53 protein-coding genes and 1 other annotated feature (2 of these 54 only partly in view) are annotated in these 57,671 nt (G+C 51.6%); of the genes, 11 read left to right on the top strand and 42 right to left on the bottom strand.

What is annotated here, in order from left to right; all coding sequences use genetic code 11:
* The 7 genes from ACVV26_RS08345 to ACVV26_RS08315 form a co-directional block, all read right to left on the bottom strand.
* Positions 1–1,117, bottom strand: partial view of an amidohydrolase family protein gene (locus tag ACVV26_RS08345; protein WP_474800934.1) — the 5' portion only. Its footprint begins 278 nt before the window's first position; 1,117 of the gene's 1,395 nt are visible here — the first part of the coding sequence; its start codon is at positions 1,115–1,117; its stop codon lies off the left edge, out of view.
* A gap of 22 nt (positions 1,118–1,139) precedes the next feature.
* Positions 1,140–2,087: a carbamate kinase family protein gene (locus tag ACVV26_RS08340; protein ID WP_474800933.1), complete on the bottom strand. Its 948-nt coding sequence runs from the start codon at positions 2,085–2,087 to the stop codon at positions 1,140–1,142.
* A gap of 52 nt (positions 2,088–2,139) precedes the next feature.
* Positions 2,140–3,702, bottom strand: coding sequence for a xanthine permease (locus tag ACVV26_RS08335; RefSeq protein ID WP_474800931.1), 1,563 nt, complete (start codon positions 3,700–3,702; stop codon positions 2,140–2,142).
* 138 nt (positions 3,703–3,840) lie between these two features.
* Entirely contained in the window at positions 3,841–5,262 is a 1,422-nt protein-coding gene (locus ACVV26_RS08330) for a YlbE family protein (RefSeq protein ID WP_474800930.1), read from the bottom strand.
* Positions 5,262–6,803, bottom strand: coding sequence for an acyl-CoA synthetase FdrA (fdrA, locus tag ACVV26_RS08325; RefSeq protein ID WP_474800928.1), 1,542 nt, complete (start codon positions 6,801–6,803; stop codon positions 5,262–5,264). Before fdrA ends, ACVV26_RS08330 begins: the two co-directional genes overlap by 1 nt.
* Positions 6,781–7,719 carry an oxamate carbamoyltransferase subunit AllH family protein gene (locus tag ACVV26_RS08320; protein WP_474800926.1) on the bottom strand — a complete coding sequence of 313 codons (939 nt, stop codon included), beginning with the start codon at positions 7,717–7,719 and terminating at the stop codon, positions 6,781–6,783. Before ACVV26_RS08320 ends, fdrA begins: the two co-directional genes overlap by 23 nt.
* Positions 7,720–7,731: 12 nt before the next feature.
* The gene (locus tag ACVV26_RS08315; protein ID WP_474800925.1) at positions 7,732–8,337 is read right to left on the bottom strand and encodes an ankyrin repeat domain-containing protein; all 606 of its coding nucleotides are present in this window, start codon (positions 8,335–8,337) and stop codon (positions 7,732–7,734) included.
* A gap of 370 nt (positions 8,338–8,707) precedes the next feature.
* Between ACVV26_RS08315 and ACVV26_RS08310 the strand changes: the two genes are divergently transcribed.
* Positions 8,708–9,637 (top strand): LysR substrate-binding domain-containing protein, encoded by a 930-nt coding sequence (locus tag ACVV26_RS08310; RefSeq protein ID WP_474800923.1) that lies wholly within the window; start codon positions 8,708–8,710, stop codon positions 9,635–9,637.
* A gap of 1 nt (position 9,638) precedes the next feature.
* On the opposite strand, the gene cobT is transcribed toward ACVV26_RS08310, so the two are convergent.
* From cobT to ACVV26_RS08270, 8 genes are all read right to left on the bottom strand, one after another.
* On the bottom strand, positions 9,639–10,685 hold the full coding sequence (gene cobT / locus ACVV26_RS08305) for a nicotinate-nucleotide--dimethylbenzimidazole phosphoribosyltransferase (protein ID WP_474800922.1): 1,047 nt from the start codon (positions 10,683–10,685) through the stop codon (positions 9,639–9,641).
* Positions 10,686–10,696: 11 nt separating this feature from the next.
* Positions 10,697–11,437, bottom strand: coding sequence for an adenosylcobinamide-GDP ribazoletransferase (gene cobS / locus ACVV26_RS08300; RefSeq protein ID WP_474800921.1), 741 nt, complete (start codon positions 11,435–11,437; stop codon positions 10,697–10,699).
* Positions 11,438–11,461: 24 nt separating this feature from the next.
* Positions 11,462–12,409, bottom strand: a complete 948-nt coding sequence (gene cbiB / locus ACVV26_RS08295; protein WP_474800920.1) for an adenosylcobinamide-phosphate synthase CbiB — start codon at positions 12,407–12,409, stop codon at positions 11,462–11,464.
* A 139-nt stretch (positions 12,410–12,548) separates the two neighbouring features.
* A complete protein-coding gene (locus ACVV26_RS08290) occupies positions 12,549–12,881 on the bottom strand; it encodes a DUF496 family protein (RefSeq protein WP_312981260.1) in 333 nt (110 codons plus the stop codon).
* Between the two features lie 164 nt (positions 12,882–13,045).
* A complete protein-coding gene (locus ACVV26_RS08285) occupies positions 13,046–14,104 on the bottom strand; it encodes an FUSC family protein (RefSeq protein WP_474800919.1) in 1,059 nt (352 codons plus the stop codon).
* Between the two features lie 137 nt (positions 14,105–14,241).
* The gene (gene sbmC / locus ACVV26_RS08280; RefSeq protein ID WP_474800918.1) at positions 14,242–14,715 is read right to left on the bottom strand and encodes a DNA gyrase inhibitor SbmC; all 474 of its coding nucleotides are present in this window, start codon (positions 14,713–14,715) and stop codon (positions 14,242–14,244) included.
* Between the two features lie 147 nt (positions 14,716–14,862).
* Complete coding sequence (gene dacD, locus ACVV26_RS08275) at positions 14,863–16,026, bottom strand: serine-type D-Ala-D-Ala carboxypeptidase DacD (RefSeq protein ID WP_474801787.1); 1,164 nt, start codon at positions 16,024–16,026, stop codon at positions 14,863–14,865.
* A 295-nt stretch (positions 16,027–16,321) separates the two neighbouring features.
* Complete coding sequence (locus ACVV26_RS08270; RefSeq protein WP_474800917.1) at positions 16,322–17,383, bottom strand: acyltransferase; 1,062 nt, start codon at positions 17,381–17,383, stop codon at positions 16,322–16,324.
* Positions 17,384–17,789: 406 nt separating this feature from the next.
* On the opposite strand from ACVV26_RS08270, the gene sbcB reads away from it, so the two are divergent.
* Complete coding sequence (gene sbcB, locus ACVV26_RS08265; protein ID WP_474800916.1) at positions 17,790–19,214, top strand: exodeoxyribonuclease I; 1,425 nt, start codon at positions 17,790–17,792, stop codon at positions 19,212–19,214.
* Between the two features lie 55 nt (positions 19,215–19,269).
* On the opposite strand, the gene ACVV26_RS08260 is transcribed toward sbcB, so the two are convergent.
* The 4 genes from ACVV26_RS08260 to ACVV26_RS08245 form a co-directional block, all read right to left on the bottom strand.
* Positions 19,270–20,631 carry an APC family permease gene (locus tag ACVV26_RS08260; RefSeq protein WP_312981250.1) on the bottom strand — a complete coding sequence of 454 codons (1,362 nt, stop codon included), beginning with the start codon at positions 20,629–20,631 and terminating at the stop codon, positions 19,270–19,272.
* Positions 20,621–20,683 (bottom strand): membrane protein YoeI, encoded by a 63-nt coding sequence (gene yoeI, locus ACVV26_RS08255; protein WP_125292509.1) that lies wholly within the window; start codon positions 20,681–20,683, stop codon positions 20,621–20,623. The genes ACVV26_RS08260 and yoeI overlap by 11 nt, the downstream gene beginning before the upstream one ends.
* A gap of 229 nt (positions 20,684–20,912) precedes the next feature.
* A complete protein-coding gene (locus ACVV26_RS08250; protein ID WP_474800915.1) occupies positions 20,913–21,830 on the bottom strand; it encodes a LysR substrate-binding domain-containing protein in 918 nt (305 codons plus the stop codon).
* 41 nt (positions 21,831–21,871) lie between these two features.
* Positions 21,872–22,696, bottom strand: a complete 825-nt coding sequence (locus tag ACVV26_RS08245) for an SDR family oxidoreductase (protein ID WP_474800914.1) — start codon at positions 22,694–22,696, stop codon at positions 21,872–21,874.
* A gap of 220 nt (positions 22,697–22,916) precedes the next feature.
* Between ACVV26_RS08245 and hisL the strand changes: the two genes are divergently transcribed.
* The 9 genes from hisL to hisIE all read left to right on the top strand — a co-directional run bounded on the left by hisL (position 22,917) and on the right by hisIE (position 30,175).
* A complete protein-coding gene (hisL, locus tag ACVV26_RS08240; protein WP_001364200.1) occupies positions 22,917–22,967 on the top strand; it encodes a his operon leader peptide in 51 nt (16 codons plus the stop codon).
* Positions 22,943–23,065, top strand: a sequence feature (His leader region). It overlaps the preceding gene by 25 nt.
* Before the next feature lie 79 nt (positions 23,066–23,144).
* Positions 23,145–24,044 carry an ATP phosphoribosyltransferase gene (gene hisG / locus ACVV26_RS08235; protein ID WP_312981241.1) on the top strand — a complete coding sequence of 300 codons (900 nt, stop codon included), beginning with the start codon at positions 23,145–23,147 and terminating at the stop codon, positions 24,042–24,044.
* A gap of 4 nt (positions 24,045–24,048) precedes the next feature.
* Entirely contained in the window at positions 24,049–25,353 is a 1,305-nt protein-coding gene (gene hisD, locus ACVV26_RS08230; protein WP_474800913.1) for a histidinol dehydrogenase, read from the top strand.
* Positions 25,350–26,426, top strand: coding sequence for a histidinol-phosphate transaminase (gene hisC, locus ACVV26_RS08225; RefSeq protein ID WP_474800911.1), 1,077 nt, complete (start codon positions 25,350–25,352; stop codon positions 26,424–26,426). Before hisD ends, hisC begins: the two co-directional genes overlap by 4 nt.
* 2 nt (positions 26,427–26,428) lie before the next feature.
* Positions 26,429–27,496 (top strand): bifunctional histidinol-phosphatase/imidazoleglycerol-phosphate dehydratase HisB, encoded by a 1,068-nt coding sequence (gene hisB, locus ACVV26_RS08220; RefSeq protein WP_312981233.1) that lies wholly within the window; start codon positions 26,429–26,431, stop codon positions 27,494–27,496.
* The gene (gene hisH / locus ACVV26_RS08215) at positions 27,496–28,086 is read left to right on the top strand and encodes an imidazole glycerol phosphate synthase subunit HisH (RefSeq protein ID WP_474800910.1); all 591 of its coding nucleotides are present in this window, start codon (positions 27,496–27,498) and stop codon (positions 28,084–28,086) included. The genes hisB and hisH overlap by 1 nt, the downstream gene beginning before the upstream one ends.
* A complete protein-coding gene (gene hisA, locus ACVV26_RS08210) occupies positions 28,087–28,824 on the top strand; it encodes a 1-(5-phosphoribosyl)-5-[(5-phosphoribosylamino)methylideneamino]imidazole-4-carboxamide isomerase (RefSeq protein ID WP_474800909.1) in 738 nt (245 codons plus the stop codon).
* Positions 28,806–29,582: an imidazole glycerol phosphate synthase subunit HisF gene (gene hisF, locus ACVV26_RS08205; protein ID WP_474800908.1), complete on the top strand. Its 777-nt coding sequence runs from the start codon at positions 28,806–28,808 to the stop codon at positions 29,580–29,582. Before hisA ends, hisF begins: the two co-directional genes overlap by 19 nt.
* Entirely contained in the window at positions 29,576–30,175 is a 600-nt protein-coding gene (hisIE, locus tag ACVV26_RS08200) for a bifunctional phosphoribosyl-AMP cyclohydrolase/phosphoribosyl-ATP diphosphatase HisIE (protein WP_474800907.1), read from the top strand. Before hisF ends, hisIE begins: the two co-directional genes overlap by 7 nt.
* A gap of 52 nt (positions 30,176–30,227) precedes the next feature.
* Here hisIE and gnd read toward each other — a convergent pair whose 3' ends face one another.
* The 23 genes from gnd to wcaE form a co-directional block, all read right to left on the bottom strand.
* A complete protein-coding gene (gene gnd, locus ACVV26_RS08195) occupies positions 30,228–31,640 on the bottom strand; it encodes an NADP-dependent phosphogluconate dehydrogenase (RefSeq protein WP_474800906.1) in 1,413 nt (470 codons plus the stop codon).
* 182 nt (positions 31,641–31,822) lie between these two features.
* Positions 31,823–32,893 (bottom strand): glycosyltransferase family protein, encoded by a 1,071-nt coding sequence (locus ACVV26_RS08190; protein WP_474800905.1) that lies wholly within the window; start codon positions 32,891–32,893, stop codon positions 31,823–31,825.
* A gap of 5 nt (positions 32,894–32,898) precedes the next feature.
* The gene (gene wecB, locus ACVV26_RS08185; protein ID WP_474800904.1) at positions 32,899–33,999 is read right to left on the bottom strand and encodes a non-hydrolyzing UDP-N-acetylglucosamine 2-epimerase; all 1,101 of its coding nucleotides are present in this window, start codon (positions 33,997–33,999) and stop codon (positions 32,899–32,901) included.
* Between the two features lie 13 nt (positions 34,000–34,012).
* Positions 34,013–36,868, bottom strand: a complete 2,856-nt coding sequence (locus tag ACVV26_RS08180; protein ID WP_474800903.1) for a polysaccharide pyruvyl transferase family protein — start codon at positions 36,866–36,868, stop codon at positions 34,013–34,015.
* A complete protein-coding gene (locus ACVV26_RS08175) occupies positions 36,868–38,115 on the bottom strand; it encodes an ABC transporter ATP-binding protein (RefSeq protein ID WP_474800902.1) in 1,248 nt (415 codons plus the stop codon). The genes ACVV26_RS08180 and ACVV26_RS08175 overlap by 1 nt, the downstream gene beginning before the upstream one ends.
* Complete coding sequence (locus ACVV26_RS08170; protein ID WP_474800901.1) at positions 38,105–38,929, bottom strand: ABC transporter permease; 825 nt, start codon at positions 38,927–38,929, stop codon at positions 38,105–38,107. Before ACVV26_RS08170 ends, ACVV26_RS08175 begins: the two co-directional genes overlap by 11 nt.
* A 26-nt stretch (positions 38,930–38,955) precedes the next feature.
* Complete coding sequence (locus ACVV26_RS08165; RefSeq protein ID WP_474800900.1) at positions 38,956–39,891, bottom strand: glycosyltransferase family 2 protein; 936 nt, start codon at positions 39,889–39,891, stop codon at positions 38,956–38,958.
* A complete protein-coding gene (rfbC, locus tag ACVV26_RS08160; protein ID WP_474800899.1) occupies positions 39,891–40,439 on the bottom strand; it encodes a dTDP-4-dehydrorhamnose 3,5-epimerase in 549 nt (182 codons plus the stop codon). Before rfbC ends, ACVV26_RS08165 begins: the two co-directional genes overlap by 1 nt.
* Positions 40,420–41,346, bottom strand: coding sequence for a dTDP-4-dehydrorhamnose reductase (gene rfbD, locus ACVV26_RS08155; protein ID WP_474800898.1), 927 nt, complete (start codon positions 41,344–41,346; stop codon positions 40,420–40,422). The genes rfbC and rfbD overlap by 20 nt, the downstream gene beginning before the upstream one ends.
* Positions 41,347–41,782: 436 nt before the next feature.
* On the bottom strand, positions 41,783–42,673 hold the full coding sequence (gene galF, locus ACVV26_RS08150; RefSeq protein ID WP_183170809.1) for a UTP--glucose-1-phosphate uridylyltransferase GalF: 891 nt from the start codon (positions 42,671–42,673) through the stop codon (positions 41,783–41,785).
* A 174-nt stretch (positions 42,674–42,847) separates the two neighbouring features.
* Positions 42,848–44,260 (bottom strand): colanic acid biosynthesis protein WcaM, encoded by a 1,413-nt coding sequence (gene wcaM, locus ACVV26_RS08145; protein ID WP_474800897.1) that lies wholly within the window; start codon positions 44,258–44,260, stop codon positions 42,848–42,850.
* Between the two features lie 15 nt (positions 44,261–44,275).
* Entirely contained in the window at positions 44,276–45,493 is a 1,218-nt protein-coding gene (gene wcaL / locus ACVV26_RS08140; protein ID WP_474800895.1) for a colanic acid biosynthesis glycosyltransferase WcaL, read from the bottom strand.
* Complete coding sequence (gene wcaK, locus ACVV26_RS08135) at positions 45,490–46,770, bottom strand: colanic acid biosynthesis pyruvyl transferase WcaK (RefSeq protein ID WP_474800894.1); 1,281 nt, start codon at positions 46,768–46,770, stop codon at positions 45,490–45,492. The genes wcaL and wcaK overlap by 4 nt, the downstream gene beginning before the upstream one ends.
* A 36-nt stretch (positions 46,771–46,806) precedes the next feature.
* On the bottom strand, positions 46,807–48,285 hold the full coding sequence (locus tag ACVV26_RS08130; protein WP_474800893.1) for an MOP flippase family protein: 1,479 nt from the start codon (positions 48,283–48,285) through the stop codon (positions 46,807–46,809).
* Between the two features lie 9 nt (positions 48,286–48,294).
* The gene (wcaJ, locus tag ACVV26_RS08125) at positions 48,295–49,689 is read right to left on the bottom strand and encodes an undecaprenyl-phosphate glucose phosphotransferase (RefSeq protein ID WP_474800892.1); all 1,395 of its coding nucleotides are present in this window, start codon (positions 49,687–49,689) and stop codon (positions 48,295–48,297) included.
* Positions 49,690–49,758: 69 nt separating this feature from the next.
* Positions 49,759–51,135, bottom strand: coding sequence for a phosphomannomutase CpsG (gene cpsG, locus ACVV26_RS08120; protein ID WP_474800891.1), 1,377 nt, complete (start codon positions 51,133–51,135; stop codon positions 49,759–49,761).
* 73 nt (positions 51,136–51,208) lie between these two features.
* A complete protein-coding gene (cpsB, locus tag ACVV26_RS08115) occupies positions 51,209–52,651 on the bottom strand; it encodes a mannose-1-phosphate guanyltransferase (protein WP_474800890.1) in 1,443 nt (480 codons plus the stop codon).
* A complete protein-coding gene (gene wcaI / locus ACVV26_RS08110; protein ID WP_474800889.1) occupies positions 52,648–53,874 on the bottom strand; it encodes a colanic acid biosynthesis fucosyltransferase WcaI in 1,227 nt (408 codons plus the stop codon). Before wcaI ends, cpsB begins: the two co-directional genes overlap by 4 nt.
* Entirely contained in the window at positions 53,871–54,350 is a 480-nt protein-coding gene (locus ACVV26_RS08105; protein ID WP_474800888.1) for a GDP-mannose mannosyl hydrolase, read from the bottom strand. Before ACVV26_RS08105 ends, wcaI begins: the two co-directional genes overlap by 4 nt.
* A gap of 2 nt (positions 54,351–54,352) precedes the next feature.
* Entirely contained in the window at positions 54,353–55,318 is a 966-nt protein-coding gene (gene fcl, locus ACVV26_RS08100; RefSeq protein ID WP_474801786.1) for a GDP-L-fucose synthase, read from the bottom strand.
* Positions 55,319–55,320: 2 nt separating this feature from the next.
* On the bottom strand, positions 55,321–56,442 hold the full coding sequence (gene gmd / locus ACVV26_RS08095; protein ID WP_312981134.1) for a GDP-mannose 4,6-dehydratase: 1,122 nt from the start codon (positions 56,440–56,442) through the stop codon (positions 55,321–55,323).
* A gap of 34 nt (positions 56,443–56,476) precedes the next feature.
* Positions 56,477–57,034 carry a colanic acid biosynthesis acetyltransferase WcaF gene (gene wcaF, locus ACVV26_RS08090; RefSeq protein WP_474800887.1) on the bottom strand — a complete coding sequence of 186 codons (558 nt, stop codon included), beginning with the start codon at positions 57,032–57,034 and terminating at the stop codon, positions 56,477–56,479.
* Positions 57,035–57,145: 111 nt separating this feature from the next.
* Positions 57,146–57,671 carry the 3' portion of a colanic acid biosynthesis glycosyltransferase WcaE gene (gene wcaE, locus ACVV26_RS08085; RefSeq protein ID WP_474800886.1) on the bottom strand. 227 nt of this gene lie beyond the right edge of the window, so 526 of the gene's 753 nt are visible here — the last part of the coding sequence; its start codon lies beyond the right edge, outside the window — the gene reads right to left on this strand; the stop codon is at positions 57,146–57,148.

Genomic DNA, 57,671 nt, shown 5'->3' with positions numbered 1-57,671 from the left:
GCGACCAGTGGTCAATCACGCTGTCGGTGCCGGTCATCACGAACACGCCTTTCTGTTTCAACTGGCTGAGCGGCATATGCAGCGTGCCGATCGGTACGGTTGACGCAATGGTGATGCCTTGCGCCGCCATCCGGGTGGCGGTTTCCTCCACCTGTTGCGGATTGAGCGTCGCCAGCGCGAAGGCGTGGCTAATGGTGAGCTTATCCTTTAGCGCCGGGGTTTTCTCTACGGTTTCAATCATGTAATTCACCGCCGCCACGCCCGCCGGGCTGGTTTCGTGCAGGTGAATATCCACGCCTTTTTTATAGTCGAGGGCTATCTGGAACATCGTATCCAGCGATTTTTCCATCGCGCCGTCGACGTTGGTCGGGTCCAGCCCGCCGACATAGTGTGCCCCCGCCTGCATCGCTTCGCGCATCAGCGGCTCGCTTTTCGACTGCAACAGCCCGTGCTGGGGAAATGCCACAATTTCGCACTGAAAACCGTCTTTACGCTGCTCCAGCACCGCCATCAGGTTTTCGAGGTTTTTCAGCCCGGACACCGGTTCAATATTGCAGTGGCTGCGCGCCACCGAGGTCCCTTTCGATTGCAGCAGATCGATCAGCTTCCCGGCGCGTTCCTGCGTGTAGGGTTGCAGTTCCGGCAGCAGTTTGCGCTCCAGTTCGATCATATCCATGATGGTGGTGCCTTCCGGGCGCAACAGCGCGCGCCACGGGCCGCCGTAAAAGGTTTTGTCCAGATGGATATGCATATCGCGCATCGCCGGCAATAGCAGATGCCCGCCCGCATCGTAGCGCGGCAACGTGGCGTCGGGATGCTGATGACTGGCAAGCAGCGCGGCGATGGTGCCGTCCTTGATTTCCAGCGTCATCAACTCGGTTTTGGTGCTGACCGCCGTATCGCCCTGCCAGTCAAAACCGCTTTCAAGACGCACGTTATCCAGATAGTAATGTTTTTCGCTGATGCTGCTCATGGCGCGTGAGGCCTCACCTGTGCCGGGAGTGGGATCGGCAGCATACGCCAGTTGCCCGCCCGCGCCCAGTAGCGCACAGGCGGCCACCGCTTTGCCGCTGTGGCTTAAAAACGCACGACGGCCTGGATTTTCGCTATGATTCATCGGTGGCTCCTTTTCTCAATGGCTAGCAAATAATGTGGGTGCCGGTCTCTCCGCTTAGGGCGGCAGGCAGTTTTTCCGGGTTGGTGATAATCACCCGTTTGCCGCCGTGGCGCAGAAATGACAGGCTGGCCTCGATTTTCGGCAGCATACTGCCCGCCGGGAAATGACCCTCGGCGACGTACTGCGCCATTTCCGCCACGGTCACCGTGCCCAGCGCCCGCTGCTGCGGTTTGCCAAAATGGACGCACACCTGCTCTACACCGGTGGTGATCGCCAGGATATCGGCGTTAATTTCCTTCGCCAGCAGCGTGGTGGAGAGATCTTTGTCAATCACCGCGTCCACGCTGCGGTATTCGCCGCCCGGCTCGCGGATCACCGGAATGCCGCCGCCGCCCACGCCAATCACCACAAAACCCTGGTCGATCAGCGCGCGAATGGCTTCGGCTTCCACAATGCGCACCGGCTGCGGCGAGGCGACTACCCGGCGATAGCCGCGCCCGGAATCCTCGACAAACCGCCAGTCGGGATGCGCCTGCAACAGCGCATCGCGCTGGGCTTCATCAAAGAATGCGCCGATGGGTTTCGTGGGATCGGCAAACCTGGCGTCGTTTTTATCCACTTCCACCTGGGTGATCACGGTGACCGCTTTTTTATTGCCGTAGCGCGCCAGCTTGTTATTCAGCGCCTGCTGGATGAGATAACCGATCCCGCCCTGGGTATCCGCCACGCAGTTCGCCAGCGGCGTCAGCGGCAGCCCTTCTTTCTCATGGGCGATCTCGGCGCGGCGCAGATCCAGCCCAACCTGCGGGCCGTTACCGTGGGTCAGTACGATGTTGTAGTCCGACGCCAGCATCCCGAGAATAGATTTCGCCATCTCGTTTACCGCAGCGTGCTGATGCTCAACCGACTGGCTGGCATTGTCTTTAATAATGGCATTACCGCCAATGGCGACGACCACGAGTTGTTTCATGTCGAATTCCTGTCCAGAGTGCGGCAGGCGGGCGTCCGCCTGCCGTCAGGGGTTACGCGGTTTTGGTGGTTTCATCCGTGGAAGAGACCAGCGGATCAAGGGATTGTTCACGGCTGTCCAGCCAGTGTTTCAGGACGAACATGCCAGCCATCATCAGGTATGCGGTGACAAACATCAGCGAGGCCCCCTGAGCGAAGCCGACCACCGGCGCGTGGATCACGCCGAACAGCGCCAGCAGCGCCCCGGTGGCCGCCGCCACTGCGCCGCGCAGCGGGCGGTTCATGATGGCGAAGATAGCGAGGCAGCCCCAAATCATACTGGCCAGCGGCGCGCCGTTGCCGAGGTGCATCAGCCCCTGGTAGTAAACACCTTTGCTGTGCAGCAGCTCGGTGCCGAGCTTCGCCGCCGAGGTGCCCGCCGCGTTCATCACGCTGTTGACCATGGTCAGCGCCCAGTTGGCGATCCACGGGAACAGGCAGATGAAGATCACCGGCACCTCGATTTTTGGGGTTTCCCTCACCACCTGGTTGGCGGTGACCACGCCGATAAACACCAGAATCGGCACGATGGCGGTCATCGGGATCACCGCCAGCATAAAGGCCCCGAGGCCGAACAGCGGGACGATAAACATGGTGACGCCGGACGCCAGGGTGTAACCGATGCTGGCACCCATGGCTTTCCAGCCCGCGTGGCCCACGTACACCGTGACCGGGAACGGGTTGCCCATCAGGCAGCCGAGCATCGATGAGAGGCCGTTCGCCAGCATCACTTTGCGGGTGTTGTACTCATCCCCCGCCGCGTGGGCGCTCTCAATATTTTCGAGGTCAAAAATGTAATTCGCCAGCCCGAGCGGGACCGCTGACGCCAGGTACGGCAGCGCGTGCGGCAGGCCCTGCATAAAGCTGTCGATATGCACTTCCGGCGGGTTAAAGCCGAAGGACGACATGGAGGCTTTGATGGCGTCCGGGCTTTGCAGACCGGAAATCCATGCCAGCGCGGTACCGGCAAGCAGCAGTAATAAGCCGGTAGGAATACGTGCAAAGATCGGCTTTTTGCCGAACCAGTTAATGAAGATCAGCAGCAGGACGATAAACGACACCGTCGGCGCTTCGAAGGCTTGCAGCATCGGGTTCATGGCGAGCAGCAGCAGCCCAAGCCCGGACAGGCACGACAGCAACACGGTACGCGGGATCATCTTACGGATGGTTTCGCCGAGGAACGAGCCGCCCGCCAGGATCAGCGCTTCAACAAAGCACCACACCAGGCCGATCTGAATGGCGAAATCCGCGTCGCCGGTGGTCTGGTAAACCGGCATCAGCACCAGGAACGTCACGGTAAAAATCGACGGCGCGCTGGGGCCGGAGGGCAAGGCGGTCACATCTTTGCGCCCGGTCTGGCGTGCCAGCTGTAGGCCAAACCAGGTGTAACTCAGGCTCGCCACCAGCACGGCTAAACCAAACGCCGGGGCGATACGGCCATAGACAATTTCTTTTGGAATGCCGACCACAAAAATCAACAACCCCATCATGGTCAGCAGGTTGGTCAGGTTGTTGGTCATCAGCCCAAAATAAGCCGCCCAGTCACCCCGTTTCCATTCAAGTTTTATCTTACTCATGGAACTTTCCTTCAAGGTCAGTAAATCGCGCTACACTCCCCCGCCAGGGCTGGCCCAGGCGCAAGGTCCGGTAATACGTGCAGGTGAAACCTCCTTTCGCGAACCGTCGGGCGACGCCGTAGCGCCGCCCGTTTAGGGTTATTGGCTATACCGGTCGCTAAAGGTGAGCAGAGCTTTTTCAAAACAGTCGAACGGCGGGTGAACAATGCCGGCGCCAATCATGCCGATGCCCGCGTCTTTGTGGGCGATGGCGGTGTTGATCACCGGTAAAATGCCGCTGTTGCCCACGCGGGTGATATCAATCGCGGTGGGAATGCCCATAAAGTTGAGCAGCGGAATGGTGACGTTCGGGTTCTCGCCGAGGGTGATTTCCCGCATCTGGCGTGAGAAATCCACCGCCTCGTCTACGGTGCCGCCCACCAGCGCGACAATCGCCGGTGCGGTCGCCATGGCGAAACCGCCGATGCCGTAGGTTTCGGTAATCGCGCTGTCGCCGATGTCCAGCCCGGAATCCTCCGGTTTAAACCCGGCGAACATCGGGCCAATCACCTGTTGCGCCGGGCCGGTGAACCACTGCCCCGGCAGGCCGGAAACCCGCAGGCCGAACTCGTAGCCGTTACGCGCCATCGTGGTGACGACGGTGCTGTATTCGATGCCGTGCGCCGCGTCCATTGCCGCTTTACACATCGCCATCCAGGTTGGACCAGAGAAGTAGTCACTGCTGGCAACAAAATCGAACACCTCTTTTTGCTGCGCCACGGTGAAATCGGTCTGGATTAAATACGGCGTCAGGGCCTGAATCAGCAAGGTAGTGCCCGCATTGTTGCGGTTGTGGCACTCGTCGCCCATATGCAGCGCCTGGGCCAGCATCAGCCGCAGGTCGATTTCTCCGGCCAGCTTCATGGCGTCGCGCAGCATCGGGCCGAGCACATCGCGCATCCAGATTAACCGGTCAATTACGCTCTGGTCGTTAGCCCCCATGCGCAGGATCTTCGCCATCTGCTCGCTGAGGTTGGTGTAGGCGCGGTTGCCGTACGTTTTGTTCTCGACGATGTGCATAAACATCGACGCAGAGGTCACCCCCGCCATCGAACCCACGCAGTCATGCTCGTGGCACGGCGAGAAGATGATTTCCCCGGAGGCGGCAAGCTGCGCGGCGTCATCCAGATCCCGCGCCAGCCCTTCAAACACCAGCGCCCCGGTCACGGCGCCTTTCATCGCGCCGCACATGTTTTCCCAGCTCACCGGCGGCCCGGCGTGCAGGATGGTGTTGCGCGTCATGCCCGGCACCACGTTGATCGCCTGGTCATAACCCACCAGTACCGGGTGGGACTGAATGATGCGCTCCAGCGCCAGGGCGTTGGCAGCGGCGATTTTTTCCGCCAGCTGCGGCGCGGCCAGCTTATCCAGGACGCGCACCACCTCAAGGTTTCCCAGCCCCGGCGGCGTCCAGTCAAGCTGGGTCACCGCCACGTGTTGCTGCTTGAGATCTTCGCTAAAACGGGCAATCCCGATGTTGATAACATTCAGCGGTTGGCTAAACAGTGTTGGACGGCTCATCAGGCATTCTCCCCTTTCCAGACAAATTCACGCGCCAGTAATCCTGTATTGGTGCTGCTGCTCGCCCAGGTAACGCCGGCGTCGGTCAGCATGCCGCATTGGGCGGCCAGCGACGGCGTATCGAGGTCGGTGCCCAGCACGTAACCGAGGATCTCAAGATGACGCCCGGCGTCGGCGGCAATCTGTTTGGCCTGTTTGATGGCGTCGATCATCACACCCACCGGATCTTCATGCGCCCCGAAGCCGAGCACAAAGTCCATGGCGATCACCCCGACTTCCGGGTCGCGCGCCTCCTGAAGCAGGCGGCTAATGCGGTTAGTGGGGTCGATCATCGGGTGCGGTTTGCCGTTGGTGAAGTCATCGTCACCAAAGTCCAGGAAGGTGTGGGCGATGCTCTGGTTGACGTCGCGCAGGCGGCGCTGCGGGTCCGGCTGAATGTTGCTATAAACGTCGGAATATTTTTCCAGCGCCGCAAACATAGCTTCATCGCACAGGGTGCCGCCGCAGAACAGCGCACGGATGTATTTTTGCTGCGGATTAAGTTTGGCGCGCACGTCATGGATCAGCGGCCAGTTCAGCGGATGCAAATCAATCGAGGACGCATCAACGCCGGTTTGCAGCACCGCTTTCAGCGCGGCCTCTTTGGTGCCGCGCGCGAAAATCAGCCCCGGCTTATCGGTCTGCGGCTCTGCGCCCAGGAAACACACCACTACCGGTTTTGCGCAGGCTTCGGCACGGGCTAACACTTTCTGCGCCACCGACGGCGCGGGCGGTTTGGAAATCAGCGCAATGACGTCAGTGTCCGGGTCGTTTTCCAGCATGGCCAGCGCGTCGAGCATCATCAGCCCGCCGATTTTCTCGCTAAGGTCGCGCCCGCCGGTGCCGATCAGCTGCGATACGCCGCCGCCGAAATCGTGGATGCGCACGCTCAGCTCCTGGCTTCCGGTCCCGGATGCGCCGATAATGCCGATGCGCCCGCGACGCACCGCGTTAGCGAAGCACAGGCCCGCGCCGTTGATAATCGCGGTGCCGCAGTCTGGTCCCATCATCAACAGCCCTTTTTCATGGGCCAGGGTTTTTAATGCCAGTTCCTCGTCGAGGGAGACGTTGTCGGAAAACAGCATCACGTTAAGATCGTTTTCCAGTGCCTGACGCGCTTCCCGCGCCGCGAATGCGCCGTTAACGGAAATCACCGTCAGGTTGCTGTCCGGCAGGTGCTGGCGCGCCGAGTTCAGCGTGGCGTAGCGCGCTTCGTGGCTGCCGCGGGTCTCTTTGCGGATAAACAGCGCTTCGATAGCAGCCAGCGAGGCGTCATTTGCGGCCTCATCGCCCTTAATCACAATCATCAAATCGCCGCTTTTCGCCGCTTCCAGTTCCGGCGTCAGCAGATCAAGGTTACGCAACACCCCTTTGTTCATTTCCGTCGCCATCGCCACAAACGCCTGTTCCACGCCATCCAGTTGGTTGGCTTTGGTTGAAATCGACATAAGCGATACCGAATCAAAATAGGTGTTCTTTTTAATCACGATCCTGGTTGACATATTCTCCTCCAAAATATTGCGTCAATAGCAGGGCATCGGCCATGCCATACAGCATGTCGCATCCTGAGCTTGATCCTATTTTCATGACACCCTGTATTTCACGCTGAATATCCGCGCAACACCCCAGGGTTAATTTTCCAGCCAATAAAAAAATCACTTCGCGAAAGCGCTGATGAATCGCTTCATTTAGCGTCAGCGCACTAAGCGGCGTGGTTTGCTGATGATATTTTTCGCACCAACAAGTAAATTCACGGCGAAATTGCACGCCGGGGCTGCCTGCAATAAATAATATCGCTGCCAGCCCAACCAAATAATCATCGCCGCTCGGCGTTAATCCAATACCCAGCCCGACTAATTGCTGAAAAGCCGATTCGCTTTGTTGTGCGTCGCGCAATGTTAGTCCGTCGATTAATTTCCGGCGCGCGTCCGATAACTGTTTCGCCAGTTGCCGATAAAAAATATTATCAGCGCAATAATGAAATAATGACGCGTTTTGCGGTATTGCCTGGTAAAGGGTTGTTGCCAGCGTTTCGCCCTGTTGCTGTTGGCAAAACGCGTTGAGTGCTTCACTTTTCCAGAATAATTTTTCCGGCTGCCACGCCTGGCACGTTCGAAAATCAATCCGCGCTCGATGGCCTATTCTCAGCCAGTTTCCCTGCCAGTAAACCGGGTCGCCGGGTTGCGCCAGTCCATCAACGGTCGCTAACGCTAACCGGCAACTGTTCGGCGCGTTGTCGCTGCCTTGCGTCAGCAGAGTGAAACGCCGGACGCCCAGCGGACAAACAACGTTGAGCGCTTTATCAAAAACTTGCTCAACGCTCCCCCATAAACCCGGTTGCCCGAGACTGCGTAAAAACTGCCCCTCCGCCGACAGCGCGTTGACAGTGTGCCAGCCAGCCGAAGCTGAATGGATCACGGTGCTCTCCCGTCAGGCACCCGCGTTGATTAACAGCTGGGCGATGGCTTCATAGCCTTTTTCACGTGCCAGTTCGAGAGGCGTTTTGCCGTATTTATCGGTCATATGCGGGTTTGCGCCGTGGTCGAGCAGTAGCTTAACGATCTCCTGCTGCTTTTCGCCGCCGTCGTTTAATACGATGGCTTCAAGTAAGGGCGTCCAGCCGACAAAGTTAGTGTGATTAAAATTAATTTCGGTTTTGGTTAATAATTCCCGGACAATTTCCACATGGCCTTTTTCACTGGCGGGCGTAATTCCCACACCGCCAAAACGGGTTAAGCGGTTTAAATCAGGTTTAGCCGGTAATACAATGCGCAGCAGGGTTAAGTCATTATTCAGGCAGCTTAATAAGAACGGGTTAAAACAGGTTTCGTCCTGCTTATCAATATCCGCGCCTTCAGAAATTAAATACGAAACAGCCTCGTAGTGTTTATTCAGGCTGGCAAGGGTAATTGCCGTTCTGCCCTGGCGGTTGGTGCAGTTAATATCAACACCGTTATCCAGACAGGATTTAAGAGCAGTGATATCGCCCTGCTGCGCGGCAAGTAAAAATTCGCTAATCAGTTCATGCTGAGACATAGGGTTCTCCCCGTCAGGGCCAGGGGAAATAGAGTAATTTCGCGCTGGCTAATCATTGGATGCTAACTGATTCTGAGAATAGCAACACTGCATGGGGAATAACATCCGTTTGAAATGCATTCATCGGAAGGGGATAGATTGTTGAATAATTTTTGATAATCGGGCTATTGTGTGCGGCAGCGCACCGTTTAAGCGTGCCGCGCTCACATTTTGAGCGCGTAAATGGGAGGCTAAAGGCCGGTTTTTGAGGGCACTGATGAGAAGCGTTGTCATCAAATGCTCAAAACGTGAAGCCAGGCAGGTTTATTGTAACAACAGTGTTAAATTGTATTCAAAACTGGCAGCGCGCCGCTGGAAAAGGAAAACGGTTATGAATTCCATCTTCACCGAAGAAAACCTGCATACGTTTACCATGGCTGCCCGCTACGCCAGTTTCAGCAAGGCCGCAGACGAGCTGGGCGTGACGACATCGGCGGTGAGCTATACCATCAAGCGCATTGAAACCTATCTCGATGTGGTGCTGTTTGAGCGTAATACCCGCAGCATTGAGCTGACCGAATCGGGGTTTTACTTTTATCGCAAAGCCATCGATTTGTTGAATGACTTTCACGCCATTAAGCGCGGTATCGATACTATTTCCCAGGGCATTGAGGCCAGGGTGCGGATTTGCATCAACCAGTTGCTTTACACGCCGCGCCATACCGCCAGGCTGTTGCAAACCCTGAAAAAGCAGTTCCCGACCTGCCAGATCACCGTGACCACCGAGGTCTATAACGGCGTGTGGGATTCAATTATTAATAATCAGGCCAATATCGCCATTGGCGCGCCCGATACGCTGCTTGATGGCGGCGGCATTGATTACACCGAAATTGGCGCGGTGCGCTGGGAGTTCGCTATCGCGCCGACCCACCCGCTGGCGCTGATGCCGGAGCCGATCACCGAAAGCCAGCTGCGGCTTTACCCGAATATCATGGTGGAAGACACCGCCCATACCATCAATAAAAAGGTCGGCTGGCTGCTGCACGGGCAGGAAGCGATTCTGGTGCCGGACTTCAATACCAAATGCCAGTGCCAGATCTTAGGTGAAGGCATCGGCTTTTTACCGGCTTATATGGTGAAAGAGCCCAAAGAACATGGGCTGCTGGTGACCAAAACGATTCACAATCCGCGTCAGGATTCACGGATGCTGCTGGCGACGCAACACGCCGCCACGGGGCAAGTGACCCAGTGGATCAAAAAACAGTTTGCCCCGGATGGCATATTGACGGCGATTTATCAGGATCTGCTGTGGCGCGAGTAGGTTAAAGCTGGATATTGCTTTCCGCCAGGCTGCCCATTTCGGTGTAAATCGCGCAAGCGGCATCCACCAGATGCATCGCCAGCGCCGCACCGCTGCCCTCGCCAAGACGCATCCCCATATGCAGATACGGCTCCAGACCCAGCGCGTTTAGCGCAACCATCGCGCCTTTTTCCGCCGAGAAATGCGACGGGATCAGATAGGGTCGTGCCGCCGGGGCGATTTTGCAGGCCGCCAGCGCAGCCGCGTAGGAGAGGAAGCCGTCCAGCACCACCGGCAAACCGCAGCGCGCCGCGCCGAGGATCGTCCCGGTCATGCCTAATAAATCATAGCCGCCGACTTTTGCCAGCACATCGACTCCGTCACTGGCATCCGGCTGGTTGACGGTAATCGCCTGTTGCACCACCGCCACTTTATGAGCGATTTTCTCCGGCGGGAAGTTAGCCCCAAGCCCGACGACATCCGCGGGTGACGCATCGGCCAGCACGCTGACCATCGCCGCCGCCGGGGTAGTATTCGCCATACCCAGCTCACCCACGCCAAACACTTTTACGCCCCGCTCCGCCAGTTCGCAGGTATGGGCGATCACGCTCGCCAGCAACGCATTCGCCACCTGGCGCGACATCGCGGGTTCCCGGGCGATATTGCCGCTGCCGCGCGCCACCTTCAGACTGAAAATGCCCGGCAGCGGATCGCTGTCGATGCCGATATCGATGACATGCACCTCTGCGCCCGCCTGCTTCGCCAGTACGCATACGCCGGTATTGTTGCGCAGCATATTCATCGCCTGAATAGCGGTAACCGCTTTCGGCGATATGGTGACCTGCTCATCATAAACGCCGTGATCGGCGCACATCACCATAATGGCTTTTTTCGCCTCCTGCGGTTTCCCGTAAAAACCCGGCATACCGGCCAGTTGCACCGCCAGGCTTTCCAGACGGCCCAGGCTTCCCGGCGGCTTCAGCAGGCCATCAAGATGGGTTTGCGCCTGGCGCATGGCATTTTCGTCAAGAGGGGGGATCGCGTTAATCAGTGAGGCCAGTGTTTGCATGTGTGTGCTCGTTATAAAAGGGCAATAAGAAAGAGGACTTCGCCAAGCTCAATGGCTGCGCCAAGTGTGTCGCCGGTCTGACCGCGCAGGGTGCGTTTAATCGCCATGCCGATCAGCGCAATGGCGAGTGTCGCGATCAACCAGGCCAGCAGGCCGCCGCCAGGCAGCAGAACCAGGCACAGCACCGCGCTGGTCGCCAGCGTGATGGCGGTTTGCGCGAGGGTCACTTTGCCGATGAAAATATTGCCGAGGCCGTTATCGCGGGCGTAGCGCTGGCGGTACATCAGCAGCACCACCGCGCCGCGCCCCACCACGCTTGCCAGAATCAGTACCGGCAGCATCGAAAAGCCGCGCAGCGCCAGTTCGTTTACCACCAGCACTTTCGCCAGCAGTACGAAAATCAGCCCCAGCCCGCCGTGAGTGCCGAGGCGGCTGTCGCGCATGATCTCCAGTTTTTTTTCACGGGTGCGGGCGGAAAACAGCCCGTCGCAGGTATCCGCCAGGCCATCCAGATGAAAGCCGCCGGTCAGCGCCGCCAGGGCCAGTACGTAAAACAGCGCGGCAAGCGGCGTGCCGCACCAGGGGGCCAGCAGCATAAACACGCCTGCGGCAATCGTGCCGAGCACCATACCCACCCACGGGAACAACACAATACCACGTGAATACTGATCCAACTCCAGGCCCTGCGACCAGCGGTAAGGCACCGGCAGACGGCTCATAAACGCGAGAGTGGCAAAAAAAGTCCGTATCATTTTTTCTCCGTGGTGCCAGAAAAGTTAAAACATGACGAATAGCAGGCTGAATAACAGCAGCGCCAGCAGTGACGCAACATTCATCAGGCGAATGGTCGCGGGGATGTCGTCAATGCTTATTTCACGGGTCGCCTCGCCGATCCAGGGTTTCTCTACCCGTTCGCCAAAGTAATCATTCGGCCCGCCGAGCCGGATCCCCAGCGCGCCAGCTACCGTGGCTTCCGGCCAGGCGCAGTTGGGGCTGCTGTGGTTGCGCCTGTCGCGCCAGCCGATACGCAGCGCCGATGAAGCGTCATTGCCGCAGAGTTTTGCCGCCAGCGCCAGCAGCAGCCAGCTTAAACGCGCCGGAATAAAATTGGCGATGTCATCGATACGCGCCGACACCATGCCTATCGCCCGGTATTTTTGGTGCTTATAACCGACCATCGAGTCGAGGGTGTTTACCGCTTTGTAGGCCATCGCCAGCGGCGCGCCGCCCAGCAGCAGGAAAAACAGCGGCGCAATTACCCCATCGACGCTGTTTTCAGCCACGGTTTCCACCACCGCACGGGTGATTTGCGGCGGTTGAAGCTGGGAGGTATCGCGCCCGACAATCCATGAGAGTTTTTCGCGGCTCTGCGTTAAATCGCCTGCCCGCAGCGGTTTTTCCACCTCGCGCGCGGCATCGCCCAGGCAGCGCCCGGCCAGCAGGGTGTAGATCATCCAGATTTCTACCGCCACGCCAAGCCATTCGTGCAGCCTGTAGGCCAGCGCCAGAATGCCCCACGACAGCGCCCATGTGGCACCCACCACGATGATCCACAGCAGCGCGCCGCCTAGCATCAGGGCGCGATCGCTATGACAGACGCGGCGCACGGCGCGCTGCACCAGATTTATAACATTGCCGATTACGCGGATGGGATGCGGCCAGTGTTGCGGATCGCCCAGCCAACAATCGAGCAGCCAGGCTGCCCACCAGATGAAAAGGGTCATCAGGATTTCCCGTCGCGCCAGTGATAAGTAAGTAAAAGAAGTTGGGTTTCAGTTAACCGGAGCCGTGGGATCGGCCCGGGTTGACTTAAGCAGAATGAAAAACGGCGGCATGAATAATCAGTGCCGCCGTCTTGTTAAATCATTCTTTGATTTCAGGTGCTTTCAGCTCGCCCATCACTTTGAGCTTTTTGGAGATCTCACGACGTTCTTTAGAGAGTTCGGCGTTTTTGATGATGTAGTCATCCACGCGGTCTTCGTAGTCGGTTTTCATGCTGGCGATGATGCCCTGAATGGCCTCAATGCTCATGCCTGGCTTGATGTAATCGCTCAGGTTGTCGAGCAGCAGCACGCGTTTCTGGTTGTCACGGATCTTCTTCTCTACATCCTGAATTTCGCGTTGCAGTTTGTTTTTACGACGGAACAAACGTACGAACTCCAGAACGTCCTGGAATGAAGGTTTGCCATTTTCCATATTTACACCCCTGATAATTGAGACTCTGATTCGTTCACAAGCCGCAGCGTCAAACATAACCGGCAACGGCTGCGCATGACAACGGTTAATACCCTACCCTAATAATACGCTGAATTCCTGCTGAATCGAAACCAGCAATATATCCCCGCTGTTTCGTATGGTTTTTATTTACGCAATGCCCGGCAGATCAAGTGCGATAACAACTCTAACTGGCGCGCCAGTTCCAGGCTTAACCAGACATAACCGTGAATTGAGGTTTCATGCAGTGCGCTGCCTTCATCCTGGCGCATTATCTCGCGTAATTCGCCGACAATTTCTGCCAGCCTGGCGTTATTGGCGGCGACCGGCGACGGATTGCCTTCATACAGGGCTTTCGACAGCGCCGCCAGGGTGTGGTGGGTCATCTGCTGGGTTTCGCGCAGGGTATGGGCGTTGATCATCACAAAATGGCTTTCGCGCGTTGCCCAGTGGGCGTTGAGCTGGAGTTCAAGCGTACAAACCAGATTGCGGCTGACGGTCTGGATCGCTTCAAACACCGATTTCTGAATGTGGGTTTCTTTGCTGGCAGGGACAATCAGCGCGCGCATTTTCACCACGTCACTCAGCATGGCGTGCAACGACTTATCAAGCCGGGGACGCTCCACCAGATTTGGCGAAAACCCTGCCTGGGAGAGCCGGGTAAACGTATGCGCGAACGTCGCCATCTGGATGCGCCAGTGGATGAACGCGCGCTGGGGATAGATGCTGGTAAACAGCATTGCCAGCAGCGACCCTAAAATCACGTCGCCGCTGCGCCACAGGGCGATTTGCAGATCCCCCGCCGGGGCACCCACTACGACAGAAAGCGTAATGCCGATAAGCAGCGCCTGATAGGGCCGTTTCCCGAGAGTGAGATAGCCGCAGATAAACATCGCCAGCGCACACCACAGCAGCATAATCGGCAGGGAAATCAGCTCCAGCTTCAGGGCGATTAACCCCACCGATGCGCCAAAAATCGTCCCGCCGATGCGTTCAAAGGCACGCGGCACCACGTTGCCCCAAAACGAGATCGGCCCCATCACCACCACAAGCGTAATCAGCGGCCAGGTGCCTTCCGGCACATTCAGCAGGCGGACCAGTAAAAAAGTCAGCGTAAAGGCCAGCGCGATGCGTACGCCGTGCACCAGGCGGTAATGACGATAGAGCCGGATTTCGAAAGGACTTAATGATTTATCAGGACGCACACCGGCTCTCCGCATGAAAAAACCCGCATTGTACCGGGATTTCGCCGTCTGGCATCAACACATCGGGGTAAACGCGCCGTTATTGTGACCAATAACGGCGGCGTAAAGCCAGGCCTGCAAGGCGAGGCCTGGATTAATTATTCGTGTTTAGGTTCAACCGGGACGAACATGTTGATGTCCCAGTAGCCGTCTTTCGCCCCATCGTTGAGGTAAATTTCAAAACAGGGTTTGGGGGCAATCTGGTATTTCACATCTTCAAGCAGGCTATTGAAAAATAGCCGCCAGGGCGTTTCAAAATCGTGATGTTCAACACGCGCCTGGGCTACGGCGTATTGCCCGCCCGCCACTTCGGTTGCCATAACGCCTTCACTGTTGGCGGGGATAGCGAAATTTTCAGGCACGGTTACCGCAGTATCGCAGCGCAGTTTCTCTGCGGGCACGCTATCCGGGTTATCGTAATAAACGGCAATCCACTCCAGCGGCTGAATCTTATTGTTGTCCACCCACATCACCAGTTGCTCAAAACCCTGTGGGACGGTTTTATCCCAGGGGCCAACTAAATGAAACCCGGCGATGCGACGAGTTTCGGCGTGTTGAATCTGATAATCCATGATCGTTCCTCGCTGTGAAATAACTGTATATGCAAACAGTATTATACGTTCTGTACTGGCGCTCTAAAGCATAGATTGCTTAATTTGTGAGCGCACTCGCGTAAAAGGCTGTTTCGGAGAACGACGGGGTAAGCCTCTGTTAAACCACTAAAGTTTATGGTGCAAGTAATCACTAAAGCGCGAGAGCATACCGCCTTTTTCAACCGCCTTAAGCGTCACCAGCGGCCAGTGGGCCACCAGTTTATCGCGGTCATACAGTTCGATTTCGCCTACCCTTTGCTGCGCCGCCAGCGGTGCTTCAAGCTCCGGCTTATCCAGTACGTATTTGGCTTTGATATTCGCCACTTCGGATTTGGGCAGACTGAGCCAGAAATCACGATCGGTGCCCACTTCGACGTTTTCGACATCGCCGTACCAGATACGCTCGGTGCCGACTTTTTTACCTTTATGCAGGATCTGCACGGTATCGAACTGGTTTTGCCCCCAGTGCAGTAGCTTACGCGCCTGTTCTTCCCGCGCTTTCGGGCTATCCGCGCCCATCACCACGGCAATTAACCGCCGCTGCCCGTCCACGCTGGAAGCGATCAGGTTAAACCCGGCGCCGGAGGTGTGCCCGGTTTTCAGGCCGTCCACGCTCAGGCTTTTGTCCCACAGCAGGCCGTTACGGTTTTGCTGGGTGATGCCGTTCCAGGTGAGGCTGCGCTCGCTGTACATGTGATAAAACGAGGGTTCGCCGTGGATAATGGCGCGCGACAGCACCGCCAGGTCATACGCGGAGCTGTGCTGGCCCGGCGCGTCAAGGCCGTGGACGGTTTCGAAGTGGGTGTCGCGCAGGTTAAGCCGGTGGGCGTAGTCGTTCATCATTTTGACAAACGGCGCTTCGCCGCCCGCGATGTAATCCGCCAGCGCCACGCAGGCGTCGTTGCCGGAATCAACAATCAATCCCCGGCTCAGATCGTGGACCGTGACGCGATCCCCGGCTTTTAAAAACATCAGCGACGAACCGGCAAAAACCGGGTTGCCGTAGGCCGACGCGTCCGCGCCCACGGTAACCACATCATCAGGCGTGATGCGGTGGCTGTCGATGGCGCGATCCACCACATAGCCGGTCATCAGTTTGGTAAGGCTTGCCGGGTTGCGCTGCTGATGCTCTTTGCCTGCCGTTAAAATCTGACCGGTAGTGTAATCCATCAGTACCCATGCCCCAGCCTGAACCTGAGGGGGAACCGGCGTGACGGCGAAAGTGGGTTCTGCACTGGCGTTAGTACCAAGAAAAGCGAGCAAAGAAGCGGCAATCAGGCGGGTTTTCAACAGCATATCCTCGTTTGTGTTTTTTTGTCCGCGCCTGTTTTACGGAACTTCGTATGTAAACGCATTCATTAATTGCAAAGAAATATGACAGACAACACATTTATCGGAGTAATACGTATCCGGTAGCGTGAAAAACCACCGTGATTTTCTTCTGAATGGACGGCCAATCGTTTTTGTAAGCCCTTATGGATAATTTTTGAACACCGTTACAACGGTGCCCCCATACCAGTACACATGATCCCTGATGGCTTGCGTGAAGTGTATATATATAAACAGTGTGTTGTAATTTATTCTCTTAAATCATACATTTCCTGACGTATTTTACTTTACTGATGATATAAGTAAAAATTAAAGAGGTAAAAAATACAATAAAAACAGTAAATAAAACATAAAAAAACGAAATTAGCCAATCCCCGTCCGTATATTTAGAAATAACAGGCCTGTAAGCCAACTCAAGGATATATTGTAATATTACCGGATGGATGAGATAAACACCGAAAGACATTGAACCACAAGCAACAACTATTTTTTGCATTGCAATTTGATAATCAGGTTTATAGAGTAAGGTCATATTATAAAAGGCAAAGGCAGATATAAATATAAAAAAAGAACCGCCATTAAGGATAGTTTGAATTTTAATCGAATAATAATAATAGCTAATGATAACAACTAAAAAAGTAATCAGAACTGACAATATATACATATAAAACCAAAATAAAGCATTTACGGGACAAAATTTACTAGCTATAGCTGAATTGAGCATTTCAGATATTTTTGGAACAAAAGCATATATTAAAAGAAAGCCAAATGAGGATATCCCGGTTGATGAAAAAAACATAATTTTAACATTGAATAAATTGCTTAACGTCGGTATTAATGATGTTGCAATTAGAAGGATAACAAAATAAAGTGCAAATGCTTTTTTCGATTTTTCATGTAACAAATTAATTAATGGGAAAAAGAAGCAAAAACCTATAAACCAGTACATAAAATAAAGATGATACATTGTTCCACCCTGAATTATTCCTGCCAATGCATCAGATAGTGAAAAATCATCAACAGAAGGAATCAGAAAACAATAATAAAATAATGACCACGAAACGAGAGGAATAATTATTCTTTTGAGCTTTTTAATAAAGTAGTTATTCACATCACATTTTTCACCAAATGAAAAATGTGCAATTAGTATTAAAAATACAGGAACATTTATTTTTATGAAAGACCAGATAAGTAAACCGATTGTCCATTTAACTTCGTTATTGTAATTTATTGTCACTTCAGAAATAACATGTTCTGTCACTACAAATAATATTGCAATAATTCTAGCAAGTTCAATGTTTATAATTTTATGGTTCATTTTTTTAATTTGAAATTAATAGCATGTGAATTTTATAGCAGTACATCATTTTTAAGTAAAGGCAGACATGATGAAATTGAGCGGCTTTTATCATTTTTTATCGTATGATTTTTGACATCTGCAATTTTGCCGTGGTGACCCTATTCGCTGGTGCCGCATCAACAGCACATACTACTTTTTGCAAGAGAGAACTTGGTTTACCATGCATCAGATGTAGCAGTATGTCATCCATTAATCATTACTCAACTATAATTCAAAATTCAATAGGTTATTTTGGATTTCATAACTCACAGCATTCTAGGGTTATGCTAGACAACGGTAAGGTTATGAGACGATCAGTGCCCAACAAACCAGCATAAACTAATTTATAAATCAATAGTTTACATTATACGCGGACGCATTTTTAATGATTAACTCAGAAATACAGCCTACCTTCCTTTTCCACGACTATGAAACCTTCGGTACCCGCCCGGCACTGGATCGTCCCGCGCAGTTCGCCGCGATACGTACCGATATGGATTTCAATATTATCGGCGAACCTGAGGTGTTTTATTGCAAACCCGCCGATGACTATCTGCCGCAGCCGGAAGCGGTGCTGATTACCGGCATTACGCCCCAGATCGCGGCGGCGCGCGGCACCAGCGAAGCTGAGTTTGCTAAACGCATCCATGATTTATTCACCGTGCCGAATACCTGTGTGGTGGGTTACAACAATGTGCGTTTTGATGATGAAGTGACGCGCAATATTTTTTACCGCAACTTTTACGATCCGTACGCCTGGAGCTGGCAGAACCATAATTCGCGCTGGGATTTGCTGGACGTGATGCGCGCCTGCTACGCCCTGCGCCCGGAAGGCATCAACTGGCCGGAAAACGACGAAGGCCTGCCGAGCTTTCGCCTGGAGCATCTCACCGTGGCCAACGGCATAGAGCACGCTAACGCTCATGACGCGATGGCCGATGTGTATGCCACCATCGCGATGGCAAAGCTGGTGAAAACTCAGCAGCCGCGGCTATATGACTATCTTTTCAGCCATCGCAATAAGCAAAAGCTGGCAACGCTGATTGATATCCCACAGATGAAACCGCTGGTGCATGTTTCCGGTATGTTCGGCGCGTTTCGCGGCAATACCAGCTGGATTGCGCCGCTGGCGTGGCACCCGGAAAACCGCAATGCGGTGATTATGGTGGATTTGGCAGGTGATATGACGCCGCTGCTGGAGCTTGACGCTGATGCGCTGCGTGAGCGGCTGTACACCGCCAAAACCGACCTGGGCGACGATGCGGCGGTGCCCGTTAAGCTGGTTCATCTGAACAAGTGCCCGGTGCTGGCGCAGGCCAATACGCTGCGCCCGGAAGATGCCGACAGATTGGGCATCAATCGTCAGCGTTGCCTGGATAACCTGAAAATCCTGCGCGAGCGCCCTGACGTGCGCGAGAAAGTGGTGGCACTGTACGCCGACGCTGAGCCGTTTGTGCCGTCCGGGGATGTGGATGCCCAGCTTTATAACGGTTTCTTCAGCGATGCCGATCGCGCCGGGATGCGTATTATTCTGCAAACCGAACCGCAAAACCTGCCGGCGCTGGATATCAGCTTTGTGGATAAGCGCATCGAGAAATTGCTGTTTAACTACCGGGCGCGTAACTTCCCCGGCACTCTGGACCATGAAGAGCAGCAGCGCTGGCTGCGCCATCGTCAGGCGCGCTTTACGCCGGAATATTTGCAAGGCTATGCCCAGGAGCTGGAAATGCTGTACGGGCAGTATGAAGGGGATAAAGAGAAAATCGCGCTGTTGCGGGCGCTGTATCAGTATGTTCAGGACGTGTTGTAATCTCACAACCCAGGCAATAAAAAAGGCTCCCGAGGGAGCCTTTTCGTTTTCGCCATTACTGCGCGATATCTTCGTACTGCGGAACCGGGTTGCGGAAGCTTTTGGTCACGCAAGCCAGATAGACCAGGCCAATGCCCGCCCAAATCAGGCCCAGTACCATAGAGCTCTCTTCCAGGTTGATCCACAGCGCGCCTACGGTCAGCGCGCCACAGACCGGCAGCACCAGATAGTTGAAGTGGTCTTTCAGCGTTTTGTTGCGCTTCTCGCGGATCCAGAACTGGGAAATCACCGACAGGTTAACGAAGGTGAACGCCACCAGCGCACCGAAGTTAATCAGCGCGGTCGCAGTAACCAGGTCGAAGTTAATCGCCAGCAGGGCAATTGCGCCAACCAGCAGTACGTTCCACGCCGGGGTGCGCCATTTCGGGTGCACATAGCCAAAGAAGCTGCGCGGGAACACGCCGTCGCGGCCCATCACGTACATCAGGCGAGAAACGCCCGCGTGCGCCGCCATACCGGAAGCCAGCACGGTAATGGTGGAGAACACCAGTACGCCGAACTGGAAGGTTTTACCCGCCACGTACAGCATGATTTCCGGCTGGGACGCGTCAGGATCTTTAAAGCGCGAGATGTCCGGGAAATAGAGCTGCAGGAAGTAGGACGCGCAGATAAAGATCAGGCCGCCGATCAGCGCCGTCAGGAAAATGGCTTTCGGGATCACGCGCTCCGCGTCTTTGGTTTCTTCAGACAGCGAGCTGATGCCGTCGAAGCCCAGGAACGAGAAGCACAGGATGGTCGCGCCGGTAATCATCGGCACTACGTGTGCGCCTTCGCTCCAGAAAGGACGAGTGCTGGTCAGCGTACCTGCGCCTTCGCCGTGCGCCACGCCGTAGACGATCAGACCAATAATCACCGCCACAATACCCATCTGCAAAATAACAATCAGGGTGTTGAAGTTCGCCACGCTCTTGATGCTGCGCAGGTTGGAGATGGTCATAAAGGCCACCAGCGCCACCACGAAAATCCATGACGGAACGGAAGGTACCAGTGCTTCAAAGTAAATTTTTGCCAGCAGGATGTTGATCATCGGCATGAACAAGTAGTCCAGCAGAGATGACCAACCCACCATGAAGCCAACGGTCGGGCTGATGGATTTCTGGGCGTAAGTGTAGGCCGAGCCAGCGGACGGGAAGCGCTTAACCAGTTTACCGTAGCTCAGTGCGGTAAACAGGATAGCGACCAGCGCAAAGGCGTAAGCCGTTGCGACGTGACCGTCAGTGAGGCCCGATACGATACCGAACGTATCAAACAGCGTCATCGGCTGCATATAGGCAAGGCCCATCATGACAACCGGAATCAACGTAAGCGTTTTACGTAATTCCACGCGAGAGGTCTTTGGAGTAGCGTTATGCGACATGGTCATCCCCCATTACGGCGAACGCCGTCGCAAAAGCAAAAAATTGCCCCATTTTTTGGTTTCCTCAGCGACAACAACTGTCGATTTTTAGTAAGTATCTATCCGGTACGAAGCCCGGCCTCTTTGATTTGAATGACGTGTTTGTTGCAAAAAAATAACCGACGCTCTTAACGTCGGTTAGCTTTAATTTTTGCAGGCGGCGTATTTTGCCCATTTTGGATTGCAAAGACAAGACGTTGAGAGCCTCATCACGCATTTCTTTTTAACTGCGCACGATATGCTCAAACGGGTTCCGGCTGGGGGGCATACAGCGCCATGATTTCCGGGCTGGCGAGAATGTTTTCCCGCCACCAGTTGCAGGCTAATCCTTCGGTCTGCTCATTCCAGCCCAACCATACCGAAACCGCCCCCAGTTCAGGTATGACGCGTTTTTCTATTAACGCGCCGGAATCAAGATATCGTTGCACCATAAAGCGCGGTAAATAGCCACAGGCGAGGCCGCTGATTTGCAGTTCCAGCTTGGTTTTAAAATCGAATACCGTAATCACATCTTGCTCATCCAGCACCATGGTGGCAGACGATAACGCCGGACGGCCATCTCCGATCACCGCCGTTCGGTGCCGCTTAATATCCCGGCGGTTTAAGGGCTCCGGGGAGTGTGCTAAGGCATGATGCGCGGCAACGACAAACACGCTCTCCAGTTTTCCGAGCATTTCGTAACCAAAACCGCTCAGGGTGGGAGGAGGATGCAAGGCGCCAATAATCAGGTCGGCATGTCCCTGCGTTAACGCGTCCCAGGAGCCGCCCTGGACGCCGTTCACAAACTTCAGTCGCGTGACGTTGCAGTTGGCGAAGAACTTTTCAATAAGCGGTGCCAGAAGTGAAAAAGGAAAAGCATCATCGACGCCGATGCGCAGCTCTTTTTCCCAGCCCTGATGCAATTTAACCGCCTGTTTTTCCAGCTCGCGCACGGTATGCAGCACTTCCCGCCCCCGCTCAAGCAGCATCTGGCCGGTGCGGGTGAACTTCGCCCGGTGGCCGCTGCGGTCAAGGAGCGTGATTTTCAGGTCGTTTTCCAGCTTGTGGACGGTATAACTCAGTGCGGAAGGTGTCTTGTAGAGTTTGGTCGCAGCGGCAGCGAAACTGCCCTCTTTATCGAGGGCATCCAGAATAATGAGAACATCCAACAATGGTTTCATATGCGCCCCCTGCGTTGCGCCTGATAACCCGTGCTGGATGGTTACTCCATCGGCATCACTAACGGGTCAGGATACTGGTATTCAAAGCCGAGCTCATTACAGATTCGGTTTCCGTCAATTAATTTGCCCTTCCCCGGCTGGGTGCTGTCGCTGAAATGCGGCGGCTCAAGTCCGAGCTGACGGGCCATCACCGGGTAAAATTCTGCGCGGGTCGGATGACGTGGCGCACATATATTATAGACGTGCCCGCCTTTTGGAGCCTGAAGCAGCAAGGTAATCGCAGCGACAACGTCTTCCAGATGTACCAGATTGACCCCGTGGTTGCCGTTCGGGCCACTTTTGCCCGCGAAGAACCGCCCCGGATGACGCCCCGGCCCGACCAGGCCGGCGAGCCGCAGAATGTCTACCGACGTGCCCGGCAAATTGTGCAGCCAGTCCTCCAGTTCTTTTAGCACTCTGCCGCTTTCGGTTTGCGGATTACGCGGCGAGGTCTCTTTGTAGGTGCCTTCGCCGTCGCCATACACCGAGGTGGAACTGGTAAAAATAATGCGCGGGATGTTATGCGCCAGGGCGCTGTCGACAATTTCCTGTACCGCCTGGAGATAAAACTCGCCGTTACCGCCGGTACGCCGGGCCGGGAGCGTCAGTACTAAGGCATCAACATCAAGCAAGGCGTCGAGGTTGTCGGTATCGCAGACCAGCTCCGGGTTTAACTGCAACTGGAAAGCCTCAACGCCGCACATCCGCGCCGCCTCCACACCGTCAAAAGTGGTTTTGCTTCCCGTCACCTGCCAGCCGCGCGCGTTTAACGCCAGTGCCAGCGGCATTCCCAGCCAGCCTAACCCGACAATCGCAACCTTTTTCATACCCCCTCCTCTGTTCCCTTTCTGCTATGCCGCCGTCGTTTTACCTGAAAGCGCGACGTGCATCCCACACTGTGCAGTGTAGGCTACGCCAGCCATAACCTGCTGACAATTCACCTGTTGAATACGAAACGACGATTGATGAAAAAAGGGCTTGCCAGGTCAGGCTTATCTGGTTTAGGGTTAATGCCAGAGTTTGAATAGTCATTCATCAGAGAATTTTATGACACGCGTTCAGTTTAAACACCACCATCATCACCATCACCCTGACTAGTCTTTCAGGCGATGAGTGCTGGAAGACAGTGAGATCTTCCAGAGGTGCAGAACGCAAGAGAAAGCCCCCGGAAGATCGTCTTCCGGGGGCTTTTTTTTACCCCGACGTTCAGGGTAATCCGGTGTAGTAAAACAGATAACGCACAACACCATTCAGGGTTCACGAGGAAAAGAGAAGATGACCGACACCAACCGTTTACGCATAGCTATTCAGAAATCCGGGCGTTTAAGTGATGATTCACGCGAATTGCTCGCGCGCTGCGGCATAAAAATTAATCTCCACACCCAGCGCCTGATCGCTCTTGCCGAAAACATGCCGATCGATATTCTGCGCGTGCGCGATGACGATATTCCCGGCCTGGTGATGGATGGCGTGGTGGATCTCGGCATCATCGGTGAAAACGTGCTGGAAGAAGAACTGCTGAACCGCCGCGCCCAGGGGGAAGATCCGCGCTATTTCACCCTGCGCCGCCTGGATTTCGGCGGCTGCCGTCTTTCCATCGCTGCGCCGGTCGACGAGCCGTGGGACGGCCCCCAAGGCCTGAACGGCAAGCGTATCGCCACCTCCTACCCGCACCTGCTCAAGCGTTACCTCGATCAAAAAGGCGTTCAGTTCAAATCCTGCTTGCTGAATGGTTCTGTCGAAGTCGCCCCGCGCGTAGGCCTGGCGGACGCTATCTGCGATCTGGTTTCTACTGGCGCGACCCTGGAAGCCAATGGCCTGCGTGAGACCGAAGTGATTTACCGCTCTAAAGCCTGCCTGATCCAGCGCGACGGCGAAATGCCGGACGCCAAACAGCAACTGATCGACAAGCTGCTGACCCGTATTCAGGGTGTGATCCAGGCCCGTGAATCTAAATACATCATGCTGCACGCGCCGACCGAGCGTCTCGACGAAGTGATCGCCCTGCTGCCGGGCGCGGAACGCCCGACCATTCTGCCGCTGGCGGGCGATCAGCAGCGCGTGGCGATGCACATGGTAAGCAGCGAAACCCTGTTCTGGGAAACCATGGAAAAACTGAAGTCGCTGGGTGCCAGTTCGATTCTGGTATTGCCGATTGAGAAGATGATGGAGTAACGCCATGGCCTTTCATACCCCCATCAACTGGAACGACTGCGACGCCCAGGCTCAACAGGCACTGTTGACCCGCCCGGCGGTATCCGCGTCAGAGAGCATCGCCCGCACGGTAAGCGAGATCCTTACTAACGTCAGCGCCAACGGCGACAGCGCGCTGCGTGAGTACAGCGCCCGGTTCGATAAAACCACCGTGGATGCGCTGGCGGTTAGCGAAGCGGAGATCGACGCCGCTGTGGCGCGTCTTAGCGATGAGATTAAACAGGCAATGGCGGTGGCCGTCGCCAATATCGACACTTTCCATCGGGCACAGGTGTTGCCCGCAGTGGATATCGAAACCCAACCCGGCGTGCGCTGCCAGCAGGTGACGCGCCCTATCGCCTCGGTGGGCCTGTATATTCCCGGCGGCTCCGCGCCGCTGTTTTCAACTGTGCTGATGCTGGCCACCCCGGCGCGCATCGCGGGCTGTAAAAAAGTGGTGCTCTGCTCTCCGCCGCCGATTGCTGATGAAATTCTGTACGCGGCACGTCTGTGCGGGGTACAGCAGGTTTACCAGGTGGGCGGCGCTCAGGCCATCGCCGCGATGGCGTTTGGCACCGGGAGCGTGCCGAAAGTGGATAAAATCTTCGGGCCGGGCAATGCGTTTGTGACCGAAGCTAAACGACAGGTCAGCCAGCGGCTGGATGGCGCGGCGATTGATATGCCCGCCGGGCCGTCTGAAGTGTTGGTGATCGCCGATAGCGGCGCGACCCCGGATTTCGTGGCCTCTGATTTGCTGTCCCAGGCGGAACACGGCCCCGATTCACAGGTGATCCTGCTGACGCCGGACAGCGCGATGGCGCAGGCCGTCGCTGAAGCGGTCGATCGTCAGTTATCAGAACTGCCGCGCGCGGAAACCGCACGCCAGGCGCTGGCAGAAAGCCGCCTGATTGTGGCGCGCGATTTGGCGCAGTGCGTGGCGATCTCTAACCAGTACGGCCCGGAGCACCTGATTATTCAGACCCGCAACGCCCGTGAACTGGTTGACGACATTACCAGCGCCGGTTCGGTATTCCTCGGCGACTGGTCACCGGAATCGGCTGGCGATTACGCCTCCGGCACTAACCACGTATTGCCAACCTACGGTTATACCGCCACCTGCTCAAGCCTGGGACTGGCGGATTTCCAGAAGCGCATGACGGTCCAGGAGCTGACGCCTGCCGGTTTCAGCGCGCTGGCGCAGACCATTGAAACCCTGGCCGCCGCTGAACAGCTTACCGCCCACAAAAATGCCGTCACCCTGCGCGTCGCCGCACTTAAGGAGAAGCCATGAGCATTGCCGAGTTAGCCCGTGAAAACGTTCGCAATCTGACGCCTTATCAATCTGCGCGCCGCCTGGGGGGTAACGGCGATGTCTGGCTGAACGCCAATGAATACCCGACGCCGGTAGAGTTTCAGCTCACTGCGCAAACATTAAATCGCTATCCTGAATGCCAGCCAAAGTTGGTAATCGAGCGCTATGCGCAATACGCGGGCGTGAAGCCGGAACAGGTACTGGTCAGCCGTGGCGCCGACGAAGGTATTGAACTGCTGATCCGCGCGTTCTGTGAGCCGGGGAAAGATGCGGTGCTGTACTGCCCGCCGACCTATGGCATGTACAGCGTCAGCGCCGAAACCATCGGCGTGGAGTGCCGCACCGTGCAGGCGATTGACGGCTGGCAGCTCGACCTTCCGGCGATTGCCGAAAAGCTCGACGGCGTGAAAGTGGTATTTGTCTGTAGCCCCAATAACCCGACCGGGCAGTTGATTAATCCGCAGGATATTCGCGTTTTATTAGAAATGACGCGCGGAAAAGCCATCGTGGTGGCCGATGAGGCCTATATTGAATTCTGCCCACAGGCAACGCTGGCAGGTTGGCTGGACGAATACCCGAACCTGGTTGTGCTGCGTACCCTCTCCAAAGCCTTCGCGCTGGCCGGGTTACGCTGCGGTTTTACCCTGGCGAATGAAGAGGTTATCGGCCTGCTGCTCAAAGTGATCGCCCCCTACCCGCTCTCCACGCCGGTCGCGGATATCGCGGCCCAGGCGCTGAGCCCGCAGGGCATCGTGGCGATGCGTGAGCGTGTGGCAGAAATCCTCGTTAATCGCCAGTTTTTGATGAGCGAATTAAAAAAGGTCGCCTGCGTTGAGAACGTGTTCGACAGTGAAACCAACTACGTGCTGGCACGTATTTCTACGTCGAGCGCGGTGTTTAAATCCCTGTGGGATCAGGGCATTATCTTACGCGATCAGAACAAACAACCAACATTAAGCAACTGCCTGCGCGTAACCGTCGGCACCCGTGAAGAGTGCCAGCGCGTGATCGACGCGCTGCAGGAACAACCCGGCCTCGCGGCCACGGAGTAAGTATGAGTCAGAAGATCCTCTTTATTGACCGTGATGGCACCTTGATTTCAGAACCGCCGGAAGATTTTCAGGTCGACCGTTTTAACAAGCTGGCGCTGGAGCCGGACGTGATCCCGCAGTTGCGCAAGCTACAGGACGCGGGTTACAAGCTGGTAATGATCACGAACCAGGACGGCCTCGGCACATCCAGCTTTCCGCAGGATGATTTCGACGGCCCGCACAATCTGATGATGCAGATTTTTACCTCCCAGGGCGTGAATTTCGACGAGGTGCTGATTTGTCCGCACTTGCCAGCGGACAACTGCGACTGCCGTAAGCCGAAAACCCAACTGGTGACGGCATACCTTGCGGAAGACGCGCTGGATCGCGCCAACAGCTATGTGATTGGCGACCGGGCGACCGACATCGAACTGGCGGAAAATATGGGCATTACCGGCCTGCGCTACCACCGCGATGAACTGGGCTGGGCGAAAATCGCCGAGCAGCTGACCCGCCGCGACCGCTACGCCCGCGTCGAGCGCAACACCAAAGAGACCCAGATTGAGGTGGAAGTGTGGCTGGACCGTGAAGGCGGCAGCAAAATCCACACTGGCGTCGGCTTCTTCGACCATATGCTGGACCAAATTGCCACGCACGGCGGTTTTCGCATGAACATCACGGTGAAAGGCGATCTGTATATTGACGATCACCACACTGTCGAAGATACCGGCCTGGCGCTGGGCGAAGCGCTAAAACTGGCGCTGGGCGATAAACGCGGCATCGCACGTTTCGGTTTTGTGCTGCCGATGGACGAATGCCTGGCGCGCTGCGCGCTGGATATTTCTGGCCGTCCACACCTCGAATACAAAGCGGATTTCACCTTCCAGCGCGTTGGCGATCTGAGCACTGAAATGGTCGAGCACTTTTTCCGTTCGCTCTCTTACACCATGGGCGTGACCCTGCACCTGAAAACCAAAGGTAAAAACGATCATCATCGCGTGGAAAGCCTGTTTAAAGCCTTTGGCCGCACCCTGCGCCAGGCGATCCGCGTGGAAGGCGATACGCTTCCGTCGTCGAAAGGAGTGCTGTAATGGATGTGGTGATTCTGGATACCGGATGCGCCAACCTGTCGTCAGTGAAATGGGCGGTCCAACGCCTCGGCTATGAGCCGCAGGTCAGCCGTGACGCCGATGTGGTGCTGCGTGCCGACAAGCTTTTTCTGCCGGGCGTCGGCACCGCGCAGGCCGCGATGGATCAGCTGCGCGAGCGTGAGTTGATCGACCTGATCAAAGCCTGCACCCAACCGGTGCTGGGGATCTGCCTCGGGATGCAACTGCTCGGCTCACGCAGTGAGGAAAATCAGGGCGTGGAAACCCTCGGGATTATCGACGAAGCGGTGCCCAAAATGACCGATTTCGGCCTGCCGCTGCCGCATATGGGCTGGAACCGCGTCTACCCGAAAGCGGGCAATCGCCTGTTTAACGGCATTGAGGACGGTGCCTATTTCTATTTCGTCCACAGTTACGCTATGCCGGTGAATACTTACACCATCGCGCAGTGCAACTATGGCGAGCCGTTTACTGCGGCGGTACAGAAAGATAATTTCTACGGCGTGCAATTTCACCCTGAACGTTCGGGTGCCGCGGGTGCGCAGCTGCTGAAAAATTTCCTGGAGATGTAAATGATTATCCCGGCTTTAGATTTGATTGACGGCACGGTGGTACGCCTGCATCAGGGCGATTACGGCCAGCAGCGCGATTACGGCAATGACCCGCTGCCGCGTTTACAGGCGTATCAGGCGGAAGGGGCCGAAGTGCTGCACCTTGTCGACCTGACCGGGGCGAAAGATCCGGCGAAGCGCCAGATCCCGCTACTGAAAACGTTACTGGCGGGCGTCAGCGTGCCGGTGCAGGTTGGTGGCGGCGTGCGTACTGAAGAGGATGTCGCGGCGCTGCTGGACGCGGGGGCAACGCGTGTTGTGGTGGGCTCCACCGCGGTGAAATCTCCTGAGCGGGTCAAAGGCTGGTTTGCGCGTTTTGGCGCAGAACACCTGGTGCTGGCGCTGGATGTTCGCATTGACGAAAACGGCACGAAACAGGTGGCGGTAAGCGGCTGGCAGGAGAATTCCGGCGTGACGCTGGAAGAACTGGTGGATACGTTCCTGCCGGTCGGCTTAAAGCATGTGCTGTGTACTGATATTTCAAAGGACGGCACGCTAAAAGGCTCTAACGTCGAGCTGTATAAAGAAGTGTGTGCCCGCTTCCCGTCCGTCGCGTTTCAGGCTTCCGGCGGGATTGGTGGCATCGAAGATATTGAGGCATTAAAAGGCAGTGGTGTTAAAGGCGTGATCGTCGGACGCGCACTGCTGGAAGGCAAATTCACCGTCGCGGAGGCTGTACAATGCTGGCAAAACGGATAATCCCCTGCCTGGACGTGCGTGATGGCCAGGTCGTGAAAGGCGTGCAGTTTCGCAACCATGAGATCATCGGCGATATCGTTCCGCTGGCCAGACGCTACGCCGAAGAAGGCGCGGACGAGCTGGTATTCTACGATATCACCGCTTCAAGCGATGGCCGCGTGGTCGATAAGAGCTGGGTGTCGCGCGTCGCGGAAGTGATCGATATTCCCTTCTGCGTAGCGGGCGGGATCAAAACCCCGGAAGATGCGGCACAGATCCTCTCCTTCGGCGCGGATAAGATATCCATTAACTCCCCTGCCCTGGCTGACCCCGAACTGATTACCCGCCTGGCGGATCGCTTCGGCGTGCAGTGCATCGTGGTAGGCATTGATACCTGGTTTGATGAGCAAACCGGCAAGTATCACGTCAATCAATACACGGGCGATGAAAGCCGCACCCGCGTCACCCAATGGGAAACGCTGGATTGGGTACAGGAAGTGCAAAAGCGCGGCGCGGGTGAAATCGTGCTGAATATGATGAACCAGGATGGCGTGCGTAACGGCTATGATCTGGTGCAACTGAAAAAAGTCCGCGACGTTTGCCATGTACCGATGATCGCCTCCGGCGGCGCGGGCACCATGGAGCACTTCTTAGAAGCCTTCCGTGATGCCGAGGTGGACGGCGCGCTGGCCGCGTCGGTATTCCATAAGCAGATTATTAATATCAATGAACTTAAGGCGTTCCTGGCGCTACAGGGAGTGGAGATTCGGGTATGTTAACTGAGCAACTGGATTTTGAAAAAACCGGCGGTTTGCTGCCGGTTGTAGTGCAACATGCCGTGTCCGGCGAAGTGCTGATGCTGGGATATATGAACGGCGAAGCGCTGGCTCATACCCAGGAAACCGGTAAAGTCACCTTTTATTCGCGTACCAAACAGCGTTTATGGACCAAAGGCGAAACTTCAGGAAACTTCCTCAACGTGGTGAGCATTACGCCGGATTGCGACAACGACACCCTGCTGGTGCTGGCGAATCCCATCGGCCCGACCTGCCACAAGGGAACGTCCAGCTGCTTTGGCGATGTGCATCACCAGTGGCACTTCTTGTATCAGTTGGAACAGCTGCTGGCGGAACGCAAGCATGCAGATCCGTCCAGCTCCTATACCGCTAAGCTGTATGCCAGCGGGACGAAGCGTATCGCGCAGAAGGTAGGTGAAGAAGGCGTGGAAACCGCGCTGGCTGCGACGGTGAACGACCGCGAAGAGCTGACGAATGAAGCGTCTGATTTGATGTATCACTTGATGGTGCTGCTACAGGATCAGGAGCTGGATTTAGGGGCGGTGATTGAGAATTTGCGGGGAAGGCATAAGTAGTAGGATGTAAAAAAGGCCGGGATGACCGGCCTTTTAATTTGTGTGAAAGAAATTAATCTTCCAGCCATTCAGTGTGGAATACACCTTCTTTATCAGTACGCTTATAGGTATGCGCACCAAAATAATCACGCTGCGCCTGAATCAGGTTGGCAGGCAGCACGGCAGCGCGGTAGCTATCGTAATAAGCGATAGCGGCAGAGAAAGTTGGTGTCGGGATACCATTCTGAACGGCATAGGCCACGACATCACGCAGTGCTTGCTGATAATCGTCCGCTGCTTTTTTGAAATACGGCGCTAACAGCAAGTTAGCGATAGACGGATTTTCTGCATAGGCGTCGGTGATTTTTTGCAGGAACTGAGCACGAATAATGCAACCGGCACGGAAGATTTTTGCGATCTCACCGTAGTTCAGGTTCCAGTTGTTTTCTTCAGAGGCAGCACGCAGCTGAGAGAAGCCCTGAGCATAAGAAACAATTTTGCCGAGGTACAGTGCGCGGCGAACTTTTTCGATGAACTCTGCTTTGTCGCCTGTAAACGGCCTGGCGTCCGGGCCACTCAGCACTTTGGATGCCGCAACGCGCTGCTCTTTAAGGGAAGAGATATAACGTGCGAATACAGACTCAGTGATCAGGGACAGCGGCTCACCAAGATCCAGAGAGCTCTGGCTAGTCCATTTACCGGTGCCTTTGTTAGCTGCTTCATCCAGGATCACATCGACCAGATAGATACCGTCTTCATCTTTTTTAGTGAAGATGTCTTTAGTGATGTCAATAAGGTAGCTGCTCAATTCACCTTTGTTCCACTCGGTAAAGGTTTCTGCCAGTTCCGGGTTAGAAAGGTTCAGGCCATGCTTGAGCAGGGAGTATGCTTCGGCGATAAGCTGCATATCGCCGTACTCGATGCCGTTATGAACCATTTTCACATAGTGACCTGCGCCATCAGCGCCAATATAAGTCACGCACGGTTCACCATCTTCCGCAACGGCTGCAATTTGTTTCAGGATAGGTGCAACCAGCTCATACGCCTCTTTCTGGCCGCCAGGCATAATGGAAGGACCTTTGAGGGCCCCTTCTTCACCACCGGAAACACCAGTACCGATAAAGTTAAAGCCTTCAGCGGACAGTTCACGGTTACGACGAATGGTGTCGTGGAAGAAGGTGTTACCGCCATCGATGATGATGTCGCCTTTATCCAGATAAGGTTTGAGGGATTCAATCGCTTTATCAGTACCTTCACCCGCTTTAACCATCAACAGGATGCGACGCGGCGTTTCCAGAGACTCAACGAACTCCTGAACGGTATAGTAAGGAACCAATTTTTTGCCCGGGTTTTCGGCAACGACTTCTTCGGTTTTTTCACGGGAGCGGTTGAAAATGGATACGGTATAGCCACGGCTTTCGATGTTCAGCGCAAGGTTACGCCCCATCACTGCCATACCGACAACGCCGATCTGTTGCTTGGACATTATGTACTCCTGTCAGGTGTTTTCATTAGATAAGAGTTTTCTTATCTAACACAATTTATATCATACTATCGCAATTGGGAATGGTATTGCCACTGTTAAAAAGTCGCCGATCATAGCACTCGCAGATATATATTTTTTTGCATTCTTTATTAACAACTATATATTGATCATAAAATAATATCTTATATAAACAAACTTGCAAAACGATCGTTCCAACGCGGCACAAGCTCATTTGCATTATAAATAGGAGGAAATATTAGACTTCCCTCAGGAGCAGTAAAACCGGGACTTAAATTTCCTTTTGAAAACTCGTTATAATGCCAAGGCATTTCACCAAACGAAGTTGAAATAATCGTTTTTTCAGCGAGTGCATATTCGTAAAACTTTACCGGATCAACATATTTTGTAATTTCATTTTGTTTGAAAGGTATTAATGCAGCATCGAATGTAGACAATAAAGACATAACTTGAGAATGTTCAACAGGAGGTTCAATGAATATATTTCTGGGTAACAATGACGGGATTTTTCCTTTAACTGGACCAATAAGTCTAATGATACTGTTTTCATTTATTTGTGAAAGGTTTTCTAACCATTCCCAATCAAACCAACTCGCTAATGTACCAATATATCCAAAAGTAAAGCGTTGATTACACTCTTGGGAAACAAATTTCACATTTTGATTTGAGCAAGCATTAAGAATTAATTGTGTTTTATTTGTATTTGAAAATTTGTCAAGCAGAGCATGGCTTGAGCAAAGTATCTTGTCAACCAGTTCAGAAAGATGTTTTTCATGACGTTTCATTGCATTTTTTGAAACACCTTGATAAAACGAGGGGAAATCATCCATAGCATCAAACCACATTTGATACCACTTATACCTCTTACATAAATCCAGCGCAAAAGAACACGGTTTACCAATTGTTAATATAGTTTTACTATCTCGAAAATTATCAATTGAAGCATGTAATGCCTTTAATTTGCTTCGATTAATGTTATCAAATAAAAAACCGTAAGGTTCACACGGCACTATAAAACCAGGTTTTATAATCTTCATGCCTGGTAGTAACGGCATACCTTGCGGTTCCGGGGCATGACGCCCCGGACGTAGATCACCCAGATTTGGTAAACGGCTAGGATAAGGGTCTATCCAAAGTACTTCCTCAATACCATTATCTAATGCCGTTTTAGCAAAAAAATGAGGCCGCTGGCTAATACTTTCCCAGGGTACAGGTGATACATATACAAGTTTCATCGAAATTAGAGTTTAAAGTAATCATGAACAATTTTGACAATGCGTTCACTTGATTTTCCATCACCATAGGGTGATGCGCCAAGCGCCATCTTATTATATTCTTCAGTTGAAGAAAGCAATAATGAAGCCTCTCTGACAATGTCTTCAACTTCAGTACCAACTAATTTAACTACGCCTTCTGTCACTGCTTCAGGGCGTTCAGTATCTCTTCTAAGCACTAATACTGGTTTGCCAAGAGCAGGCGCTTCCTCCTGTACCCCTCCAGAATCGGTTAAAATTAAAAATGATTTTTTGATTGCCGAAACGAAAGGACCATAATCAAAAGGATTAACCAGCTTGATACGGTTATGGTCTTTTAAATATTTATTAGTAGCATTTTGGACATTAGGATTAGGGTGCACAGGAAATAATACAAATATATCAGGATAAGCATCGACCAGTTTCAAAATCGCCTGGCAGATGTTTTCCATTGGCTGACCAAAATTTTCACGGCGATGTGAAGTTACTAGCACCATCCTACTATTTTCTGGGATTTTAACGCCTAAATCAAAATCTTTTTCAGCTGTATCAAGTAGAGCATCAATTACAGTATTACCTGTAATATGAATTTGTGACTCGGAAATCCCTTCTCTCAATAAATTATTTTTTGAAACTGCTGTCGGAGCAAAATGTAAACAAGCTAAGTGTCCAGCAAGAATGCGATTCGCCTCTTCGGGAAACGGTGAATAAAGATCGTGTGTTCTCAAGCCTGCTTCAAGGTGCGCAAAAGGTATTTTTTTATAAAAGCAAGCTAATGAGGTAACAAAAACAGTCGTTGTATCACCCTGAGCAATAACCATATCGGGATTGAACTCCTCAAGTGTGCTGTTTAAACTAAGCATTAAACGAGCAGTGAGTTCGGGTAATGTCTGCCCCGGCGTCATGACATTCAAATCATAATCGGCTTTTATATTAAACAATGCAAAAGCTTGATCTAAAAGATCTCGATGCTGTGCTGTTGCTAGTACACAAACATCAAAGTTACCATCTTTTTTTAGTGCATGTACAACTGGAGCCATTTTGATAGCTTCAGGCCGCGTACCAATAACGCACATGATCTTTTTCATTACTGTTTCCTAATTATTTGAATACTTTAGACATTTCTTTTGCACGAGCGTCCCAATCATTTTGGTCTGCTAACTGCGCCATTCTTCCTCTAAAGAGAGGCTCATCCTTGATTGCAAGAGCCTGATCAATTTTGTCTGAAAACTCCGCCGCGCTACTGCCATGGAATACCTCATCAAATGCAACGCATTCATTCATTTCTGAGGTAACGACTACAGGTTTCTCTAAAGCAAAATACTCGAATAATTTTAACGGTGAAGTTGTTCTGGCAATTTCACCAGGGAAAAATGGAATAAAACAAATGTCAAATTTCTTTGCATAAGCGGGTAATACTTTATAATCAATAGTTCCTAAATAAAGCACATTATCAGCTTTAACTAATTTTTCAGAACCACCATAATAATCAGGCCCAATAAATACAAACCCTAAGTCTGGCCTTGCCAGAACAAGTTTTTCTAATTCATCGTACCAAAGCCATGGCGCAAGCGCACCAAAATAGCCGACCAATTTCCCATTAAACTTATTTATAAAGTGAATATAATTTTCTGGCAACTGATACTCTTCATGTTTAGGATTGCGGTAATGCCGAGTATCAACTCCATTCTGGGCAAGAATTACTTTATCTGCACCCACGGCTTCAATGGCTTCCAGTTCAAGTTTTTTTGCTGACGCGACAACATAATCCGCCCCACCAGAAAAACAATATTCCTGCAAATTACGAAGCCTACGAATATTTTCATCATCACCACTAATTGCTGGGTCGATATGATCAATATATTCATAGATGATAGTTGAATTTTGTTTTAATGCGTCGATATTATCTGGCGCCAGGGAATAAGCAGTGCTATAGAATGAACGAACAGTATTATTTATTTCATCGACATGATTTGAGTTGGTCAGCCAAACATTTGGCGCAACTTCTCTGAAACCGTTAACACTATCGTGCGACCAATTCACAGTTCTATAAATTACAAGATAACCTAAACGCCCCAGAGCACATGCGATATGCTGTGGACGTTGATATAACGGGACATCCCAATCAATAACGATTTCTTGAATAAAAATACCTTTATAGCTGCCTTTATTAAGGACCTCATTCTTAAAATACTCCCAAGATAAATCGTCATTGGTAGTGACAGCAGGATTTGTATTATAGGACGAATTGGGCGTTTGACGGAAGTTTCTGACTATTTTAAATCTTAAGCCATTAAGATTATTTCTTAAGGATGGGGGCAAAGACCAATAGACTTTCTTTAATATTTTATATGTTGTAACTTTTGGTTCTACAAACATTCCTTTAGCGGCTTTTAGCACAATGTTATCTCTCTTATAAAAATGCTGCTTGTCAATAATAATTTTATCATTTAGAAATGCTTTATCAATAATTAATTTATCTTGAAAAAAATCTTTATCGATAATAATTTTATCAGATAGCAGACTGTTATCTACTAAAAGCTTATCATTGTAAAATGATGCATCGACGGCTAATTTCTCATTAACAACTTGCGTTAGACTCTTATTAACTAATTGGTGCAAATCATGTTTGATGAGTTCATTTAAATGCTCTCTACCACTTATGATTTTTTCATCAAAATAAATTTTATCAGAAAGAAGCTTCTGTCCAATTAATTCATTTACTGCCGTCTGTCCGAAAGTTAAATCTTTTCTTGTTTCGATTAATATATTTTCAACTTTGTTTAATTTCCATATCAAACTCAGAGGCTCATGATCCAATGAACGCGCTGACACTGGAATTTCCGTTAAAACTCTATTTATTAAATCACGATGTTTAGTCGCATTACTAATATGCTCATCAATTATTTTTTCTTCTACAGGGGATGAATCTAGAGTCAGCAAATTAGTGAATATTTGTTCCCATCGTTCAAGAGGTTCAGCTAATTTCAATCTATATTGATTAGATAACTGCAAAGAATCAGATTGCAAAACCATTTTCTTTTCATATTCTATGCAAATAACAGGCTTTTTTAATAGTATAGCTAATATCTGCGCATGCAATCTCATTGCAATAATCTTGTCAGACGATTTCATATAATCAACAAGTTCATTAAATGAGGTAGGTATTATTATTTCATTATTATATGCAGGGAGCCTATCGATTAATGAATTAATAAAAGGAACATCGCTAGATGATCTTTCATATATTTCGTTTGGTTGAAAAGGCAACCACTTTAACTTAACTTTTTCAGGATCAAATGTGTTAGAAATCGCTTGGATAAATGTTTCTTCCCAGCCCTCATCAAAAACCCAAGGTCTAATAATTAGCGTAATGTTAATCAAATGAGAATCTGCAACACTCTGGTCAGTTACAAATTTATCGATATCACAATTCCAAACCGGATCAGGAGCTACTACAACTTCAGATTCAACACCAAGATCTTTCAATAAAAGCACTGAATCGTTGTCTCTAACGCTTATATATGCAGACTTTGAAAAGACATCTTTTATTAATTTTTGTCCCTCTAATGTTTCTAAAGGACCCAGACCCTGACTCCACATTACAACTGGACAGTTATACTGATGAGCTAACAGTGCTGGTCTAAGATAAACTGACACATCTGACTTAAACTGGTCCAACAGCCCCAGGTAACTAAAATCTTGATATGTTTGAAATAGACCTCCCCCGCCGATGATCAAAAGATCAACACCGTTAATTAAGGCATTAACTTTTTCAACATCAAGAATATCAATGGCTTCAACGGAATGGAGAGTCGCAGTTTCTTCTGGTGCAAAACTTAAGACTACAACTTCTGCATTATTTGCATGAATCCAATTAATAAGAGTATTTAGTATTAACTCATCACCGAAGTTACCAGGCCCATACCAGCCACATACTGCAACCTTCTTTTTCATTAGTTATCTCCCGACATAAATAATGGCAGTGGCGCTAACCAACCTGAACCAGAATGAGGTACTGGCATTACATCAAAATGCCCAGCATAATCCAATCGATGCGTTCTTTTATATTCGCCGTTATCGATTAAACCTACTCCCAGAGCAATTATATATCTATTACCTGAGAAATTTGTTGTTAATGTCCACGTGAATTTATGTATCCCTTTATTAAGAGGTTCAAGATTAACTCCAAGGGATTGTGTCGATGCACTCCATAAAGCAATTCCGTCGACACTTGACAATTGAACACCGAAACATGGTTTTTCTATATACTCGGTAACCTTAATAGTGAGAGTAATATAAACCTTATCTCCAAAATTAAAATTAGACTTCATTTCTTTTTTTTCATTACTTAATGTGACTTTAAGCAATTCAACTTTAGCAGAAGGCTCTTGCTCAATAGCTTCGGCTTTAATATCTTCATTTTCTATAACCGGGCTTATAGCAATAGTACCACCTTCTTCTTCTACTAAATCATCTGCATATTTCTTAACTACATCGCGACAATCGCCATCAAGAAGTAAATCGCCTTTCTTGAGATATATTCCCCGGTCACAATATTCGATAAGTGTATTACTTGAATGCGTAACTAAGAGTATTGAGACCCCTTTTTTCTGCATTTCTCTGATTCTATTGAGACATTTTTGTTGAAATGCTGTATCACCAACAGCTAAGGCTTCATCAACGATCAGGATATCAGGATCAACATGTATTGCAGTAGCGAATGCTAGGCGTACAACCATACCGCTTGAATATGTTTTGATGGGATTATCAATGAAAGTTCCTATATCGGCGAATTTTTCGATATCTGAGAATTTTTGTTCAATCGTTTTATGGTCCAGACCTAAAATAGCTCCGTTTAAATACACGTTCTCGCGACCAGTGAATTCTGGATTAAATCCAGATCCTAATTCGAGTAATGCTGCAATCCGTCCATTGACATTGACAGAGCCGGAGCTGGGATTGAGTGTTCCGCAGATCAATTGTAATAATGTTGATTTGCCTGAACCGTTACGACCTATTATCCCGACTGTTTCGCCTTTTTTTATTTTAAAGCTAACATTTTTCAAGGCACCAAATTTCTGTACTGACGTTTTCCTTCCAGGAAATAAAGAATTTAGCAGGCAATGCAATGGATTGTCATAGACATCGTAATACTTACTCAGGTCATTAACACTAATTACTTCATTATCATTACAAGACATCAGCGAATCCTTTTTTAGTTTTACGGAAAAATGCATTTCCGAATATTAAAAACATCAAGCCGATGATTAATTCATTCAACCAACCATGCCACTGAATATTTTTATTAAATATCAATACGGCACGGACTTCTTCAATGGCATAGGTTAATGGATTGAGTGCCATTGCGCGCTGGAATTCAACAGGCAATGCTGAAACCGGATAAAATAAAGGAGATAAAAACATAAGCATTGTAATTAACACACCAATTAGCTGTACTATATCTCTGATATAAACCCCAAGGGCGGCCAGAAAATAACTCAAACCTAAAATTATAAACATTAATGGTATGATGATTATAGGGACTAATGCAATTTCATGTGATGGAATACCAAAAAATATCATATAAAACATTAACCATACCAAAATAGCAATAAAGAAGTGAAATAGCGACGACCCTAATACTACTAAAGGTAATATTTCGATTGGAAAAACAACTTTTTTTACGTAATTAACATTCCCTACAATAAGCCCAGGAGATCGACTAATACATTCTGAAAAAACATTAAATATCATTAAGCCCGAAAATAATATTAAAGCAAACTCAGTTTTGGACTCTGTTCCTCCAGGCCATCTTGATTTGAATACGACACTAAATACGAATGTATAAACTGCCAACATCATGACAGGATAGATAAATGACCATAATACTCCAAACACTGATCCCTTATATTTGGAAATTATGTCTCTTTTAATTAATGAGAAAATTAACTGTCTGTTAATATAATAACTCTTGGCTAATTTTAATAAAAATAATTCTTTCAAGAACCGGGACATTATTATAACCTTTGATTAAATTTTATTTATACTCGTTTCAATATCAATGCCAAATTAAATAGTAAGGTTTCAATAAAACTTTGCCTATATAATTTCAATTGCATAAATCCAAATAATCTAGATGCGATGTTAAATGTCCTTATTCTTTTAAATTTAGTCAGCGCCTCTCTATGTTCTACCTTGAAATGGCAACTCATATGTTCTAATAAAAGCAAGTTATTATTCATGCTATCTTTCAGCCCTCCACCAAAAAGCATTTTTATTCGATGTAATTTTGCTTTTATTGGTTTATTCGAACCCATTATGTTTTTACTATGTTGTCTATATAATATCGAGGGCTCTTTATCATAATATATATAACCATTAACACCACTGATAATTTGATAAACCCACCAGTCATGGGATGGAATAACAAAATCATTAGGTGTTAGGGAAATAAATCTTGCAGCTTCTGAATTGAAGACCATTGTATTGCCACCTGCAATACTTTGAATAAGCGCATTTTTAAATGAGGGATGATGTTTAAACTCAGTTGACTCGCCAAGCACTAAATCTTGCTCATCAATTAATTGGGTGCGTGAACAATATAAAGCGGGAATGATATCATTTATTGCATTAATTTTTTCAACACTTCTGGACAATTTATCGGGCAACCAGATATCATCCTGATCACAGAATGCATAATATCCCATACCATTGACATCATAAATAGATTTTAGCGCGTTAATAAAATTCCATGCGAACCCTTTTTTAGGCCCTTTCATAATGAAAATTTTATCATCGCCTAGTAGTTCTTTGTACTCATCAACGATGTCAATAGTATTATCCGTTGAGCCATCATCTGAAACATAGATAGACCAGTTGGTATAACTTTGCTCGATAATAGAATCTATTTGCTTACGTATAAACTTACTTCCATTATAAGTACAAAGAATAATTGAAATTTTTGGGTGTATTTTCATTAATCAAATTTTTGTGCTGAGTGAAAGTATTGACCATTTTTATCTTTACTGGAAAGAATGATATTTTTTATTTCAGGCCAAATAATATTGATATGCTCATCATTCCATTTGATGGTTGCTTCATGAGAAGCTTTATAATGTTCCGTCGTTTTATAAAAAACTTTAGCAGAATCGCTTAAAGTTAAGAAGCCATGGGCGAAGCCTTCTGGTATCCAAATTTGCTTCATATTTTCAGCGCTTATAATCTCACCAACCCACATTCCATATGTTGTGGAATGCTTCCTTAAATCTACAGCTACATCAAAAATTTCTCCGTCAACACATTGAACTAACTTCGCTTGTGCAAATGGTGGTAATTGATAATGCAAGCCTCTTAATACTCCTTTGGTAGACAAAGAGCAATTATCCTGAACAAAATCAACCGGCTTCTGAATAACTTCTTCAAATTTTTTCTTATTATAACTTTCGAAAAAAAAGCCTCGTTCATCATTATATTTTGTTGGTTCAAAAACCATGATGTCATTAAGATTAGTTCTTGTAGCTTTCATGTTTATCTCTATATTCTTCGAAGCCAAGCAATTCATCCAACATTCTTTCCACACCTGGTTTCCAGTCTGGAATTACAATATTAAATGTATTTCTAAACTTACTATTACTTAATCTTGAGTTTAATGGCCTGACAGCTTCACAAGGGAACTCTAATGATGATATCGCTCTTACAGTTTTAACTTTGACATTGCAATTATGCTTTTTCAAAACAGTTATAATAAATTGCGTATAATCAAACCATGTTGTAACACCATCAGCAACGAGATTATATTTTCCATAAACACTTTTGTCAGTCACTGCTTTTTGTATTGCTACCATTGATGCATCTGCTATTAATTCTGCACTGGTTGGCGATCCGTACTGATCGTTGATGATTGATAAATTTTCATTTTCGAGTGCAAAGCGATGTATTGTTTTAGGGAAATTATTACCCCGAACCGCATACACCCAGCTAGTTCTAAAAATCAAATATCGGGTACAATACTTTTCAATCGCTATTTCACCCAGTAATTTTGATTTACCATAAACATTAAGCGGTCCGGTCTTTTCATCTTCATTCCGAAAATGCTCTCCTGAACCATCAAAAACATAGTCTGTTGAATAATGTACTAATAAAGCATTAACTTTTTCAGCTTCTTTTGCAATAACTTCAACACTACGAGCATTAATGAGATATGCATATTCAGAATTTTTTTCAGCTTGATCGACTGCTGTATATGCTGCTGCATTAACAATGATATTTGGTTTTACCTTTCTTATTGTATCTGCAATACCTTCTATACATTGCAGATCACCACATAGTGTAGTTGAGTGGCGGTCAGGCGCGACAAGGTCACCTAGCATACAAAGGACACGTTGCAACTCCCATCCTACCTGACCATTTCGACCTAATAGCAAGATTTTCATACAGTTCTTCCGAAGCAGTACACAATTACCCCATCAAAAAGGATGTCTTTTGAACTGCTTTTCCAATGCTACCGCCCCTGGCTTTCGCAACCAGAGCGCGCAAAATTCGTAATGTAGATGTTTAATCCTTTATAAAAAACTCATGTATGCGCGATCAATAAATGAGGCAACCAGATCGAGCTTATGAAGCAGGAGTTTTTTACAAAGCGCCCAACATCTTTTGAAGCGCAGCAGCGTTAAAAACAGTCATTTTTAACAGGGGGAGAAAAAATTTCATTTAAGCGCCATCAATACTATCAAGCATAATTAACATAGTAATTTTAACTAAACCCTTGATATAAAACTAATTAATTCACGATTTTCATTAGAAATTTTAATAAATGAGCGATTGAGGTCACATTGACCATCAACCGCTTTTTTATCGAAATTATCATATTTATGAGAGCATTTTCTTTATGCTTTCACGGAATTTTTGACCTTCCTTGAGGTTACGCAGACCATAATTCACAAATGCCTGCATGTAACCCATTTTCTTACCACAGTCGTAGCTTTCGCCTGTCATCAACATGGCTTCAACCGGTTGATTTTTGTTCAATGCGGCAATCGCATCAGTCAGCTGTACACGTCCCCACGCGCCGGGTTCAGTCCGTTCAAGCTCAGCCCAGATATCCGCAGAAAGCACATAACGTCCTACTGCCATCACATCAGATGCCAGCGTCTGCGGCTGATCCGGTTTTTCGATAAAGTCGACGATGCGCGCCACTTTACCTTCGGTATCCAGCGGTTCCTGAGTAGTGATAACTGAATATTCAGAGAGGTCGCCTTCCATACGCTTCGCCAGCACCTGGCTGCGACCGGTTTCCTGGAAGCGCGCCACCATAGCGGCCAGGTTATAACGTAATGGATCGGCGGAGGCGTCATCCAGCACAATATCCGGCAACACCACCACAAACGGATTATTACCGACTATAGGTTGAGCGCACAGGATGGAATGCCCCAAGCCCAGCGGCTGCGCCTGGCGGACGTTCATAATGGTCACGCCCGGCGGACAAATAGATTTTACTTCAGCCAACAGCTGGCGCTTAACACGCTGCTCCAGCAGGGCTTCGAGTTCATAAGAAGTATCGAAGTGGTTTTCAACCGCGTTTTTAGAAGAGTGTGTCACCAGCACGATCTCTTTGATACCCGCAGCCACGATTTCGTCGACGATGTACTGAATCATTGGCTTATCGACGATAGGAAGCATCTCTTTCGGAATCGCTTTGGTGGCAGGCAACATGTGCATGCCCAGGCCGGCAACCGGAATTACTGCTTTCAAATTAATCATTATCAATCCCACCTCAAAATGGTCGATGAATTATAGTCTTTTCGCGCCCCGACGCCAGCACGTTTTGTTAACCGAAACCAGGGGCCAATTCTACCTCTCCCCTCCCTCGCATAAAACGAGAAAAACCCGCTAAATGGGCGATTGCATCCAGGATTAATCGCAAAATCATCGCTGTTAACGCCCCGTTGATTTATCGGGAAGAGAGAAATTTAGCGCAGAAACATGGATATATTTTTGATCGATGCGATCAATATCAACCGAACTCTGTCCATTTTTATTCACAGCGGTAATATTGCGCAGTGAAATTAACGTTTCATCGCGCGCCATAAAGCGCCTGCGGACATCTTTTCGCAAGTCAAAGTGTAGCTTAAGGGCTGCTCCCCGGCTTGCATCCTGCATAATGCTGATATCACGCAAAAAAAGGTGCTGGGGCTGGTTATGCATCTCCAGCGATGCGGACAAGAGTTTCAGGCGAGTAATTGAGACGAAAGAGACCGCATTACCTGAAGAGATTTGGATCCCGCGTAATTTCATTATGCTTCTTCGATTATCCAACAGGACATTATTTAACCTAAAGTTCTGTGGTATCGACAAATATTTCCCTTTTACGACTCCATAGCCTATTAACACCCCTGCACTATTAGTCATATTAATATTATCGATTGTAAAATTATCGCAGCCGTATATCGCTACCGTGGCGTTATCGATCCCGGCATTCTTACTGAATTCAGGCGTAATATTGTTCGCCATGACGTTACGGATAATAAAATGTTTGCCATTCTCAACATGGACTAATTGACGGCAATTTTTGCCGGTGATGTTCGCGACTACAAAGTGCTTCACGGCCTGGCTTTCGGGGTAGTCGTTGTCGTAAGTGCTGCCCGCCAATCCGATTCCTATCCCCCAGTTAGTTTTGCCATTCGTGCAGTTGATGTCTTCAATAACATGGTCGGAGATCAGCAAGTCACGATCGTTGATTGCGACATTCCATTCAATGGCATCGCCCTGTAAGCGGCTGAAATGACCGTTCGTGATCTGCACGCTTTCAATTTTGTTGTGAAAGCCTTGTCTCAGAATCCCATAATTCGCGTCCTGCACGGTTAGCTTGTCGATAGTAAGATTACGCATGGTCTTGGGAGCACGTTTACCGATAAAAACCAGCGCGACGGGCCCGAATCCGCTCATACTGAGTTGGCTAATACAGCAATCGGACCCGCGGATATCAAGAATGACATTATGGATTTCCCCGCTCATCTCGCCAGTGACATGGCAATTATCTGCTAAAACAAAGCGTCCATTGCCATTACCTTCAATACGCCCCCGGACAACCAGTGTCCTTCCTTCAGGCATGAATATGGCACTGTTGACGTTGTCGCAAACCACGTTCTTCGGGATTTCGACCACGGGCGCGGCTTCAAAAGCGCGTCTGAACGCATCCGGCCAGTCGCTATGGAAATAGTCCTGAACATTCGCGGTCCTGGCGCTCTCAAGCGCCAGGACGGCAGGACAATGCAGAAGGGGGAGAAGCGCCACAGAGCCAGTGGCTTTCAGAAGGGTGCGTCGTGAAAAGGTCGTGTCGTTGCCCATAAATCCTCAACGTGATTACAGCGTCTGGAGTAAGCCCGCCAGTCGTTTATCAATAACCTGCTGGTTAAACGTGCTTTCAACCTTCTGCCGCGCGCGCAATCGCAGCGGTTCGAGCTGCGATTCATTGAGCCCGGCGACACGCTCAAGCGCGTCGGCCAAAGCCAGCGCGTCGTTTTCCGGCACCAGCCAGCCCGACTGTTCGCTGTCTATCAGTTCCGGAATGCCGCTGTGGAAAGTCGAAATAACCGGTATGCCTACCGCCATCGCCTCCATTAACGCCACCGGGATGCCTTCCATATCGCCATCGGCACCGGTTACCGAAGGTAATAAAAACAGATCGGCGTCGTTCAGCATCGCTTTTACCTCATGGCTGGGCTTAAAACCCGGCATGACGATGTCATCTTCAAGCTGGTATTGCTCGATCAGGGTACGTAGCCTGCGTTCCCAGGGGCCAATCCCCAGGATGTGATAGCGAAACGGTACGCTGCGGGCTTTCAGCTGCCGGCAGGCTTCGATCGCCACGTGCAGTCCTTTCTTTTCGGTCAGCCGCGCCACGGAAATAATCTGTAGCGGCAAACCCGGCGCTTTAGCCGGACGCAGCGTAAAGTTTTCCATGTCCACGCCCATACGCGACACGGCGATTTTTTCTGCGGGGCAGCCCATCGCCGTCAGCCTGCCCGCCCAGAGTTCGCTAATCGGCAGCATCATGTCGCCGCGTTTAAACAGTTTTTGATACTCCGGGGTGTAATGCTCAAGCACCTGCCGATGCGAGACGTCGATACCGTGAAAAACCGTGGCAATTTTCCCTTTAATCAGCCCCAGTTCACGCAACTTAGCGGCCGTGACGCCCGCCGGACCGAAATGGGCGATAAACACATCCGCCCGATGGCCCTGAGAGCCTGCGCAGATAGCGGATAAGATCAGGTTGCGGGCTTCATCACCGTAACGCGCCATATTCATGGCCCGCCACACCGCCGGACGACGCAACCCTTTTACAGTCCGGAAAGCGCGATATTTCAGCTTATTAAGCTTGCCTTCAGGTTCATCCAGCAGCCAGGTGGTTTTGTTCGCCAGTTGATAGCGCTCAAATGCCGCATGGGTATGTTGCAAATCCCCTTTATGAATAGCGACGATCTCGACCTCATAGCCCATCTCGATAAAGCCGACGATCTGGTTGAGTACAAAGGTTTCTGATGCCACCGGGAATTTCAACAAGAAAAAACCGACCTTCATGTTCTCTCTCCAATGCGTGCCAGCACCGATTGCACCATAGCCATCCCCCGGACGCGCTCAGCGGCCACGGCGCTTTCAAGACGGGTGTTGATTGCTGGCAACTGGCCTAACGTATCGGCCACCATCCCCTCCAGTGAGCCATCAAGTAACTGGCGGATATCTACCGCCATTTCTGGCAACCCTAACTGCTGCATAATGCCTGCCGACTTGTGCTCGTAATTAATGGCGATGGCTGGCGTGCCGAAATTCATGGAGATAATCGCCGAATGCAGGCGAGTGCCAACAGTGAGTTCACAGGCCGCAAGCAATTTGCCCATCTCAAGGTCGTTCAGTTCATCCATCACGACGTGGTAGCGCGACGTATCGTTGATCAGGGCGCGCAATTTCAGCGCTACCATCCGGTCATCTTTGTTGTAGCTGTCGATACCGGTACAGGTTGACAGCGCCAGCACCTGATACCCTGAATCAATCAGTCGGTTGACGATCCCGGCAAATGCCTTTTCATAGGCTTGCTGCGAGGTGCCAAGCCGTTTATCGAACGGCGCTAAATCACGCAGCGTGATGGCGACGGTTTTTTGCTGTGCTGCGATCCCAAGCCAGTGCCGAACCGCATAGCTGACGACAAAATTCTCGTCATGAGGCGCGACCAGCCAGGCGGTATCCACGCCCTGCTCGACTTTTTGCCTGTCGATTTGACTTTGTTCCATCAGCGCCAGAGACACTTTTTCGCGCAAGATCAGCGCGTCGCACTGTCCGAACACATAATTGGCGAGCTGATTAAATTGCGGATCGTGAAAGGGGCCAACGCTGTGGCCGACAATAAACAGCGGCTTATTCGCCATAAAAGTACACAGCGCGTGCTCAAACTGCGGCGTTCCGTAAAGATCGACAAAGAACGATCCGCCAACCTGGATAATCGCGTCGTACTGCGCCAGTTGCTTCACAAAGTTTAAGAACCCCTGGGGAATGGCAACGTTGCGCAGTTGTCCATCGCCCGAGGCTTTTGACAGTAATACCTGGTGCTGATAACGACGGCGCAGCACCTTTTTTACCTTACCCATCAATCCCGTCGCTTTATTATGACGCTTCATCTGCTGATGCAAGGGGTCGCTCAGTACCGGGCGATCCAGCAGCCATGCGGAACTCACCGGGTAGCGGCTCATGACGTCAACATCCGCGCCAGGCGAAAGCTGGGTAATGGCATCCACGAGGCCACGCAGGATTGCGCTGTCGCCACGGTTTCCACAAGTATGATTGCCAAGAATTAATAATTTCATAATGACCTCTTAATGGGGTTGTATGCAGGCCAGACGTCAACCAGCACGCAGCAGCACTTTGAGTGTTTTATTGCGGCAAAACGGCCGTTTTACCTCAAGAACCAAGGGATGGCGGGAAAGCGCGAGGGTCAACGCATAGGCCACGATGCCCGCAGTAATTTGCGCAGCGAGCACCATGACAGGTTGCCAGTCAGGATCGAGCAAGATACCCGTCAGGTAACTTGCCGCAACGGTGGGAATAACCAGGCGAAACGGTAGCCACAGGCTTTGCAAATACTGCCGGTAACTTGGCCCGAGTACGGGTTTGAGCAGGACAAAATAGGTCAGGAAAACGTTGAAGATCTGTATCGTCAGAAAACCCAGCGTTACGCCGATAACGCCGTACATCTGCCCGCCGACAATAATCGCCGGGATAAACAAAAAAGTCTTAAACACGTTGAATTTAAAGCTTAAATCGACGCGCGACGTCGCCATCAGCAGCGAGCCGACCGGGTTGCCCACCGCACGTAATAATCCCACCACGCACAGCAGTTGTAATACCGGGACAATGTCTACCCATTTTTCGCCGAACAGCAGCGGCACGGCCTTGTCGGCTACCACCAGCAGCCCCAACAGAGCCGGGAAATTAATAATCCCAACCAGAGAAATCAGTTTATAAAAATTGACCCGCAGCCGAACGGTATCTCCCTGCATTTTGGCAAAAGCAGGAAACAGCACCCGGGTGATAATCGGGTTCAGCTTCGCCGGCGGAACCACCGCCAGATTCCAGGCCAGGTTAAAGCCCCCTGCCGCCGCCGCGCCCAAAATACGCGCCAGCACCAGGGTCGAGAGATTGGTATTGAGAAAGTTAATCAGACTGTCGGCGGTAAGCCAGGCACCGAATTTGAGGTTGGGTACCACGGTACGTAGAGAGAACTTAAAACCAGGACGGTAAATGTTGCGCCCTACAAAACCAAACAGCGCCGTGCGGACCAGGGTATTCACCAGATAACCGATAATCGCCATCATGGCGTTGGGCCAGAACCAGGCGCCAATCGTGGTGACGCCAAAACCCGACAGCACCGCGCAGGTTTCAATCAGGCCGATTTTATTGAACTCAAGCTCTTTCTGCATCAGCGCGCGGTATTGCTGGCCGTGGGGGATCACGATAAATGCCAGCGACAATGTTTTAATCAGCGGTGCCAGATCGGGGTTGCGCAGCAGCGTCGCCAGGGTGTCGCTGAGCAGGAATACGCCCACACACACGGCCCACCCGAGGGCGACGTTAAGCCAGTAAAGCGTCGACAGTTCGAGATTGCTGATGTTTTTACGCTGAATAATGGAGTTGGCGATGCCAAAATCCGATAGCGTATCTGCCAGCGCGATAATCACCAGCGATATCGTCAGCAGGCCAAACTGATGCTCATTCATCAGCCGTGCCAGCAACGTCATCTGGATCAAGCCCAGGGCGATAATGGCGACGGTGGACATTGCAGACCACTTCGCCCCGCTAATGGTTTTTTCTCTCAGGCTCATGGACTTTCCTTAGTATGCGGCTTTGTTCACGAAGCCTTTAAAAACTGTGAGAAAAACAATGCGGATATCGAACCACAGGCTCCATTCGCGGATATATTCCAGGTCGAACTCGATACGCTTTTCCATTTTCTCCAGCGTGTCTGTTTCACCGCGCCAGCCGTTGATTTGCGCCCAGCCGGTGATCCCCGGTTTAACTTTATGCCGCAGCATGTAGCCCTCAATCAGCTCGCGATACTGCTCGTTATGGGCCACGGCGTGCGGGCGCGGCCCGACGATGGACATACTGCCGGTCAACACGTTGATAAACTGCGGGAGTTCGTCCAGCGACGTGCGGCGCAGGAAGTTACCCACCGGGGTGACGCGCGGATCGTTCTGGGTAGCCTGGGTTACGACGGCGGCATTTTCCATCACCTTCATGGAGCGGAATTTCCACACCATAATCGGCTTGCCGTCCATGCCGTAGCGGGTCTGGCGGAAAATCACCGGGCCTTTTGAGGTCAGTTTCACCGCCAGGGCGATACCGCACAGCACTGGCGAGATCAGCAGCAGGATCAGCGAGGCGAGCACGATATCCTCCGCCCGCTTCAACAGACGGTTAATGCCATTCAGCGGCGTATCAAACAGCGGCACCACTGGCACGCCGTTGACCTCATCGGTACGCGAATGCAGGATGTTGAAGGTAAACACGTCCGGGATCAGCATCACCGAGCAAGTGGTGTCGGAAAGCTGGCGCACCAGTTGTTTGATACACGCTTCATCGCTCATCGCCATAGCGATATAGATATTGTGAATTTTGCCAGATTTGGCATCGTCCACCAGCTGTTCCAGATTGCCAGCCCAGTGTTGCGGTACGCCCCCCGGTTGTGGATCGTGATACACACCGGCCACTTCAAAACCGAGCCAGGGCTCATTCTGGAAACTTTGCATCAGCTCCATACCGACCGGCATTGTCCCGGCAATCGCCACCCGGCGGGTGTTATAACCGCGATTACGCAGCCAGCCTGCGCCGAAGCGGATGCAGGAACGGCAAACCACCAGCCCGACCGTCGACAGCAGATACCAGGCAAACCACACGGCAAAGCGGGTATTAAAATCATCGTTAAAGGCCAGTAGCCCGGCGCTGAACACCAGGCTCAACGTCCAGTTTTGCAGCAATAGCGTCAGTTCGGTGGTGATCTTTACGCCGCGCCAGGAGCGGTAAAAATCCGTGATCCCGCCGATCATCTGAAATACCGCCAGCGTCAACAACGCGATCAGTAAGTACATGTATAAAAAAGGTAATCCGTTTAACTGGCAGATTAGCCATAACCCGCCAAACATAATGGCGATATCAGAAAACCGCTGCACCATTGAGATTAACGATGCATTTGTTTTGGCTCGCTCGCGCTTTTTTAGAGTTGTCATCGTTGGTCCTGTTAATCGCGCTTATGCGCTGAAATGGGGTGGCGCGCAGGCAAGCCTGCGCGCCTGTTCTCAGCCTTCCGCTTTCAGCAAGGCCAAAATATCCCGTGTCCGCGCCTGCATCAGCGCCGCATCGCCGCGCGACTCCACGTTCAGACGCACCACCGGCTCGGTATTGGAGCTACGCAGGTTGAAGCGCCAGTCGGCGAATGACATGCTGATCCCATCGGTGTGGTCGACTTCCAGCGCGCGCGCCGCAAAGTGCGCTTTCACGCGCGCGATAGCGCTGGCGGGTTCATCCAGGGTGTTGTTGATTTCACCGCTGGCCGGGAACGCCGCCATGCGGTCGCTCACCAGTTGGGAGAGCGATTTACCGCTGGTGCACAATAGCTCGGTGACCAACAGCCAGGGGATCATGCCGCTGTCGCAATAGGCAAAATCGCGGAAGTAGTGATGAGCACTCATTTCGCCGCCGTAGATGGCGTCTTCGGCACGCATCCGTTCTTTGATAAACGCATGGCCGGTTTTCGACATCACCGGCGTACCGCCCGCTTCGGTGACCACGTCCACCGTATTCCACGACAGGCGCGGATCGTGGATCACTTTTGCGCCAGGGTGTTTTTCCAGGAACGCCTGGGCCAGCAGGCCGACGATGTAATAGCCTTCGATAAACCGTCCGGTCTCATCAAACAGGAAGCAGCGATCGAAATCCCCATCAAAGGCAATACCCATATCCGCGCCGTGTTTCATCACCGCATCGCGGGTATCGGCGCGGCACTCGGGCAATAAAGGGTTAGGGATGCCGTTCGGGAAATGGCCGTCCGGGGTGTTATGCACTTTGATAAAACGCAGCGGAATATTCAGCGTCTGTAGACGTGCTTCCAGCGCATCGATCACCGGTCCTGCGGCCCCGTTGCCTGAATTAATCACCAGCGTGCGCGGCTGGACGTTTTTTGTGTCGACGTAGGTCAGCAGATGGTCGATATAAGCCGCGCGAATATCGATTTTCTGATAGCTGCCGCGCGCCTCAGGCTGCACCGGCGGAAAATCGTTCGCTTCGGCGAGGCGCTGAATATCGCGCAACCCGGTGTCGCCGCTCACGGGGCGCGCGGCTTCGCGCACCAGTTTCATACCGTTGTAGTCGATGGGGTTGTGGCTGGCGGTCACTTCAATCCCGCCCCCCACGTTTAAGTGGAAGGTCGCGAAATAGATCTCTTCCGTTCCGGCCATGCCGATATCCAGCACGTCAACGCCCGCGTCCTGCAAGCCGCTGGCCAGCGCCAGCTTAAGCGGCTCGCTAGTCAGGCGCGCATCACCGCCCACCACCACGGTTTTGGGTTTCAGATACTCGCCAAAGGCGCGGCCAATGCGGGCCGCTATCTCTTCATTCAACTCGACATCCAGTTTTCCGCGAATGTCATAGGCTTTAAAACAGGTTAATTTTTCCATAATGACCTCGTTTTCAGGCAATAGTCGGCCCTGGCCGATACACGGCCATAATTTTTTATCGGTAAGTCAGGGCTTAGACGCGCCCGTAGCGATCCTCGAAACGCACCACGTCATCCTCTTCCAGATAGGAACCCGATCGCACTTCAATCAGGTCGAGAGGAATTTTTCCCGGATTTTCCAGGCAGTGGGTCGCCCCAAGCGGAATGTAGATTGACTCGTTCTCACCGAGCAGTTTGATCTCGTCATTGATGGTGACTTTGGCGGTGCCCGCCACCACGATCCAGTGCTCGGCGCGATGATGATGCATCTGCAAAGACAGCCCTTCGCCCGGTTTCACACTGATGCGCTTCACCTGGTAGCGCTCGCCCTCGTCGATGGAGTCATATTTGCCCCACGGACGGTAGACTTCGCGGTGAATATGGTGCTCGTGGCGGCCATCGGCTTTGATTTGCTCCACCACTTTTTTCACATCCTGAACCTGATTACGGTCGGCGATCAGCACGGCGTCTTTGGTCTGCACCACGACCAGATCTTTCACCCCCACCGTGGTAACCAGCCCGGACTCGGCATAGACATAGCTGTTCTCGGTTTGATGGCTGATTACATCGCCGTGGTGCACATTGCCTTCCGGCGTACGGTTGCTGATCTCCCACAGCGAGGACCAGGACCCAACGTCGCTCCATCCGGCATCCATCGGCACCACCACCGCGTCGGCGGTGCGTTCCATAACCGCATAGTCGATGGACTCTTCAGGACAGGCCAGAAATGCCTCTTCATCCACGCGGATAAAATCGAGGTCAGGATCCATCACATTCATGGCGTTTTCGCAGGCGCTGAGAATATCAGGACGATATTTGGCTAACTCTTCCAGGTAGCGGCCTGCGCGGAAGATAAACATGCCGCTGTTCCAGTAATATTCACCGCTGGTGACGTAACGCTGCGCCGTATCCAGGTCCGGTTTTTCAACAAACTGGGCGACAGTAAACGCCACGGCATCGGCCGCCGCGCCAGGGTTGATGAGTTCGCCACGGCGAATATAGCCATAGCCGGTTTCCGGCTGATCCGGGACGATACCGAAAGTCACCAGCTTGCCCTGTATGGCAAACGGCATGGCCGCGTGTACTGCGGCGCGAAACGCCTCTTCATTGTCAATAACGTGGTCAGCAGCCAGCACCAGCATCAGGGGATCGCTATCGGGATTGCGCCGTTTCGCCGCCAGCGCCGCAAGGGCGATAGCGGGCGCGGTATTGCGCCCGGCAGGTTCAAGAATGATGTTTTCGGTCAGTTTATTCAGTTTGCGTAACTGTTCGGCGACGATAAAACGGTGCTGTTCGTTGCAGATCACCACCGGGCTTTCACACTGCACGCCGTCGAGCCGGCAAATCGTGGCCTGTAACATCGTCAACTCCCCTTTCAGGCAGAGGAACTGTTTCGGATACAGCACGCGGGAAAGCGGCCACAGGCGGCTGCCGGAACCACCCGCCATAATGACGGGAAAGAGCGTGGATTGACTCATGGCTTAACTCCAATATCGGCAATAAATTGGCTCAGCACGTTCTCTTTTTCGAGCGTGCGTTCGGCATATTCACGTGCCACCGTGTTGGTTTTCGGCATCATCAGCGCGCTAACAATGCCCTGCTCCAGCGCATCCACCGATTCCGGCTCCACGCAAACCGCGATGCCTGGTAGGGTCAGGCAAAGCTGGCCCAGTTCGGTATTCGGTTCAGCGGTGATCACCGCATTGCCGCCCACCGCCAGAATATTGGTTAACTTCGAGGGTAATACTGCGTCCGCCGCGCCCCGGCGCTGGATCACCAGATGGCAGTCGGCCAGCGCCAGCAGCGCCGGTAAATCCTCATAGGGCTGTAACGGCATAAACTGCACGTTAGTGAGACCGCGCTGAGCGGCCAGCGCCTCTAACCGCGCTTTACCGCCGCCCTGCCCGACAATCAAGAACAGCCACGGCTGTGCACGGGCGCGATCCGCTACCGCGATCATGTTCTCCAGCCCCTGCTTTTCCCCGATGTTGCCGGAATAGAGCACAATCTTTTTATCCGCCTGCAATGCCAGACGTTCACGCAGTGCCGCCACGTCAGCGGCAGGCACATCGCGAAAACGCGCGACTTCCGACCAGTTAGGAAAGAAAATGGTGCGCTCAGGCGGCACGCCTTTCTCGGTGGCTTTGTTGATCATCGAACGGGAAATGGTCGAGACGTTATCCACACCCAGCAGGCCGCTACGCTCGAACGCCGCCGCCAGCTTCGCCACCATGCCGCGTTTGCCGCCCGCCATACCGAGCCCCAGCATGGCGTCCACTTCATAATCCTGAATATGCAGCAGCGTCTTAGCGCCGGAGAGTTTTGCCAGCAGGCGCATACCCGGCGTGCAGAACAGCGTCGGCACCACGCCGATAATGCGGTCCGGCTTCCAGCTACGCTGGGAGAGCAACGGGAACAACGAACTGAGCGCGAAGCTGCCCAGATGAACCAGACGCTTCACCGTAGAAGGCTGCTTTGGCACATACAGCGGGCAGCGCCAGACCGTGGCAGCCCCGGTTTCCTTACGCCAGCGCCAGGAAGAATAGCTTTCACCGACCTGCCATGCCGGGTAGTACGGCGGCGCGGTTATGACGCGCACGTCATGCCCCTGGCGCGTCATCCACTCCACCATCTCGCCGGTGTATTTACCGATGCCGGTTAATTCCGGGGAGTAATTGATGCCGTACACCAGAATTTTCATAATCCCGGTACTCCGGTCTGCAACGCGGCGTCGAAGTAGGCGCGAGTATTGCGATGCACCTGCTCGTCGGCAATCAGCGTGGCGGGTTTCAGCCAGCAATACGCGTCGTGCTGCTCGTCCGGCAGCGCCAACTGGTCAGCCGAAACCCGCAGGCGAAATCCCAGCACCACGTAATGGGTGGTAACCCCCTCGCCCGCGAAGCTATCCTGATAAAAGTGCTGCCAGACGCCATAAAACTGCGCATCGCTCTGGCGAAAACCCTGCCCCAATTCGGCCAGGGTGAGGCGCTCAAAGGCCTGGTCAAGCGTTTCATCTTTCTGGACGCGCCCGCCCGGCACAAACCAGTAGCCTTGCGCCGGACGGTTAGTGCGTTTGCCTACTAAAAACTCGCCATTCTGGTTCTCTACGATCAAATCCAGCGAGATAAGCGGGATTGAACGCACCACCGTGGCAAAATCCTCATGGCTGAGATACATGACTACCCCCGGAACCGCTGCTGGTTTTCAAGGAACCATTGATAGGTGCTGGCAAGCCCCTGCTCCAGCGACACTTCATGGAACCAGCCGAGACTGTGCAGCCGCGTCACATCCAGCAGTTTGCGCGGAGTGCCGTCGGGTTTAGTGGCATCAAACACCACTCGTCCGCGATAGCCGGTCACCTGCGCCAGGGTTTGCGCCAGCTCGCGGATGGTGCAGTCCACCCCGGTGCCGACGTTAATGTGCGACAACATCGGTTCGGTATTCTCTTCCCAGACTTCTTTCGCCAGCTCCATCACGTGAATGCTGGCGGCGGCCATATCGTCCACGTGCAGGAATTCGCGCATCGGCGTGCCGCTGCCCCACACCACGACATCCGGCGCGTTGCTGGCGGTCGCCTCATGGAAACGGCGCAGCAGCGCCGGGATCACATGAGAATTGCTGGGATGAAAGTTATCGTTCGGCCCATATAAATTGGTCGGCATCACCGAGCGGTAATCGCGGCCATACTGGCGGTTATAGGATTCGCACAGTTTGATGCCTGCGATTTTGGCGATGGCGTAAGGCTCGTTGGTCGGCTCCAGGGTTCCCTGCAACAGTTCACTTTCCTTCATCGGCTGATTCGCCAATTTTGGATAGATGCAGGACGAGCCGAGGAACAGCAGCTTATTCACGCCGTGGGTATGCGCTGCGTGGATAACGTTGCTCTCCATCATCATGTTTTGATAAATGAAGTCCGCCGGATAACGGTTGTTGGCCTCAATGCCGCCCACTTTGGCGGCGGCAAGGTAAACCTGATCGAGCGCTGCGCTGGCGAAAAACGCGTCAACGGCGTGGCTGTCGAGCAAATCCAGTTGCTGGCGGGTGCGCAGCACCAGTTCAACATCGTTACGCTGGCTGAGCTGGCGAACCAGGGCGGAGCCCACCATCCCCTGATGGCCCGCGACAAAAATACGCTGTTTTTTCATCATCAGGACTCCAGCGCGATGGCGACCTCATAGCCATGGGATTTCAGCAACGAGTGCTTCTTAGCGGCTTCCAGATCTTTCGCAACCATTTCAGAAACCATCTCCTGAAGCGTGGTCTCCGGCTTCCAGCCCAGTTTCTCGTGCGCTTTGGTCGGGTCGCCCAGCAGGGTTTCCACTTCCGCCGGGCGGAAATAACGCGGATCGACAGCGATAATCACATCGCCCGGCTTCACGCCTGGCGCATCATGGCCCGTCACGGACACCACAATGCCTTTCTCTTCCACGCCCTTACCTTCAAAACGCAGTTTGATACCCAGTTGCGCGGCAGCCATCTCCACGAATTCACGCACCGAATACTGTACGCCGGTGGCAATTACGAAATCGTCCGGCTGCTCCTGTTGCAGCATCATCCACTGCATTTTCACGTAGTCTTTGGCGTGGCCCCAGTCGCGCAGGGAATCCATGTTGCCGAGGTACAGGCAGGATTCGAGGCCCTGGGCGATGTTGGCAATAGCGCGGGTGATCTTGCGGGTCACGAAGGTTTCGCCACGGCGCGGGGATTCGTGGTTAAACAAAATGCCGTTGCAGGCGTACATGCCGTAAGATTCGCGGTAGTTCACGGTGATCCAGTAGGCATAAAGTTTGGCGACGGCATACGGAGAGCGCGGATAGAACGGCGTGGTCTCTTTCTGTGGGATCTCCTGCACCAGGCCATACAGTTCAGAGGTCGATGCCTGGTAGAAGCGCGTTTTCTTTTCCAGTCCCAGGAAACGGATCGCTTCTAACAGGCGCAGCGTACCCATCGCATCCACATCGGCGGTGTATTCCGGTGATTCAAAAGAGACCGCCACGTGGCTCATGGCCCCGAGGTTGTAGACTTCATCCGGCTGTACTTCCTGCAGAATGCGCGTCAGGTTAGAGGTATCCGTTAAATCGCCATAGTGCAGATGGAATTTCGGGTTGCTGGTATGCGGATCCTGATAAATATGATCCACACGTTCGGTATTGAATGAAGAGGCGCGGCGCTTAATGCCGTGAACTTCGTAACCTTTCTCCAGCAACAGTTCGGCCAGGTAAGAACCATCTTGTCCGGTTACACCCGTAATGAGAGCCACTTTACTCATGATTTATTTTTCCTCTGTTTAAATCGGGCCTGGTTTAACTTGCCAGACTGCTGTTTACACGCTCGCGAATAATTTCCGCCGGATTACCGCGGCAAATCACATTGCCGGGTAAGGATTTAAATACGCTGCTCCGCGCACCGACGACGGTGCCTTCGCCAATCGAAACGCCGGGTGCGACAAACACATCGGTCGCCAGCCAGCATTTCTCGCCAATCACAATCGGTTTGGCATAAATATCGAAATGCGCGCTCAAATAATCATGGCTGCCGGTGCATAAATAACTTTTCTGGGAAATCACCGCATTAGCACCGATAGTAATATTGCCAAGTGTATATAACACCGCATCGTCGCCGACCCATGCATAATCGCCCAGCGTTAATTTCCACGGATAGGTTATTTTTACCGAAGGGCGAATCACTACCCCTTTACCTATTTTTGCACCGAATAGCCTTAATAAAAATGTACGCCAGCGATACGCTATTTGCGGAGACCAGGCAAATAGGGTTTTCTGCACTGCCCACCATAATTGAACTTTAACAGGATGCCCGCCGCGGAAATTTTTTGGAACCGAGAATCCTCTTAATTCTTGCATCGGATTTCCTTATATTTTAATTCAATAACGCGCGGAGGTTTTAAAAATAAGGATGCAGATACCCCCGCCCTGATAAGAGCGTAAAATTAATCGCGGGTTAATTAAATAAAATTAATTTTTTTGATATAACGCTTTTGTTTTACCGGTGGTACGTATTCTTAACCGATAAGACAGCTCAACCCAAAAGCCAGGTACGCCTAAAATAGAGCGTTGAACATTTTTAGCATCCTGGCACAACTCCAGATTATTGGAGGTGGAAACGCCGCCCATGGAAAACTCCGACACCAAACCTTCAAGGCGCTTAAAAGGATATCCGGCTTTATATAGTTTTGCCGCTAACGCATAATCTGACGACACTTTATATTGCAGATCGTAAGGGTGTAATTTTAATCCCTGCATCGGGAAAAATATCGCCTGATGGCTGGCGGGCAAGCTGTGATAGATGTACCAGCCCTGCTTGGCGCTGCGGCGGGTTTTATGGCCATTACCGAAGTCCAGCAGCGCATCGCCAATCACCATCGCCGGTTTGTGCGCAGGTATCCCTGCCAGTTGGCGTACGAACTGCGCCACGTCGGGATGGAATACATCGCCGGAGTTCAGGAACAGGGCATAATCGCCGCTGGCAAGCTGAATGCCC

This window comes from Atlantibacter sp. MEI4A-1023 (assembly GCF_056155425.1).
Note: the sequence above shows the minus strand (reverse complement) of the source record. Positions and strands in the feature narration are given on the sequence as shown.

Excerpts from the sequence above, each read along its gene's own strand:
- cbiB (WP_474800920.1), bottom strand. The coding sequence starts at position 12,409 with ATGACCCTTTTCATCTGGTGGGCAGCCTGGCTGCTCGATTGTTGGCTG.
- wcaJ (WP_474800892.1), bottom strand. The coding sequence starts at position 49,689 with ATGACAACTCTAAAAAAGCGCGAGCGAGCCAAAACAAATGCATCGTTA.
- ACVV26_RS08105 (WP_474800888.1), bottom strand. The coding sequence starts at position 54,350 with ATGTATCTCAGCCATGAGGATTTTGCCACGGTGGTGCGTTCAATCCCG.
- ACVV26_RS08270 (WP_474800917.1), bottom strand. The coding sequence starts at position 17,383 with ATGAACCATAAAATTATAAACATTGAACTTGCTAGAATTATTGCAATA.
- ACVV26_RS08250 (WP_474800915.1), bottom strand. The coding sequence starts at position 21,830 with ATGAAACCATTGTTGGATGTTCTCATTATTCTGGATGCCCTCGATAAA.
- hisC (WP_474800911.1), top strand. The coding sequence starts at position 25,350 with ATGAGCATTGCCGAGTTAGCCCGTGAAAACGTTCGCAATCTGACGCCT.
- wecB (WP_474800904.1), bottom strand. The coding sequence starts at position 33,999 with ATGAAAAAGATCATGTGCGTTATTGGTACGCGGCCTGAAGCTATCAAA.
- wcaM (WP_474800897.1), bottom strand. The coding sequence starts at position 44,260 with ATGGGCAACGACACGACCTTTTCACGACGCACCCTTCTGAAAGCCACT.
- ACVV26_RS08335 (WP_474800931.1), bottom strand. The coding sequence starts at position 3,702 with ATGAGTAAGATAAAACTTGAATGGAAACGGGGTGACTGGGCGGCTTAT.
- ACVV26_RS08180 (WP_474800903.1), bottom strand. The coding sequence starts at position 36,868 with ATGAAAAAGAAGGTTGCAGTATGTGGCTGGTATGGGCCTGGTAACTTC.
- hisG (WP_312981241.1), top strand. The coding sequence starts at position 23,145 with ATGACCGACACCAACCGTTTACGCATAGCTATTCAGAAATCCGGGCGT.
- ACVV26_RS08165 (WP_474800900.1), bottom strand. The coding sequence starts at position 39,891 with ATGAAAATACACCCAAAAATTTCAATTATTCTTTGTACTTATAATGGA.
- fcl (WP_474801786.1), bottom strand. The coding sequence starts at position 55,318 with ATGAAAAAACAGCGTATTTTTGTCGCGGGCCATCAGGGGATGGTGGGC.
- fdrA (WP_474800928.1), bottom strand. The coding sequence starts at position 6,803 with ATGTCAACCAGGATCGTGATTAAAAAGAACACCTATTTTGATTCGGTA.
- hisH (WP_474800910.1), top strand. The coding sequence starts at position 27,496 with ATGGATGTGGTGATTCTGGATACCGGATGCGCCAACCTGTCGTCAGTG.
- ACVV26_RS08330 (WP_474800930.1), bottom strand. The coding sequence starts at position 5,262 with ATGAGCCGTCCAACACTGTTTAGCCAACCGCTGAATGTTATCAACATC.
- rfbC (WP_474800899.1), bottom strand. The coding sequence starts at position 40,439 with ATGAAAGCTACAAGAACTAATCTTAATGACATCATGGTTTTTGAACCA.
- gmd (WP_312981134.1), bottom strand. The coding sequence starts at position 56,442 with ATGAGTAAAGTGGCTCTCATTACGGGTGTAACCGGACAAGATGGTTCT.
- gnd (WP_474800906.1), bottom strand. The coding sequence starts at position 31,640 with ATGTCCAAGCAACAGATCGGCGTTGTCGGTATGGCAGTGATGGGGCGT.
- ACVV26_RS08130 (WP_474800893.1), bottom strand. The coding sequence starts at position 48,285 with ATGAGCCTGAGAGAAAAAACCATTAGCGGGGCGAAGTGGTCTGCAATG.
- hisA (WP_474800909.1), top strand. The coding sequence starts at position 28,087 with ATGATTATCCCGGCTTTAGATTTGATTGACGGCACGGTGGTACGCCTG.
- galF (WP_183170809.1), bottom strand. The coding sequence starts at position 42,673 with ATGATTAATTTGAAAGCAGTAATTCCGGTTGCCGGCCTGGGCATGCAC.
- wcaL (WP_474800895.1), bottom strand. The coding sequence starts at position 45,493 with ATGAAGGTCGGTTTTTTCTTGTTGAAATTCCCGGTGGCATCAGAAACC.
- ACVV26_RS08175 (WP_474800902.1), bottom strand. The coding sequence starts at position 38,115 with ATGTCTTGTAATGATAATGAAGTAATTAGTGTTAATGACCTGAGTAAG.
- cpsG (WP_474800891.1), bottom strand. The coding sequence starts at position 51,135 with ATGGAAAAATTAACCTGTTTTAAAGCCTATGACATTCGCGGAAAACTG.
- cobS (WP_474800921.1), bottom strand. The coding sequence starts at position 11,437 with ATGATACGGACTTTTTTTGCCACTCTCGCGTTTATGAGCCGTCTGCCG.
- hisIE (WP_474800907.1), top strand. The coding sequence starts at position 29,576 with ATGTTAACTGAGCAACTGGATTTTGAAAAAACCGGCGGTTTGCTGCCG.
- wcaK (WP_474800894.1), bottom strand. The coding sequence starts at position 46,770 with ATGAAATTATTAATTCTTGGCAATCATACTTGTGGAAACCGTGGCGAC.
- hisB (WP_312981233.1), top strand. The coding sequence starts at position 26,429 with ATGAGTCAGAAGATCCTCTTTATTGACCGTGATGGCACCTTGATTTCA.
- ACVV26_RS08340 (WP_474800933.1), bottom strand. The coding sequence starts at position 2,087 with ATGAAACAACTCGTGGTCGTCGCCATTGGCGGTAATGCCATTATTAAA.
- wcaI (WP_474800889.1), bottom strand. The coding sequence starts at position 53,874 with ATGAAAATTCTGGTGTACGGCATCAATTACTCCCCGGAATTAACCGGC.
- wcaF (WP_474800887.1), bottom strand. The coding sequence starts at position 57,034 with ATGCAAGAATTAAGAGGATTCTCGGTTCCAAAAAATTTCCGCGGCGGG.
- sbcB (WP_474800916.1), top strand. The coding sequence starts at position 17,790 with ATGATTAACTCAGAAATACAGCCTACCTTCCTTTTCCACGACTATGAA.
- ACVV26_RS08310 (WP_474800923.1), top strand. The coding sequence starts at position 8,708 with ATGAATTCCATCTTCACCGAAGAAAACCTGCATACGTTTACCATGGCT.
- ACVV26_RS08245 (WP_474800914.1), bottom strand. The coding sequence starts at position 22,696 with ATGAAAAAGGTTGCGATTGTCGGGTTAGGCTGGCTGGGAATGCCGCTG.
- ACVV26_RS08315 (WP_474800925.1), bottom strand. The coding sequence starts at position 8,337 with ATGTCTCAGCATGAACTGATTAGCGAATTTTTACTTGCCGCGCAGCAG.
- ACVV26_RS08170 (WP_474800901.1), bottom strand. The coding sequence starts at position 38,929 with ATGTCCCGGTTCTTGAAAGAATTATTTTTATTAAAATTAGCCAAGAGT.
- hisF (WP_474800908.1), top strand. The coding sequence starts at position 28,806 with ATGCTGGCAAAACGGATAATCCCCTGCCTGGACGTGCGTGATGGCCAG.
- sbmC (WP_474800918.1), bottom strand. The coding sequence starts at position 14,715 with ATGGATTATCAGATTCAACACGCCGAAACTCGTCGCATCGCCGGGTTT.
- ACVV26_RS08260 (WP_312981250.1), bottom strand. The coding sequence starts at position 20,631 with ATGTCGCATAACGCTACTCCAAAGACCTCTCGCGTGGAATTACGTAAA.
- cpsB (WP_474800890.1), bottom strand. The coding sequence starts at position 52,651 with ATGAGTCAATCCACGCTCTTTCCCGTCATTATGGCGGGTGGTTCCGGC.
- ACVV26_RS08190 (WP_474800905.1), bottom strand. The coding sequence starts at position 32,893 with ATGAAACTTGTATATGTATCACCTGTACCCTGGGAAAGTATTAGCCAG.
- ACVV26_RS08290 (WP_312981260.1), bottom strand. The coding sequence starts at position 12,881 with ATGGAAAATGGCAAACCTTCATTCCAGGACGTTCTGGAGTTCGTACGT.
- cobT (WP_474800922.1), bottom strand. The coding sequence starts at position 10,685 with ATGCAAACACTGGCCTCACTGATTAACGCGATCCCCCCTCTTGACGAA.
- hisD (WP_474800913.1), top strand. The coding sequence starts at position 24,049 with ATGGCCTTTCATACCCCCATCAACTGGAACGACTGCGACGCCCAGGCT.
- rfbD (WP_474800898.1), bottom strand. The coding sequence starts at position 41,346 with ATGAAAATCTTGCTATTAGGTCGAAATGGTCAGGTAGGATGGGAGTTG.